This window comes from Anaerostipes sp. PC18 (assembly GCF_039789045.1).
Taxonomy (GTDB): Bacteria; Bacillota; Clostridia; order Lachnospirales; family Lachnospiraceae; genus Anaerostipes; species Anaerostipes hominis.
In genome coordinates this window covers 50,001-107,671 of the sequence record NZ_CP121164.1, presented here as the reverse complement: position 1 = coordinate 107,671, position 57,671 = coordinate 50,001, and the positions used below count along the sequence as shown (strand labels likewise).

Here is a 57,671-nt window from a genome sequence, read left to right as displayed (position 1 = left end):
CTCCTGCGGCAATCCCTGAGAGATTTAATATCACTCCGAGCGCGGCCGAACTGATCGGCAGAGTGAGTGCCATCCCCATCAGAACTGATACTACAATTCCCATCAAAAACGGCTGCTGCTCCGTACCCCACCGGATAAGGTCACCCAGCCGTGCCATCAGCTGACTGATCCATGGACCGAGAAACAGACCTACGGCACCTCCGGATAAAATGGTCATAAGCGGTGTAAGCAGGATATCCAGCTGTGTCCTTCCTGAGATCAGGCGTCCCAGTTCAATTCCTACATACGCAGCCAAGAAAGCCCCCAGAGGTTCCCCGGGTCCGGATAGGACGACAGCCCCTTTGACAATCAGGGTTCCCGCCATGATTTTTGATGCGTAAGCTCCGATCATTCCTGCACATGCCGATGAAACGGTTACCAGAACCGATTCCTGAAAACGTGAGGCAACTCCCACACCAATCCCGGCCCCGGTCATCACTTTCGCCGCTGCCGCACCAACCGCCAGGACTTGTCCGATATTTCCGCCTATCAGCAGTCCAACTTGTTCCAGAATCGTCCCGATGATCAGGGTAGCAAACAACCCCTGTGCCATCCCGGACAATCCGTCAATAAAGAACCTTTTTAAAATCTTCATTCGATCTTCTCCTCAATATTCTTCTTTAACGTCATTTTAAATCATTTTCTCTCTCACTACAATATTGACTGTTTTATATTTATCTTCTATTATACTTAATATATTTCAAATAGAAAGCAGGTAAAACCAATGTTCCGTATGTGGGGAAAACTAATGAAAAGCAACCGGCTGCTGAAAGACACTGTAATCAGCGTGGAAAATGCCGGTCTGAACCGTACCCGAAAGGTATATAAGGCTCTTGAAGACATTTGTTATGAGTTTGATCTGCCGAAACCTCTCTGGCTGGAGGCCAATAAAAAAGAATTTATGACCCACGATAAAACAAGATTTTATCACGACAGTTTTATTGAAGATATCGACTTTGATTTCTTGGAGGTCCAGGTTATCGAAGAAGACCAAAGCCTTTAGAATATTTCTATAGGCTTTTTTTGTACAAGCTTTACAACACCGCAAAGTCTATCTATAATGAGAGATATAGAGAGAAACCATAAACGGGGGAAAAGGGAGAGAATGAAAATGATACGGCGGAAGAATAAACCTCCTACCAAGAGCGCTGTTGATTATATTGAACTGCTCTACAACAAGTATGCGCCTAAGCTGAAATATGTAGCAAAACAATATATTCATAATGATACGTTGGCTGAAGATGTACTTCAAAATGTTTTCGAGAAAGCGTTGCTGTACTCTGAAAAGATTTTAGAATTGCCCGATGATAAGGCCTTTACGTTTTTATATGTCATAGTACGTAACACAGCGTATGACATGATCAAGGTTGAGAGCAGAAATAATCACGAAGAACTGACTTACGAGGACGGCGAAGATTCAGAATTCCTGATTGATCCAAATGATTATTACATGGAATATATTGACTTAAATGTAATGGTAGATAAGATTGGCAAGCTGCCTACGAATCAGCAGACAGTTCTTGTCCTGTACTATTACTATGGATTCAGCTTTCTGGAAATAGCGACGCTATTACAAATTTCGGAACTGACTGCAAAGAAACGTTGCAGTCTAGCCCGCAGTTCCTTACGTGCTCTGTTTGAGAAGGAGGGATTGAGTTATGAGTACAAACGATAAAAAAGACAAAAATGAAGAATTGTTTGACCATATCATCGAGTATGGTACAAGCAGCTGGACCGACGAAATCTCCCCTGATAATATCCCGGAAGAGGAACTATCGGATCAATTAAATCAAAAAATTGACAACATGTTTTCCTCGGCAAGGAAAAGGGCAAACAGAAAACGCAGGTTTATCACTGCCCAACGGATTGCTGCTGTATTTGTGATGCTGCTTACTATGGCTTCTGTAACTTTGATGAGTGTTGAGGCTTTTAGGGAGCCAGTTATTAATTTTATTTTTAAGACACAAAATAAGAAAGACAAAACTGAACTTAAAATAACTGAAGCACCTAGTAACACCCAAGAAGTAGACTTTGTATTTAACTATATGCCTGATGGATACGTTTTAGAAAAAAAAGTTGTTGATCAATCAACTACGAATCTCTCTTATCAATACAAAAACGGTGATGATTCAATATTAATTGATATAATTATTGATCCTTCAATCAATGTTTATAAATATATAGAAGACCAAAACTATAAAACAATAAAGACAACTGACACCAAGTATTTTTATATAGAAAGTGAGTATAATCAACTTGTATGGTCAAGGGGCAAGGTTATTTATACAATTTTCTCCACTCTAGACAACGAGAAAATGATAAAAATCGGAGAAAACATCAAAAGAATTAAATGATCCAATACTATTATAATGTAAAACTGCGCACAAATTGTGTGCAGTTTTTATTTTTGTCTATTTTATATGTCCGCCAACACCTCTATAAAAGCTTTTTTAATAGGAAAAATTCCCTTATCAAGCTTTTTGTAATACTTTACAAAAAAAAGAAATTCAAAAATTTTTTCTTTATTCTAATTATCTTATTTCATATATATAAAACATTTAATATTTAAAATCATTAATCACCTTTTTATTTTTCTTACTGTTTTTTAAGTAGTAAGGATAAAAGGAGGATTTATGAAATTATTAAAAAACATTATTTTAATTTTTGCAATGATCTTATTAATTGGTGTTACACCAATATCTGCATCAATGAAACCTACATCTCTCACTTCTAGTCCAGATACAGTAAATAATACAATAGGCTCATTTATACCATTAAATTCATTTACACAAAATAAAGTTAGTATATTGCTGCAAGTAAATTCAGGCTTAAAATTTAATTCTCTTGGCTTTGCACAAATGAATACAAGAGTTCTTATTTCTAATGATTCTAATTATGTAAAAATAAAAATGCAACTTCAGCGGTTCAAAAACAATAAATGGAGTACTATTACTACAGGTACACATACTGGCAAAGGTTTAACTGGTTATTCTTGGAAATATTATGTTTCAAAAGGTTATAAATACCGCGTAAAAAATAATATTTATTTATATAAATCTAAAAACGGAAAACTTTTAGATCAAGACACATGCTACAGTAATGTAAAAAAACGCTAACAATAATAAATAATAAAAAATCCTTACTATTATTATAGATAAATTATTTTCAGACTGTAGACAAAACGGTTCGCGATGTCATGTTTGCGAACCGTTTTTTAATCCATTTCCACTTTTCAAATTCTGATTTTGCACTGGAAAAGGAAAATTGTAATGAAGAAGAGCGGTATTTTGCTCCCCATTTGATCCGCCATTTCCAGATTGCCAGTTTCTTTAGATTCATGCAGCCAAACAAGAGGTTCAGCTCCATCTTGATTTTAGCCAGACCTCTGTACTGGGTATATCTCATCCCATGTTTTTCCTTTGCATCTGCAAAGACCCGCTCTATGGTTTCTTTTCGCTGTTTATATCTTTCTTTCATCCCGGTTGTATGACGGATATCTTCGACCTGCTCCATGTAGTTTTCTCACACATGACGCGTAATTACCTTTACGTCATCCTTACTGTTTGTGCAGCGGTCCCGGTATGGACAGTTTTGGCAAACAAGCCAGTCACTTTTATACTCTCGATAGCCTTCACGGTTTGTTGTGGTGTAATGAAGCACTCGGTGATTCGGACACAAATAACAGTCAAAGAATTCATCATATACATAATCATATTTCTTGAAATAACCGGCTTTGCTCATAGGTCTTTTGTATGGCATGACTGGAATTTTTCCGTCTTTTATCAACTGCCGGGCGATCGCTGGTATCTTATATCCCGCATCCATCACGTAATACACGCCATATTTCCAGTTCTGCTTTTAACGTCTGTATAAAGGCCAGAATGATACACTGTCATGCGCATTCCCTGCTGTTACTTCAAAATCCAAAACATAATGATTCCTGTCACAACAGGTATTGGCAGCATAAGCAAAGACCTGCTTATGCTCCCCTTTATGGAAATAGCCGCTGTCAGGATCGGTGGTACTGACCTTCTGCGTCATCATTTCCGGTTCTTTTTCCTTTTTTTCAGCGGCTTCTTTCCGTGTTCCTGACGATCCCTTTCGATCTCTTCCTGTAGTTCTTTTTCATAGCTGCGTGCTTCTTTACGGATGACCTCGTTTCGATATTTATGCGGGTTCGCGCTGGCTTTGATGTGAGTGCCGTCAATGAAGAGGCTTTCTGTGTCCAGAAAACCATTGGCGGCAACTTCGGAAAGTATCTTGGCAAAGATTTTTTCAAACAGATCGGTATCTTTGAAACACCTGGGATAGTTTTTACCAAAGGTAGAGAAATGAGGAATCTCCTCATGCATTCCATAGCCCAGATACCACCTGTAAGCGAAATTCACTTCGATCTCACGGATTGTTTTACGCATGGAGGGAATTCCGAAAATATATTGGATCATGGCGATCTTGATCAATACCACTGGATCGATGCTCTCCCGTCCAAAATCGCTGTATAAATCTTTGACTTCCTCATAAATGAAACTCATATCGATTGCTTCGTCCAGCTTCCGCACCAGATGGTTTCTGGGTACGAGATCTTCCAGACTTGCTATTTCCATTTGTGTTCTTTCTGCGTTATCTTTTTCCCCATCATAAAGAAAACCTGCCTTTCCTGATGATTCTATTATACCATCTGGAAAGCACAGGTAAAACTAAAAATAGACAACCGCCTCCAAAAGGAGGTCGATTGTCTACAGTCTGAAATTATTTTATCTCTTATTTCAAAAAAATATTCACCTTTTTGCTCTAAAAACAGTTTCTATAGTAGAGGGGTATTTTTTCAATCATTATTCCTAAAAACATATTAACTATTATAATATTAAAGAAAGGAAAACCATCCAAATCACAAACCATTCTAAAAATTGGTTAAGCGGGTACGGAAAACTGCTTTAATGGTTGAATTTACCCCTCTTGTTGACAGCTTAGGTTTACAAGTATCTGAGTTTCAGCAAGCAGAGAGACCAATGAATTCATGATATCATTGGTCTTTCTGCACTTTTTAACGAAACTTGCGAATATATTTCACTATTTCCATATTATTTCAGTTGCTGTAATAGAGGGCATTAACAACAGATTGTGATTAATTCGCTGGATCTCATTCTCTCTCTCATAAAAAATGGCCGGCGAAGTTTTTACAATCTGTTGTTAATGCTCTTTTACCGCGATAAAACAAAAAAACAGGACAAAGCCAAAGTGCTTTGTCCCATTTCTATTTTATATATTTAGCAATTTTCTCAGCTTCATATATACTGACCATTCCTTCAATATTCATTTCAAATTGATTCACATGTCCCAGTACTGATAAAGTTCTTTCTCCCTTATAAAAACTGAATTCACCTCCAGCAACTTTAAGTACTTTCACTTTTGTTTTTTCCTCTCCAAAAAGAATCTTTTCAGAACCGTCTGTTGTTCCGCTGTGATCATAATAAGAGTAATACAGTACGGCCTCTCCTCTGCTGTAAGACGCTATAATACCTATGACTTTCTTGTCAAGAACATTAACAAGGATATTTTGCAGCCTCCATCCGCGAGGTATATATCTTGGATACATTACATCCCGCTTATAATTATTCTTTACTTCTTCCCAGGTAGATACCCGAAAATTAGTTCCTGATTTTGCTCCATTATCTTTAGTTATATTTCGTGCAACAAAGCCTTTTATCGTCTCTATCAACCATTCAACAGGCGATTCTCCTGAAGGATCATTTATTTCAATCTGTACTTCTGTTGTCTTTTCATTTTTTTGATCAATATAACGAAAAATAGACTTCCCTGTTATCGCATAACATATGACCTGTGCTGAAAGCATAAATACAAGAAAAAATACCGCTGCCTTTGCTGCAATCGAGCAGTACCTCTTCCTTCTTCTGATTTTTAATAAGCTTCTTCTTTCTATATATCCGCAGTAGAATACTTCCTTATCAAGCTTACCTTCATCTTTTAAGGGCTCCATACATTCTAATATATGTTCTATATGCCGTAATTTCTCTTGATCCGATTCGGATTTAAAAAATTCTGTAATCCATTCAAAAGCCCATCTCTTGATTATAAAATCTCTCATCCTTTGTACCTGTTCTATATGTTTTGGATTTTCTATTCATTGTAACAGATAATTATATATATGTGAATCATAACCAAGAACCGACGATTTTTACGGATTATTTATGCGTCTTATTAACATCTGTAATTTTTGTCCTTATTTTTTCTTTTACATCCTCAGATAATTTTTCCTCTTCTATATCTTCCGGGTGGATTTCCTCTACAAATTTCCCAACCGCTTTCTCTAGTAACTGTTCAAATGCCTTCCTTCTCATTTCGGCTCCTTTCACATGAATTTTAAGGTTACATATCTATATCCCCAAAAACCACGCGAAGGTGTCGTTTAAGTTGACTTCATTCAGCCAAACATAATAAGCATAAACAGCTGTTTCCTTACTTTTTTTCGTATTCTTGCAAGTTTTGATTTCACCGCCTGATCTGTACTGTCCCTGAATCTCGCAAGCTCATTGATAGTAAATCCTTTCATGTAGAAATCATAAAAAAGACGAAATTCGTCTTCTGAGAGTACGTTTTTAATATCCGTTTCCAGCAGGCCGCTATAATCGTCCTCGAACTTTTGGTTTAATGACATTATATTTTCGTCTGTCAGTATCTCTCCTATTCTATTTTTCTTCTCAAACACATGATATATTTTGTATTTTGCTGTCTGTTTCAGCCATCCAACAGGATTTTCATGTTCTGAAAGACTGTCTATTTTTTCATATGCCGTCAGATATACTTCCTGAAGGACATCATAGGCCTCCTCCCAGTCCCAATAAAAAAACCCCTTCATAAATTTGAGCATCTCTTCATAACTTACTTCATATAACTTTTTAAATGCATTTTCTCTTGATGTATGATCCATAATTAACCCGCTTCTGATTTTTTTACAGCATAACAGAAAATCATCTGAAAGGCAAAAAGACAGCATATGGCATGACTCCGAAAGTCATGTTATATGCTGTCTTAATCTACTGATCAGCGAACGGCGGATCTCCCGTTCCTGTTACTTATGGACAATCATAGTATTTAGAATTAAGTGTTTACTCTGCTCCTTCTTCCGGCTGACTTGCATCTATGTCTCCAAGTCTCATGGCCTCATACTGTTCCAGGATCATGGTCTGGATAGTGTTTCTCGTTGCCGAATTGATCGGATGGGCAATGTCACGGTATTCCCCATCGGCAGCTTTGCGGCTTGGCATTGCAATGAACAGGCCCTTTTCTCCTTCGATGACTTTGATATCATGTACTACAAATTCATTATCGATCGTAATAGAAACGACTGCTTTCATTTTCCCTTCTTTTGCTACTTGTCTGATACGTACATCTGTAATTTGCATGTTGTCTTCCTCCTAGTTTTCAAAACTTTAGCTAATGATCTGTTGTGCGGCCGTTTTTGCTCTATCACCTTCCCTTTTCAACGCCGCAAAATATCCCCACTCTCAACACATTTTGCTCATACTATGACTCCCACTGTATACATCTATACTCTAAAACAAAGCACCTGCCGCCTTCCAAAATACAAATCGGAAGCCAGTCCTGATGCTTGTGCAGGGATCAACATCGTACATACTATCTTAGATAATGTTTATTATAGCACCTCTTTCGTAAAATGTGAACAAATATTATTATATATTTTCGCTGATATTATTGTATTTTACTATTTAGCAGTACAAAATCCGACAATATTTCCATCATTCTGTACACCTTTTTTACCGGAAACCCCTGTTTCTCATTTCCTTCCTTGCAACTTATTTTTTTGTGCACTATAATAGAAAAAACACTTTATTTAAAATCAGAGAAAGGTTAGGAATTCCTATGTATCAGATAGATTTCAAGAAACCAATTCACATTCATTTTATGGGGATCGGCGGTATCAGTATGAGCGGTCTTGCCGAGATCCTTCTCAAAGAAGGATTTACTGTTTCCGGCTCTGACATCCGTTCCTCCGATATAACCGAAAAATTGAATTCTTTAGGCGCCAAGGTCTTTTTAGGACAAGTCGCTGAAAATATCACGGATAATATTGATCTGGTCGTATATACTGCGGCCATCCATCCGGAAAATGAAGAATACAAAGCCGCACTGCAAAAAGGCATTCCCCTTATGAAGCGTGCGACTCTTCTCGGACAAATGATGCACAATTATAAAAATGCAGTGGCAGTATCCGGAACCCACGGCAAAACAACCACGACTTCTATGCTCTCACACATCCTGCTGGCCGGAGAGACAGATCCAACCATCACTGTGGGGGGTATTCTGGACATTATTGACGGCAACATCCGTGTCGGCCATTCCAATGTCTTCGTGACAGAGGCCTGTGAGTATACAAACAGCTTTCTCGAATTTTTTCCGAAGATCAGCATTATTCTAAATATAGAAGAAGACCATATGGACTTTTTCCATGATATTGATGAGATCCGTGACTCCTTCAAAAAGTTTGCTCACAAGCTTCCGGAAGACGGCCTGCTCGTCCTGAATGGGGAGATTGATGACATTTCCTATATCGTAGAAGGACTCAAAGCCAAGTATGTAACCTACGGCATTGATAACGATGACTTTACTTATACGGCTAAAAATATTTCCTATGACTCTATGGGCCATGGACATTTTGACCTGTACAAAGAAGGAACTTTTGTAGATTCCTTGTCATTAAACGTAAACGGCCTGCATAATATTAATAATGCGCTGTCTGCTGCAGCCGTTGCTGATTTCCTCGGGCTCTCCATAGATACTGTAAAAGCCGGACTCCTGACCTTCTCCGGCGCCAAGCGGAGATTTGAATATAAGGGGACCTGCCAGGGCTTTACGGTCATTGATGACTATGCCCACCACCCTACGGAGATCAAAGCAACATTGAATGCCTGCAAAAATTATCCCCACAAAGATCTGTGGTGTGTCTTCCAGCCGCATACCTATACGAGGACAAATGCCTTTTTAGATGAGTTCGCCGAGGCTCTCAGCCAATGCGATCATGTGATCATCACCGATATCTATGCTGCCCGGGAAAAAGACACCGGCATGGTCCACGCCAGAGATTTAGCAGATAAAATCGAAAAAACCGGTACTGATGTTCGATATATCAAGGATTTTGATGAGATAGAAGAATTTATTTTAAAAAAATGCAAAAAAAATGATTTGTTGATAACTATGGGGGCCGGAAATGTTGATTCTATCGGCAATGAGTTAGTTAAGAAATAGTTATCCACGTTATCCACAGGGTTATACACAATTGTGTATAACTTTCCCTGTGGATTTTTCTTTATTTTTTCCACATCAAAATTTTTTGAGTGAGGCTTGTCTTTCTGCGGATTCCGTTTACTTATCCACTTTATCCACAGTTTCCACAATTGTTCTGTGGATTATTCTGTGAAAAGAGCTGCTATTTACAATTTATTCGGTCTGCGTTATAGTTCTTTTAGATTAAAGAAAGAGACGTATTGACTAAAGTTAGGGAGATGGATTTATGAGCAGTATTAACGTAACGACAACATACCCGACCGGGGGAACTTTATTACCGAATGCCTTCGTAGACTACTACATGATTAAAGCCAACGGAGAATATGTGAAGGTTTATATTTACCTTCTGCGCATGGTTTCTAACGGCCAGAAGTTCAATATACCTTACCTGGCAGATTTGCTGGAACTTACGGAGCGTGATATCTGCCGCGCTCTGAAGTACTGGAAAAAGGAAAATCTCCTGGACCTGGTCATGGATGGAGGAGAGATCCGTTCCATCAAACTGCTCCCCGTTTCCACGGCCCTGACGATCGATGCGGATGATCTCATGGAGCCTGACAAAGAGGAACCAGCGAAAATACCAGCAAAGGAAACCACGACCGGGACTTCGGCTGCGAAAGCTAAGGCGGTTCCGGCCCTGAGGACGCTGACTCCGTCCCAGCTGGCCCAGAAAAATAAGGATGATAAGTTCTCTTATCTGATCTATATCGCAGAAATGTACATAGGACGTCCGCTCACCGCCAATGATCTGAATACTCTCTCTTATTTCTACGATGACCTTGCAATGTCACCGGAGCTGATCGAACACTTGGTAGATTACTGTGTATCCAACGGCAAGAAAAACTTCCGCTATATGCAGTCCGTAGCGATTGCCTGGTATCAGGAGGGCATCCGAACAGCAGACGAGGCCAAGCTTCACTGCCAGAACTACCAGAAAGAGTATTACCAGATCATGCATGCCTTTGGACTGAATAACCAGCCCGCACCGGCACAGATCGAATACATGAAGCGCTGGCTCAAGACCGACGGCTTTGACTTAAGCATCGTCATAGAAGCATGCAACCGTACGATCCGCTCCATCGGCCAGCCAAAATTCCAGTATACGGACAGTATTTTGAAAAAGTGGAAGGACAACCATGTAGTTTCACTGGATGATGTAAAGAAACTGGAAAGCCGCCCGGGGACTGTATCCAAATCCGCAGCCCCACAGCCGAACAACCAGTTCCATAATTTTGAAGAACGTGACTATGACTATGACGAGCTGGAAAAACAGCTTTTTGAAAAGCAGATACACCCTGTAAAGGAGGACTGAGATGTCCCTGACCAATGAACAATATCAGGAAATCATGAGGATGTACGAGGCGAACCGGCTCAGCAGCTACAATCTCTCCAGAGAGCGCAGGCGTCAGGTCTATGCACAGATTCCTCAGATGAGGGAGCTGGACCGGGAGATGGCCCACAACGCTGTTCTCCTGGGAAAACAGCTGATCGCATCTGAAGATCATAACTCTATGGACATTTGCAGGCAAAAGAATCAGAAGCTGGCTGACCAAAAGCGCCGGCTTCTTTTAGATCATGGATATCCTGAGGATTATCTGGACCCTGTTTATACTTGTCCCGACTGTAAAGATACCGGATATATCGGCACCGAAAAGTGCCATTGTTTCCATCAGGCTGTGATCCGCCTGATTTATTCTGATTCCAATATGCAGCATATCCTTGAAAAAGAGAATTTTCTCCGTTTCAATGATCAATATTATTCTGATAAACTACTGGAGGACGGACGGCCTTCTCCGAGACAGAATATCCATGCCGTGCTGAAAAAATGCCGTGATTTTATCGGTCATTTTCCTTCCAGGGAAAACCTGCTGCTGCACGGTTCCACAGGCACCGGGAAGACATTTTTAAGCCATTGTATTGCTAAAGAGATCATGGATAAGGGATATACCTGTGTCTATGTAACCGCTTTTCAGCTTTTTGATATTCTGACTTCCCAGGCATATCAAAAGCACAAGGATAATCTCCCTATGTCCTACCAGCTTATTTTTCACTGTGACCTGCTGGTCATTGATGATCTGGGGACAGAGCTTAACAATGCCTTCATTACTTCCCAGCTGTTCCACTGCCTGAATGAACGGCAGCTCAGCGGTAAATCAACACTTATTTCGACAAATTTATCAATGCGTAATTTGAAAGACCGCTATACGGAACGGATTTTTTCCAGAATTATTGAGAACTATACCATCTGCCAGTTATACGGCGAGGATATCCGTTTAAAGAAATCTTTTTCCCGCAAGTCTTGACGGAATCGCTTCGGGAGTGATATAAAAAGAGTGAACAAACTACAAAGGAGATTTATAATGAGACGATCTGACCGAAACTTTAAAACCCTTCCCGACGGCAATCTTGGCATCATCGCTATGGAGAGCTGCAAAAGCCTTGGCAATCTGATTGATAAGTATATTACAGGCTGGCGCGGAGATGAAGCCCCCCGCTATCAGAATATGCCCGGATATGATGAGTATTACAAGGCAAGCTATCTGCTGGATGCCGGCTGTCCCCGCTTCGGGTCCGGAGAAGCAAAAGGGATCATCCGTGAATCTGTCCGCGGAACCGATTTGTACATTCTCGTTGACGTGCTGAATTACAGCATCAAGTATTCTCTGTGCGGTCATCAGAACTCTATGTCCCCGGATGATCATTTTCAGGACTTAAAAAGGCTCATTGCAGCCAGCGGCAGCAAAGCCAAGAGAATCAGTGTCATCATGCCTTTCCTGTATGAAAGCCGTCAGCACAAAAGAAGCACCAGAGAGTCTCTGGACTGTGCCATGATGCTTCAGGAGCTGATTCATTTAGGAGTACAGAATATCATTACATTTGACGCCCATGACCCTCGTGTACAGAACGCCATTCCAAACAGCGGCTTTGATACGGTACAGCCCACTTACCAGTTTGTAAAGTCTCTGGTTGAGCAGTGCGACGGAGTCAATTTTGACAGTGATCATCTGATGGTCATCAGCCCGGACGAAGGTGCTATGCAGCGTTCCATCTATATGGCCAATGTCCTCGGTGTTGATGTGGGTATGTTCTATAAGCGCAGAGATTATTCTACTATCGTAGACGGCCGCAACCCTATTGTGGCCCATGAATTTTTGGGAGATTCTCTGGAAGGCAAGGACGTTCTGATCTTGGACGATATGATATCTTCCGGAGAGAGTATGATCGATGTAGCCAAAGAACTGAAGGCAAGAAAAGCGAGACGTGTATTTTGTCTTTCTACCTTCGGTCTGTTCACAAACGGACTTGATGTCTTTGACAAGGCTGTGGAAGAAGGTATCATCGAAAAGGTTATCACAACCAATCTTACTTACCAGACACCGGAACTGTTGGAGCGTGATTGGTATGTATCATCAGATGTGAGCAAATATGTAGCTCTGCTGATCGATACGCTGAACCACAACGGGTCCATCAGCGAACTTCTGGACCCAACGGAGCGCATCAAAGAATATTTGGAAAAGAATCATTTATAAATTTATCAGCAGTATAGGAAAAGGCAGCAGACTATTTATTAAAGTCTGCTGCCTTTATCTATTTATCAATCGTCATTTCCGGCGCCGCGTCGATCATCACCGTTCTGCTGCTGTGTAGCCGCTGTTGTGGCCTGTGTCGTTGCCTGAGTGGTCGCCTGGGTTGTGGCCTGTGTTGTAGCGTGAGTCGTTGTCTGGGTTGTACCTTTGCTACTTCCCTTTTCTGTCGTGCCTGCTGTTGTCTGGCCTGTGGTCGGCATGTTTGTTCCGCCTCCGCCTTCATAGGAATTAAGCTTTTTGCCTCCTGAATACTCTTTGTGGAGAGCATTCATAAAATTGCTCCAAATTGTCTTAGGATAACCGGAACCGCTCAGGTTGGCCATTACCCTGCTGTCATCCCTTCCTACCCACACTGCAGTTGTATAGTACGGTGTATATCCGCAGAACCATCCGTCCTTATTGTCCGTTGTAGTACCTGTTTTTCCCGCGGTATCTACATTAGGAACCTTTGCCCCCCGGCCTGTACCGTTGGTGATAACACTCTTTAAAACGCTGCTCATCATAGAAGCCGTATTGGCTGAGTAAACCGTTCTTTTCTTGGATGGATTGGAGACCACAGTCTCACCGTCCGAATCCTCGATCTTCACAATACAGGTTGGGTCTCTGAACACGCCCTGATTGGCAAGTGCAGCATATCCGCTGGCCATCTCCTCAGCCGTAGTTCCATAGGTGAAGCCGCCGAGGCAGGTTGTATAATACTTATAGTCATTTTCGTCGAGGCTCTTAAAGTTCATCTTTTCCAAATACCGGAGAGCGGATTTCGGCCCGATCTCCTCGTAAAGCCTCATAGTAGCCACGTTGCTTGATTTCTCCAACGCCCGCCTCAGTGTAATACTTCCTGAATAGGAACCGCCGGAGTTTCTGACCCTGTGTTTGTCTTTGGGACTCATCGGGTTGTCATTCACGATAGAACCCGGTCCATATCCTCTCTCCATAGCAGGAGCATAGACAAGGATGGGCTTAATGGCACTTCCCGGCTGTCTCGGACTCTGATAAGCACGGTTCAGCCCTAATCCTGCATTTTTCTGATATCTTCCTCCTACGATGGCTGCTACCTTGCCTGTCTCATTGTTGATACAGACGCCTGCGCCCTGGACTTTGTAAACCTTGTTCTTGTCCTTCTCCGTATAACCGCTCAGAGCATTGTCGATACTGCTTTGAAGGTCCTTCTGAGCATCCAGGTCAATGGATGTATGAATCTGGTATCCTGCACTGTATAAAGTCCTCTTACACTCAGCATAAGACTTGTTATATTTCTCATCGTAATCCTGTTTGTCTTCGTCAGAGTCAAACACATAGCGGAACTCAAAGCCCTGCTTCTTCATCAGTGCTTTCGTAGCACTGTGAATTACATAAGTTTCAATATAATTTCTCTTCTGCTCAGTTTTTTTCTTTTTCAGTGTGATCTTTTCTCTCAGAGCTTCATCTCTCTGGGATTTAGTAATCAGATTCTGCTTATACATATCCTTGAGGATCTTGTCGCGCCTTGTCATTGTCTTTTCTTTATGATGATAGGGCTCATACATGTTTGGCGCATTAGGGACCGCACACAAGAATGCGGCTTCTGACATGGTCAGATCCTTGGCATCCTTATCAAAATAACCTTTGCTGGCAGCCTGAATTCCGTAATAGCCATTTGCAAAATAAACGTTGTTCAGGTAAAACTCCATGATCTGATCCTTGGAGTATTCCTTCTCCAGACCCCATGCCACAAACATTTCTTTGACCTTACGCTGCCAGGAAATCTCCCGTGTCAGGAAAACAGTCCTTGCCAGCTGCTGAGTGATCGTACTTCCTCCCTGAGTAACTTCTCCCTTATTTGTAACAAAGGATACTGCTGCTCTGGCGATACCCCTGAAGTCTACCCCATTATGTTTGTAAAAATTATTGTCCTCCACGGAAATCATCGCCGCCACCGCATACACCGGCAGATCTTTATACTTCAGATAATAGACATCCTTCTCGCCTTTCAGCTTGGTGATAACCTTCCCATTCGTATCATAGACGACACTCGTCTGTGTTGCCTTAAATGTCTGCTCTGAAGTGTTGGCTACCAGATCCTTAGCCTCTGCCCTCAGCTTCATGACTTTCATTCCGATGGTGAACCAGCCGATAACCACCAGAAAAAGAAAAACAATCGAGATCTTGACAAGGATCTTTCTTTTCTTTTTCTTCTTTTTTGGTTTTTTCTCTTTGGAAATGACTTTCTTTGTCTCTTTTGTTTCTTCAGCCATATTCTCCACCTTTCATTATTCTCTGGTTTCCTCTAGGGAAATCCAGTGGATTTTCTGATTCTTCCGGTCCAGCTGATGAAAAAACTCTTTCTTACACGTAAATAAGATCAGCTGCCTGCCGGAATACCTGCTCAAATAATCAAGCGCCCTCCGGGTCCTTTCATCATCAAAATTGCCGAAAATATCATCCATCAGAACCGGGACTGGTTCCTTCGGATATAGAATCTCTCCCGCGGCAAGCCTCACAGCCAGGTAAATCTGCTCTACGGTTCCCGCGCTTAAATACTTCAGATCAATAAACCTGTTTTTATATTCTACCATAAAAGACAGTGATTCATCAATTTTTACTTTTTCGTACTCTCCTCCCGTAAGATAACTGACGATCTCACTGACCTTTTCGTTAAACTGTTCCCCGAGATTTTCCCGGAATTCCCTGGCGGCATCTAAAACAGCCTGAATGGCCGCATCTGCCTGATTTATATTATATTCTGTACGGTCTGTTTGTTCTTTAAAAATTTGATAGTCTCTTCTTAATTCTTCCTTAAAGTCCTCCTGCTCTGTCATTTCCTTCTTTTCTGACTTAACCGAAAGAACCGATAACACCAGAAATACAGCACAGCCTGCGAAGAACCCCGGATGAACAAAGCCAGCCGCCGCAAACACAGCTGCTGCCGTCAAAAAAAACAAAATACTCCTCGGCTTTCCGCTCTGTCCGTCAGACTCGGGAGCCTTCAGATAACGCTCCCTCTTCTCAGACAGGACGATCGATTCCTCTCTGCTTTTTCTTCTCAGCATGTTCTTTTTTTCTTTCAGCGCCTTCAGAGCCAGATCGATCTTTATATCTGCTGTATTGCTGCCTGTCAGATTGGATGTATAGTTGGTAAGTTCCATAGAGAGATTTCCTGACGGAGGAATGTCCCCTTCCTGAATACAGAAAGTATCTGTGTATGCACCGAGGCTCAGAGTATACAGCTTTGAGAGATCACCTTTTTCACCTGATTCCTTATCATACACATTAAAAGACTTCTCTCCCGTGCGAAAGCTTCTCTCAAGCAGCCAGGCATGTCCGTCCGATATGATCTCCATGCCTCCTCCGTAATTTCCTCCATAAACCGGCGTATATATAGTATATGCATCAGATCTCGCTGCAATGCCTCTGGATTTTTCCAGACCGAACAGCATATGCACGATAAACTCTTTTATTGTAGTCTTCCCGCTCTCGTTTGGTCCATATACAATATTTAATCCAGGCTCAAAGGATAATTCTTTTCCGCAGAATTTCCCGAAACCGTCGATATAAATATTCCGGATATAAAAAGCAGATCTTTTCTCCCGTTTCTCTGACCGGCGCCTCTGATATAATCCCCTGGATGCCTGCTCAAATGCATCCCCGGCAAAACGTGACGCTTCCGGCATTCCCTCAAGGCGGCGCAGTACGGCACCGATGATATTATCTTTGTTGGATTCCAACAGCGAATCTTCCGTACAGCTCCCCCTCGTCTCGTCAACAATATCCACGATCCTGTATTTTGCTCCGAGCAGATCAAAATCAGGACGAATCCTTGCTCTTTTAGAGCCCTGAAGGAACAGCGTAAACATCTGGTTTTCCCCCAGCAGCTTCATCTCTTCTTCCGCAGCAAAGAGAATTTCTTGATCATCCATATCTTTTGTCAGGTTCACCCGTACTTCCACATAACTTTTTTGATTGACCGGCAGGAAACGGACGACTTTCTTTTCGTCTGTGATCTCTCCCAAAAAGAATCCGCGGCGCCCTGTCTCCGTCCTGTTTAAAGGTTCCAGGCTGCCGCCGTAGGCGATCAGATCCTCTGATATCATCTCAGGACTGTGAATATGGCCTAACGCGGCATAGTCAAATCCCGACCATTTTAGTTTGTGAAAATCAATGGGACTATGTGTGCCGTCCCCTCCGTGCCCTAAAAGAATATGAATACCTTCTTCTGTCCCTGGCCTTGCCTCATCATATAAAGGCTCCGTAATTTCCCTGCTGTGATAGCTGAGACCGTAGATATAGGTATTCTGTGCCTCTTCGTATACTCTCGTAAGTTCTTTTTCAGTGAACAGATGCACATCAGCAGAAAAACGATATCGCAGATATGCCGATCCTTCGTCAATAAAATCATGATTTCCCGCGATCATAAAAACCTTGGTACATACCAGCTGGGACAAAAAAGAATCCAGCCTGTTTAAATCCCTTAATGATGGTTTTTTGTGAAAGATATCTCCGCACAGAAATAAGAAGTCTGCCTGTTCTTCATTGGCCAGTGCAATGACTTCACTGAGGCTCTGCTCAATATCCTTTTTCCGCTCTTCCCCCCATCCCCTCTCTGTTTCCGGACAAGCTCCGAGATGGAGGTCTCCAATGTGTATAAACTTCATGTCTCACCTTCTCTATTTCGCATAGCTGTAAAATACATTGCCTGCCTTTTTAAATTCTCTCTCCATTGAAGACCGTTCCGCCTGAACAGATTCTTCCTTCAGAGGATCAAAATATCTGATCTTTGTATTGTTATAACTCATGACCAGAATAAATGTGCCGTTGGCCCTTTTTGCAATGACCGGCCTTCCTTTGCTGATGCAGTAGAGAACGTCTTCAAATTTACATCCGGTGTAATCTGCTGCCATTTTGTCCATAGAATCATACAGCATGCCGTAAACATCTTTTTTGCTCCGCTTCAGCTGTCCGTAGGTGACATCCTTTCCCTCGGAATCCGTAATCATTTTTACACAGGCAATTCCGGTCTCGTCTTTGGACTCTGCTTTCACCATCGGAATATTTGCCACTTTCCCGTAGCTCTTCATAACTCCTTTTTCCCACAGGTACAGCTGGCTTGAATTAACTACCACACCTGCGTTTTTCTGAGCTTCTTTAATAGCTTTTGCCATATCCGTATAAGTTCCCTTCAGTGAACCGCCGGCATAAATATAGACATTTTTATACCGCTGTTCATTGTTCGCAAAGGATACGCTGCACTCTTTCCCGGTCTGGCTGAGCGCAGAAGATAAATACTTCGGAACTGTCTGTACATATACATAATCAGGGAATGATAGATATACCTGGTTCAGACGGTCGCTTGTATATCCGTATTCCAGTGAAGCTTTATCCTCCGTCTTATCCTTGTAGCGAATATAATCCTCTTTCATGCTCTTGTACCCTGTTCCTGAGCGTCTGGCCGGACTGAGTACGACAACAGTTCCGTCTACCCTGGCGTCCGTAACATAGGTTCCGCTCTTTTCAAACTTGGCCTGTTCCTGATTTTTGTCATCGACAATTGCAACTTTTTTCATTGGAAACTGGACGGAACCGTCTTTTCTTGTCTTCACATCCCCTGCATCTGCAATACCGTACACAAGGTCTTCTTTCACAAAACCGATCGGTTTGATCCGTTCTCCTTTATCACAGCGGAGCTTATGCTCTTTGTTATTTTCCAGATCTATGATCCGTATGTCCGTTTCATTTTCCGTTATGGCAAGCATTCCGGTTCCGGAGACTGCGACCATGCCGCTGCTGATATTTTTTGCAATGGTTTTTGACTCCCGGCTGTCCAGATCGACCTGGTAGTAAGCCCCGTCCAGCTCAAAATAGAACTTTCCGCTGTCACTCAGGTATGCTCCTTTTTCAATCTCATCTTTTAAATTTTCATACTGGATCTTCACCGGTATAAAAGCTTTCTCGTCTGCTTTTCCGCTCTCCGCTTCATATTCATAGACACCGATTCCATTCTTGCCTTCGTGTTCTCCCCGATTCATGTATCCATATACAATAAATTTAATGTTTCCGCTTTTATCCATCTCCATCACATGGATACCGTGCTGCGGATAATTGTTTCGGGAGTCTCTGTAGTCTTCTCCCACAAAAGAAAACACTCTTGTCATAGAAGCATTTTTATAATCGTAATACCACAGCTCATTTTCCTGAACAAATGCCGCTTTCCGCCCGCTGTTCCTGCTGATCAGTTCTTCGGGATTCATCTGCGTGATCCCCATCAGTATTCTGTTGTTTGCCCGGTCCAGTGCGTCATAGCGGAAAAACGCATTCTGAGTCCGCTCGTAATTGAGCAGATACATCCGGTCTTTGGAATATCTGATACGGAAGTATTCTGTCACCTGATAGTACTGCTTGATCCCTTTGCTGTTTTCTGCAGACAAAATAAATCTGTACTCCACCGATGTCACATTAGAGCTGGCCTCTTTGATGACCGGCGCGTACATGCGCTCAGTTTTTGGTTTCAGTGATGCATAGCAGACTGCCTCCTGATTGGAAGAAATATCAACGAAAGAAAGATCATTTGTCATAGTTCCGTCCTTTACTTCCAAATATTTTTTTACATATTCTGAACTTCCCTCTGTCAAAGTGGCATCGTGAAATTCCTTTGCAAACTTCAGACACTCGGCAAAATGCAGATCGGTACCGTAAATAATGCGGGTATAATATGTGATTTTTTGTCCCTCATCTTCTATAGACAGAGCCAAAAGATATGTTTTCCCCGACTCCAGACGGCTCTTGACTTTTAAGTCCGCTGCCGCACCGCTTTTTTTCTGCTGAAAAGCTACTACTCCTTTTTCCAGAGCAGAGCGGTTATTCTCTTTATATATTTTATAATCCAGCGCTTCGATGGAGCTGTTTCCGTGTTTCATAAAAACCTGGAATTTATCCTCCTTTATCGGCGTGATGGAATCTCTCATCAAAGATGCGTCCACGGACTCTGTGTATCCATGGAGTTCATTGATCTCTTCTCCTCCGGTGTTTATGGTCAGCACAGGCAGGGATGCCTGACTTGTCTCACTGACACCCTGATTATTTTTTCCTATCAAAATATAATTCCATATTCCAAGAGCAAGAATAAAAATCAGTCCAAAGACTGCTGCTAGTATGGCTTTTTCCCGCTTCATAAGATCCTCCTGACATTCTCTCTGTCCTATCTGTATATTTTATCCGTTTTCCTGAGGAAACACAACAAATTTAAGGAAAGTTTAAGAGCAGCAGACTGCTTGACGGCGATAGTAAAAAATTACAAAGACCAAATTATGAATTCAGACTCGGCGCTGGTAATCTAAGACTATTATTTTTTACAAAAAATGATATAATAACTAGTAATAAAAGAGAAGGTAAATTCATATGCTTGATCCCATTGTTTTTGCTGCATAGCAGGGAGCTATTTGCAGCCATGCTGAATAACAGCATGATTTATAACGTTAAAATCTCAACAAATAGCCCTTGCTGTTCCAAATCAATTTTTTTATTTTAGGAGAGCAGTATGAGCTATAAGAAAGCGAAACATATACTTCCCCTTGAACTTCTTGAAGAAATCCAAAAATATGTAGAAGGGGAGAGCATTTATATACCAAGAAGATCGGACAGAAAAAAGCCCCGTGGGAGTTCTGTTGCATCTTTAAAGTATTTTCAAAAACGCAATGCACAAATATTCAGTGAGTATCTTGCGGGAGAGAGCCAGGATTTACTGTCTGAAAAATATTTTCTGTCTCTGAAAAGCATCCAAAGAATCATCCGGCAGGAGAAAATGATACATAACATGTAAAGGTGAGCCGATATTGAGACGAAACGGCTGCAGAATCGGTCCATACGATTACAAGATATCCGGATGTGCTGCATTTGACGGACCCGTAAGACTGCATATAAGAAGCAATTATGCATCAGATGTAAAAGTATCGGTAATACTGCGTGAAAAGCTGCAGTTATCCAGAAAAGAATTTGAAAACATGCTTTCAGGCGGCCGAATACAAAGCGAATCGGGAAAAGATTTAACAAAGTGCAGACTAAAGAAAGAGATCTTTTTAGTTATCTCATAAAAATATTCACTGAAAGCCTCGGAATACATAATTTGACATTTTAGTGAGTATATTGTAAAATACTAGGTGATATTGAAAAAACTTTCCATATATGATAAACTAGCAGACACAGTCTATACAGCGATCAGTGGGAAATTCATGTGATAGAGTTACAAAAACTAAATTCTTCACAGGTAAAAAAAGAGCATAAAAAGTTATATCAATGGGCATGTTTTATTTGCGCAGAGGGAGAGGAGGAACGTGCCATGATAGAAAAAGATCCTTATATTGAAGAAGCCATCAGGGAACTCGAATTGCTGGAACGCGATCCTGAACGTATGGACGAATATTTGTTCCGCCAAAAAAACCTTTCAGATTACGTAACCCAGATGGAGTACAGCAGAGAAGAAGGTTTAAAAGAAGGGGAATATACAAAAATAATTGAGCAAATACAAAAAAAGATGCAGCGAGGAAAAACTGAGGCAGAGATAGCCGATGCCTTAGAGGAAGATCCTCAGACTATCGCCTCCATTTGCCGTCTGATCAGACTCTATCCTTCTTCCTCAAAGGAAGAAATCTATAAAGTATGGCAAAACAAACCCGGCACCATCTGACAAAAGATGCCGCAAAACAACTGTACTCCAGCTGTTTTGCGGCATCTCTGTCTCCATAAAATATATTTTTAGTCTGAAAACATCCTGCATTTTCTCCTGTAACGGCATCTGCGGTGATAGAGTTCTCCTCCCAGCAGTGTGCAGACCATCTGATAAAGAAGGCGGTCCTTTTTTATGCAGTCTTCCTTTTCCATTTCCTTTATCTTGTCATAGATATGATCGGCAAGTACAAGAACCCCTGTACGGTCCAGATACTCGTCAAACATCATACTTCCCTTGTACTCCAACTGGTCGCATGCATCCTCAATGTACTCAAGTACTTTTCCTGCAACCGGTCCATACATCCTCGTAATGTACTGATAATCGTCCTCATCCTGCTCATCCATCATCACCATCGGCTTTCTGGAAAGAGACTCCATATCGAATGTCGGCAGATCACCTAAACCTTCACGATCCATCATTTTCGCTGCTCCTTTTCTCTACTGATAATATACTATGAGAAAGGAGCAAAAAAAGGAACAAAATTTTTAAAGTTCTCTTCTCATATCCTCCTGTTTCAGGCTGTGGATCTCTTCATTGATCGCCAGCATCTTACTGTCCAGATAACTGATCATCTCCGCACATTCCCGAAGTTCTGACCGGATATATTCCGGAGCATGTCCGTCATACTTGTAATAAATCTTGTGTTCCAGAGACGCCCAAAAGTCCATGGCAACCGTGCGGATCTGTATCTCTACTCTTGTTGGTACGACTGTATCCGAGAGAAAGATCGGAACTTTCACGATCATATGGTAACTCCTGTACCCGCTGGGTTTTGGGTTGACCATATAATCTTTGATTTTTACTACTTCAATATCGTCCTGATTGGAAATCATGTCTACGATGCGGTAAATATCCGGGGTGAAGGAGCAGATAACTCTGATCCCTGCCACGTCGTCAATATATCTCTCAATGTTTTCTACCGTAATATCCTGCCCCTTTTTCATGAGCTTCCGGACAATACTCTCTTCACTTTTCATCCGGGATTCGATATGTTCGATTGGATTATATTTGTGCACAAATTTAAATTCGTCATTTAATATCTCAAGCTTTGTTCCGATCTCTTTAAGCGCTGACTGATATAACAGCTGCATTTTCCGGTATTCTAAAAAAATATCCTTTACATCAGGTAATTCAATCTTTGCCATAGAATTCACACCTCTTTCTGAATTGTATCGTGACTGGCTCTCCTATGCCTGCCAGTTCTAAAGAATATTTTATCATGAGTACAGAGAGCTTTCAAACTTATCAATGTGAAATCTTTATGACATTTCAGCACATCAGCATTCCGCCTGTGGCATCAAAAGTAATTCCGGTAAAATAGGAAGCCCTCTCTGACACAAGGAAGACAGCCGCATTTGCCACTTCCCCTGGATCTGCAATTCTTCCTATGGGTATCTTTTTGTTCTGTTCTTCTTCGTCTTTTTTATCCTTAAAAGATTTCATGAGCATGTCTGTCTTCATGTATCCCGGAGCAATGGCATTTACAGTAATTCCGTATTCTGCAGTTTCCCTGGCAAGAGATTTGGTAAGCCCGATCAGACCGGCTTTCGATGATGCATAATGGGAATGATTTCTTTTTGATCCCATGATGCCCGCTTTGGAAACCACATTTAAAATACTTCCCTTTTTTCCTGCCTCCGTGAGATGGCAAATCAGCTTTTGAGAAAGCAGAAACGGCACTGTCAGATTCATCTCCAGAACTCTGCGGAAGTCTTCTTCCGGCATTTTGGCAGCCATGGAAGTTGTCCAGGCGGCCGCATTATTCACGAGGATATCTGCGCCTCCAAACTGTTCACAAGCAGCCAAAAACAGTCCGTTCCTGTCGGATTCCTCCATCATATCTCCCTGAAACCCAAAGACCTTTCCGGAACACTCCCGGTTCATTTGGCGGATCAGTGCCTCCGCCTCGTCCTTTCCTGACCGGTAATTCATGACCACATTGGCGCCTTCCTTATAACTGCCGATATCTCCGGAACGCTTTCATGCCGTCCCGGAGATATAGAATCTGAACTTATTTCTTATTCATTTACTCTGAACTTCTTCCAAGGTATATCGAGCATTGATCCGTGCTGCAAAACATCATCAATATGTAAAATCAGAGGGAAATCTTCTTTTTTCATCTGATTTTTCTCAGAAAGAATTCTAACAGCTTTCGCCGCCCGTCGGGCGATGACCACTGATTCTAAAGTCACACCTTTGAGTTCTTCCATAGCCTGTTCATATGGCATACCTGCCCCTAGCCTTTTTCCGATTTCCTTTGAACGGCCGCCCATGACAGTCACATACAAGTCGCCGATTCCGTGAATGGAGTTTTCAACATTTCCTCCCATGTACTGGACAAATTTCATGATCTCATAAGAGCTCTGTCCAAACAGTGCAGACTGAGTGTTGCACATATATTTCTGCTGTTTTTCTTCCAGACCGATGCCAAGACTGACTCCAAGAGCATATGCATTTTTAAGGGCAACCGCAATTTCCAGCCCGGCTGCATCCTGTGTCAGATCAATGTGATAATACGGCCTCTCTAAAAGCCTCTTAAAGAACTCAAGGACTTCCATGTTCTTTCCACAGAATGCGACTCTTGTATCGTCATGGTCTGCCAGCTCATAGCACCTGCAGGGCCCTCCGATGGCACAGAATTCATGGCTTTTTCCATTCTCTGCTTTTGATTCAAACAGTTCGGGAAATGTCTGGATCGTCCCGTCGTCATATACCTTAACACCCTTGGTCACTGCGATCACCGGTATTTTATCCGGTATCTTTGCCAGGGCATTTTCAATAAACCAATCCACCCCAAAGCTGCTGACTCCCAGTATCACTGCATCACAGCCAGAAAGCGCAGCATCCAGTTCTTCAATCTGAAATGCCTTTACGCCCTCGGGCAGCGTTCTTTTGAGTGTGGGATGGTAACGGTTTTCCTTTACCGAATCAATAATCTCCCTGTCCAGCGGCGTGCCTGTAAGACGCATCTCATTTCCATTTTCCACAGCAGGAAAGGAAAGGCTTGACGCCATCACTCCTGCTCCAATCACCGTAATCGTACTCATAAGACCCTCCATTTCAAACAACATTCATACAATAACTATTGTACCTTATCGCGCAAAGCGCGCCAAGCCCGAAGGGCATAAATTACGGTGTGCCCTGTGGGTATACCTTATCGCGCAAAGCGCGCCAAGCCTGAAGGACGTTTATTTTAAGGGATAATTGCGTATTTGATGCCTTCCTGCCTGCCGATGCTCTCCAGTGCATCAATTGCTTTTTCTAAAGGATAATGCCCTGTGATGAACAGACTGCCGTCGATCTGTCCGTTGGACAGCAGTTTCAGAGCCAGCTGTACATGGTACGGCGTGTGATGATAAACGGCCTTCAGTGTGATCTCCTCATAGTGTAACTTCTGGCAGTCCAGGGTAATGCTTGTGCCTGCTTTGGTGCCCCCGAATGCAAGAACCGTTCCTCCCGGCCTCACCATATTTACGGCATTTTCCCAGACTTCCGGGAATCCTGTTGCTTCTACGACCACATCGGCCCCTTTTCCGCCGCACAAATCTCTCACTTGTTTTATATGTTCTTCCCCGGAGGCATTGACAGTTTTCCATACCCCGAATTTCTCAGACTGCTCCAGGCGGTAATCCGACAAATCTACGGCTATGACTCTGCATCCTTTCAGGCTTAACAGCTTCATAAACATGAGTCCGATGGGTCCTGCCCCGATGACTGCGACGGTGTCTCCCACCTTGGCCGGTATCCGATCGCTTCCGTGGACCGCACATGCCAGAGGTTCCAGAAGTGCCGCCTGTTCAAACGGCAGATGTTCAGGCACATGATAAAAATTATATTTCAGAATGTGAGACGGCACGGCTACATACTCAGAATACGCGCCGTTCAGATACTGCAGATTTTCACAAAGGCTGTATCTCTTATTTTTACAATGCTCACACTCGAAGCACGGGGCGGTATTGGCTCCCACGATTCGGTCCCCTACCTTAAATTTTGTAACGTCCTTTCCTGCCTCCACAACTACTCCGGAAAACTCATGGCCGAATGTGGAAGGTACAGAAGTGATAATGGTCGGATGTCCTCTCCTGTATGTTTTCAGGTCTGTGCCGCAGGTCAATGCTGCTTTTACCTGAACCAATACCTCATCGTCTTTAATCTGTGGAATATCCGTCTCCTCAAACCTTACATCTCCCGGTGCATAAAACATCTGTGCTTTCATTTTCCCCTGCATGTTTCCATCCTCCTAATTCTTATTTCTGTCCATAGTTTTGATCTGTGTCTTCTTTTAGAAATTTACACATCTGGTCTTCCAGCGTATTTACATTCCCCATCTGATAAGCCAGATACGCCACCTTTGCACTTTCCTCAAGTACAATTGCATCATTATATGCCTTGTCAATTGTCTCGTCGATACAAATTGCTCCGTGATTTCCCATCAGCACTGCTTTGTCATCCCCAATCGCCTCTGAAGTCACTTCTGCCAATTCGTCACTTCCAGGCGGTACAAAAGCGGCACAGCGGATATTTCCGCCTACCAGACCTGCCGCTTCCGAGGTGATGCACGGCATCCCTCCGTCTACACAGGCCCATGCCGTACAGTAGGTGGAATGGGTGTGGACGACGCCGAACACATCCGGCCGCCTCCGGTACATGGCTGTGTGAAGCGGCATTTCAATTGACGGCCGGCGTTCCCCGTCTACGATCTGGTTATCGGCAGTCACAACCACAATATCTGAAGGATGAAGAGTCTCATAGGGCATTCCGCTTGGCGTAATGCACACATATCCTGTCTCCGGATCTCTCAGGCTGAAATTACCGAATGTGAGAGGAATCAGCTTCTCCTGTTGTATTTTCAATGCAATTTCGATAACCTTGGTTCTTTCTTTTTCTAATAGCATATAGCCTCCTTATGTGAAAATTTTAAAACAGCATCTGAAAAAATTCTGCAATCTTATATATGATGTACGGTACTAAATGGGCTCCTGTATCCAGGGAAGAAATCGCCTTTGCCCCTGCCGGAAACGTAAAGTCTGTTGACTGTGCGATCAACGTGGCTGTTCCCGCTAAGTTGGTAGCAATATATAAAATTGCAATCATCATCAGCGTTCCTGTGATCAGTGAGCGGAACAGGTTTCCTTTGGACGCCACGACCGGCCAGATCATAAAGAATGGCAGTGTCGCAAGATCCACCAGCGGCAGCACTCTGTTTCCCGGAAGGATTACTGCCAGCAAAAGAGTGACCGGAATCATGATCAGTGCAGCCGAGATAACCATAGGAGATCCTGTTGCGATGGCTGCATCCATTCCGATGTTGACTTCCTTTCCCGGAAACTTCTTTGCCAGGAATTTCTTCGCGTCTTCACTCAGCGGCATAAGCCCTTCCATGAGAATCCTTACCATTCTCGGCAGAATGAACATAACCGCAGCCATATTGACTCCGAGGGTAACGATCTTGTTAGGCTCGTATCCCGCCAAAGCTCCAAGGCCTGCTCCAAGGATCAGTCCTAAAACCATCGGCTCGCCGATGATTCCAAATCTCTTCTGGATCGTTTCCCCATCGAAGTGAATCTTATTGATCCCTGGTATTTTGTCATAAACCTTATCCATTAAAATGCATATAGGCGCCCAGCTCACGGTCTCTGTGTGGGGCAGAGAAACTCCTGGAAGGCCGAAATATTCCTGCACCCTTGGTGCTGAGTAATCTGCCAGCTTCATAATGATGATAAAGGTGATGCCTGATGCTATAACTCCCGCAATCATACTTCCTGTCAAAAACTGTACCAGCGCCCCGGTTAAAATGAAGTGCCAATAATTCCAAATATCAATGTTCAGTGTCTTTGTGGTGTTGGCAGCAAGCATAATAATATTTAAGACAAAACAGACGAGGAACACAAATGGAACGATCTGTGTGCCGAAGGCGATGGACGCGCTGACCGGCCATCCTACGTCAATAACCGATAAATTCATTCCAAACCTCTGTGTCATTGCCTGCGCGGCAGGGCTTACGAAGTCTCCCATCAGTCCAATCACGAGATTAATTCCGATAAATCCGATGCCTATGGTCATACCTGACCGGAATGCCTTGGAAAATTTCTGACCCAGGACCAGTCCGAGAATGGTTATGATCAGCGGCATGACCACAGATGAACCTAAATCCAAGATGTACTGTAAAACACTCATAGCTTTCCTCCCTTTCTTTTTCCTTTACTCCAATGATTTCAAATAGTCTGCTATTTCATCAGCTTTCTCTTCTGCTCCAAACCCGGTGATAAATTCCAGCGTTCGGTAGGTTTTATACTCTTTTAACTCAGTTACCGGTATCTCCGCAGTGTGGATGATCACATCCGGATTAAAAATCTCAGCTCTCCCGACTACTTCCAGCGCTTTACATTCCGAGATCTCCACTGAGGGAATCCCCCTTTCTGCCAGCAGCCGTTTGCACGTCTCAGATGCCACCGTTGATGTTGCGATTCCCGTCCCGCATGCTGATAAAATTCTGTAAGTCCTCATAATGAATCCTCCTTATTTTTGATGATTTGAATGATTTCCTCCGGATTCCCGGCGTTTACAAGCGTTCTCAAAATCTCTGCATCCTGTATTAAAAGAATGGCTCTCTGAAGCACTTCCAAATGCTGTTTTCCCGCGATTGCCAGCATCATGACAAACTTCACCGGGACTTTCACATTTTCTTTCGGATTGGTTCCCATGTGAAAAAATGATACCGGCTCTTTCAGCACCCCAATGGCGATTCCAGTTGTTTCTACATAACACGGATCTGTGTGCGGAATTGCCACACCGATATTTCCTGCTAAGACTCCCGTAGGATAAACCTTTTCCCTCTCGCTTAACGCCTTCACATAGCTTTCTTTACAGTAGCCCTCTGAAACTAACACACCTCCTAACTGTTCAAATATCTCCTGTTCATTTTCTGCCCTCAAATCTGTCTGTACCAATGTGTCTTTTAAGTTTTCCCAGATCATGGTTCCCTCCGATCTCAAGTGTATTTGTCTGTCTTTTTGTTAAGTTCATTATAGGCCTCAGAAGATACCCTATAAAGGACAAGAGAAGTCATTGAAACGAGCACTAAATTGTACTAATAAAGATATATAAGCTTGGCATATGTTTGTTTATTGGCAAAAAAAGAACAGAACCATCAAAAGGTTCTGCTCCTTACCTTATCTGCAGTATTCATCTTCCAGCCTCCGGATTGTCTCAAGCATGCCCTCCGGAGATTCCTGAGCCTCAATCCGGCTTTTTGTCTCTTCCTGGGAAAACAGACGCACCAGGTTATAAATAGCACAGTTAATGCTGTTGGAGTTTAAGATACTCAAGCCTACAATATAACTGACCGGATCATTTTCACTGTTCCCAAATATCACGGGTTCTTTAAGGCTCACCAGACTGGCTGCCTCTCTGACCGCCCCTTTTTCCTGCTCTGCGTGAGGGGCTGCGATGCCGGAATAAATCACCACATAGGAACCGTTTACCTTAATATTTTCGACCATAGCTTCTATATACTCATAGGTGACGGCCCCGGATTCATAGAGAAGCCTGCCTGCTTCTCTGACCCCTTCCTCCCAGCTTTGCGCTTCCTGCTTCAGTGCGATCCTGTCTGCCGAGAGCATAGCTCCAAGAGAATTCCTCTCGGTCTTTTCTTCTATTTTGAGAAATTTTCCTGTCTCTGCCGTCTGGTCTCCGGACCAGTTCTCCCTTAACTTTGTTGCCTTTCTCCGAATTCTGTAAATATCTTCCTGTTCCAGCAGAGGACTGACCATGAGGATGTTTTGTATCTCCCCTTCGGGAAATGTGACTGTGGAGATCACCAGCTGATCGTTTATGTTTCCCATATCTTTCAGTTCATGTGAGGATCTCACCTCCGTGATCTCAAGTACATCCTCCAGCTGTTTTAGTTTTGCGAGCATGAGCTGGACGGTTCCCCTTCCCATCGCGCATACGAGGACTGCGGGCACTTTCTGTTCCCTCATCCGCTCCAGTTTGTCCCACTCCAGCATAGATGCAAAATACATGACGAGAAAGGAAACTTCATCTCTGGGAACTTTCACCCCAAGATAATCCTCCAATGGTTTCAGACATTCTTCCACCGTACAGAACACTTCGGGATATCCCTTTTCGATTTCTCCCCGAAACGGATTTTCCAGGACCTCTCCCGAAGACATCCGATAGATAGAAGATTTCATATGATCCACCAGCAAATCGTAAAGTGCAAAATCCAGATAAAAATTAATCCGAAACCTGCTGATAATACGGTAAATGACCTCCCCGATCAGCACAGGGATCACCAGCTGTTCTACATTGTTCGTTCCGCTTTTCAGATAGCTTTTTCTTCTGAGGCAGAATACAAAATTTTCTGCTTCCGCTGCCGGTATATCCAGTGAAAATTCTTCTCCCAGCCGGTCCAGTACAGTCCTGCTCAGCGGATATTTTGAGCTCTGGGATGCATTTCCCCAGTCCGGCTGTCTTTCCTTTTCTATTGTTTTTCCTTTTTTTACCCTTTCAACCAGGATCAGCAGTTCATAGACTGCCACCGAAAAAGAGAAGTCGGAAAGAAAGCAGTCATACCTCAATTCTTCTTCCCTTAAAACCTTTTGTATGGTTTCATACCGTCCCTGATATTGAATTTCTTTCAGGAGAAGATGTCCGAACACGTGGAAAGCACCCATTGCACCATATTTTTCTTCATCCAGATTCAGCTCAAGGAGCTTCAGCATACCGGAACGTATGTCTCCTTCCGAAGCTTCTACAATATACCCTTTTTGCACCTGGGAAACAAGTTTCATATTATTTTTCAAAAACCAGTCCTTCAGATCATTCAGGTCACTGATCACTGTGTTTCTGCTCGTACTGATGTACTCTGAAATCCAGGCTGCCGTCACATACTTCTCATGCTTCAAAAGAAGCATAGCAAGTATTGTCTTTCGTTCATTTTTGGACAGGCGATATGTATAAAAATCATTTTTCATAATAAACTTTTGGATCTGTTCCAAAAGTCCTTCTTCCCTGCCCTCAAACCTTAAAATTCCCTCTCCGTTTATACTTACCGGAGGCAGTCCGTTTTCATTTAATTCGTCATTCAGCTCTCTGATCTTTTTGCGCACAATCCGTTCAGAAATCTGATACTTTTCCGAAATTTCCGTCAGCTGCAGTCTGCCCCCTGCCAAAAGTTGATTTAATATTTGATTGCTTCTTTTGTCCAAATGGATTCCCTCTTTTCAATCTAAATATTTGATGAACCTTTATCTTATCATATATATTATAGGAAATCGAAGTCTATGCATATAGCACAAATACTGGAAGATTTACCTGCTGCCGATTGTTCTATGCATAACGGGGCGTTTCTAAAAAAAGTGGATTCCCTAACACAACCCGCGGAGCGTTTTTATTTCATAGGGAAGGTCGTAGAACTTTCCTACGAAATAAAAAACGATTCTAAAGCTATGCCTTAAAATCGGTTTCTAAATACAAATATTCTATTTTAAAATCCGTGCGGCCTGCGTTGAACTCTCTCCACAGACGTTACCTTCACAGTTAACTCAGCCCAGGCACCCTTACGGCACATGAAAGGTTCTACTTAGTGCTGCTTCGTTCCCGACCTGACACGGTTCATAGATTCTCATTGCGTAAGACCCAAACATCAACGCCACTTATGAAGGGCAGCTCCACAGAGAAAAGCCCGAAACAGGCCATCACCTCTGCTTTAGCGGATTGCAGATACAGGGCACCGCTGCCTCCCCGGCTGCACGGAAGCTTTTTGACGTATTAAAATTATATTATGTGTGCAAATTTGATTATACTAAATATTCTTCACATTCGTCAACTTTTATTTTATTTTCTATTGTATTTTTCCCTTTCAGTACTATAATTGATAGGATAAAGGAAGGTGAGACTATGAATTATCCAATGCAGGACGGCACTGCAAAGCTGCTTACAACTGAAGAATATTTTAAAATGTACTCGGATCTGTGCCCTTATCAGCCATTCCTTGACACAGTCAGGAGTCATGGCATCAACAGCTGTAAGGCCGCTGTTTTTTCCTCTTTCCCTGATTATCAGGTGGTACGGAATGAATTTCAGAAATATGCCGGGACTTCATTATCCTTATCGGCAATACTTATCCCTTCTTTCTCAGCTGACGGAAAAAATCACTCATCATCCGGCTGCATTCTTCTCCGAGGACTCCCGATTCAATCTCCGCCTGATGGTTGAATTCCTCCCTTTGAAGGATATTCAGGACAGAGCCTGCACATCCCGCTTTAGGATTCATTGCCCCGATAACGACCTTTGGTATTCTCGCCTGGACTATAGCCCCCGCGCACATCTGGCACGGCTCCAGAGTGATATACATCGTACATTCTTCAAGCCGCCAGTCTCCTGTCTTTTTGCTGGCTTTCTCAATCGCTAATAACTCGGCATGGGCCAGAGTTGTTTTTCTCTTATTTCTTTGATTGTAAGCCCTGGCTATGATCTTTCCGTCCGATACTATGACACAGCCGATGGGCACGTCCCCTATAGCCGCCGCTTTCTTTGCCTGCTTTATGGCTTCTTTCATAAATTTTTCATTTTCATTCATTCTGTCTTCCTCCGGTCATATTTTTTAATCCCTCCTCATAGAATAAATCAAAAAGAGAGTATCACATTGGCTGAATATCAACGAATCGTTTCATATCTATACGAATACAGCAATGGCATGAAAGGCGAAAATGTAGGATTCGCCAAAATTGAGAAGCGTCAAAAACAGCTTCGCTTATACTTCCATGTCAAAACAAATGACGAGGCCTTAACGTACAAAATCTATTTTTACAGGTTCCGTCACGGAACCATGGAAGGCATCTTATTAGATTCCTTCCAGCGCAATGACACCATCATTGAGTTTAAGAATACTTACCCTCTGGTTGTAGATCTGGACCAGGTGGACGGCTTTTTGATCTATCACTCCAACAGCCATTTTTTTGGATCAGAGTGGGATGACAAACCGATCACTATACGAAATTTCCTGCCGACAGAAGACATGGCAGAGAAGCCGGAGGCTGTCCAGGCAGAAGAAAACATAGAGCCTGAGGCTCCTGTTCTGGAAACCCAGGAACCGCCGGAACCTGCTCAGGGAGAAAGTCTTCCCGGCCCCACTCCAGCGGTTACAGAACCGTCAGAACCTGCCCCGGAAGAAAGTATACCTGAGTCCGGCCCTGTACAGAATCCTGCTCCATCAGACAAAGAAGTTCCAGAGGAAGATGAAGAAGAACCGCCGTCCAGCGCTCCTGAGCCTCCTCCGATAGAAGATCCTTTTGATGAACTTCCGCAGGAAATTCCGATTCCTGCCGGGACCCCTGAAACGGAATCCACGGTGCCCGAACCGGCGCCCGAACCGGCAGGTCAGCCTCCCCGTGTCTATGTAGAACCGAAAGTTCCGGAAACTGAACCTGTGAGCGCAGAATCATTGAATGAAGAGGAACCGTCAAAAGAAGAAACTGCCGGACAGCAGGAAGAACGTACTGCTGATCCTGATTCAAAACTGGCAGAATATATTGAAGCCCTTCAACTAGAAAAGAAAGCCAAAGAACAGGGAATGCCGAACACACCCAGTCTCTTTGACTGGAAGGAGTATCCCACCTTGCCCTTACCTCCTTCTTATATGCTGGATCCTAGCATCAAAATCAAAGTAGATGACCTTCAGAATATTCCTCATGTGCCGGAAAATATGAAGACCAACGGATTCCTTTTGCTGAACTACGGAAATTACGGACATCTGATGTTATGTCAGCACAGACAGACAAACAGGATCTATCTGGGCGTTCCAGGCGTTTTTGACAATGAAAAAAATTTCATCGCAAAACTTTTTGGATTCAGAGATTTCTTAACCGTGCCGGAATCCTGCCAAAAGACAGGAAACTTCGGCTACTGGATTCTGGCTCTCTAGCCCTCCAGCAGGTCACTGAGCCTTGCAAACTGTTCAAGGCTCAGTGCCTCACCACGAATCGTCGGAGAAAGTTCCATTTCCCCAAGAGCTTCCACCACCTGTTCCTTAGAAAAATGAAGTGCGCTGCTGTTGTTAATTCCGTTCTGCAGTGTTTTTCTTCTCTGGTTAAAAGAAGCCCTGATAATGGAAAACATCAGCTTTTCATTTTTTACCTTTATCGGCATATCTTTATATCTTGTCAGGCGGATGACTGCGGAGCCCACTTTGGGCCGGGGCATAAAGCAGTTGGGCGGCACATTGGCTACGATATATGGTTCGGCATAAAACTGGACAGCCAGTGACAGCGCACCGTAATCTTTCGTGCCCGGCACTGCCTGCATCCTCTGTGCCACTTCCTTCTGTACCATGACCGTAAGGCTGTCCATAGGAACATTCTTTTCAAACAGTCCCATGATGATCGGCGTTGTTATATAGTACGGCAGATTTGCCACGACTTTGATCGGTCTTCCCTGATTTTTCTCCTCTGCGATCTTCCCGATGTCTACCTTCAGAATATCTTCATTCAAGACTTCCACATTGTCATATCCGGCCAGAGTTTCTTTGAGGATCGGGATCAGATTGTGATCGATCTCCACAGCCATGACCTCCTTGGCATGTTCTGAGAGATACTGGGTCATCGTGCCGATACCCGGTCCTATCTCCAGCACAAAATCGTCCTTGGTTATGTGTGCTGCGTCTATGATTTTCTGAAGCACATGACTGTCAATCAGGAAATTCTGTCCGAACTTCTTCTGAAAATCAAAGTTATATTTTTGAATGATCTCTATTGTTTTTTTTGGGCTGCTTAACTTCTCCATCTAAACCTCTTTCATCCGGTACATCATTCTGGCATTCTGATCTGTGACCTCAATAACTTCTTTCGTGCCGATCCCTTTGAGCACGGCAATCTGTTCCGCCACATAGGGCAGGTTTAATGAGGAATTTCTCTTTCCCCGGTTCGGTTCCGGTGCAAGATAAGGGCTGTCCGTCTCCAGCAAAATTCTGTCCAGCGGCACATAGGAGACAACCTCTTTTAATGTTTTGCTGTTCTTAAATGTCACAACTCCTCCAATTCCAAGATAAAATCCCATATCTAAAAACTTCTTTGCCATTTCTTTGGGGTAAGAAAAGCAGTGGACCACTCCCCCAATCTCTTCTGCGTGGGCTGCCCGCATCATATCCTCCGTATCTTTCGCGGCATCCCGGCTGTGGATTACCATCGGAAGCTTCGTTTCCCTGGCAAGCTCCATCTGTGCCTCAAACCATTTTCTCTGTACAGGACGTTCGGGTTCGTCCCAGTAATAATCCAGTCCAATCTCCCCAATGGCAAGAATTTTGGGATTTGACGCATATCCTTTAAGCTCGTCCAGATCCTCTGTCTTCATCTCACCGGTTTCCGACGGATGAACCCCCACCGCGCCATAAAGAAACGGATACTTTTCTGCGGCTTTTACCGTCCACCTTGATGTTTCCATATTAGAACCAACGTTTACGATCGTACCAATTCCATTCTTCTCCATAGAATCCAGCAGTTCTTCGCGGTCTTTGTCAAACTGCTCATCGTCGTAATGAGCATGAGTTTCAAAAATCATATTCTTTCCTCCAAAAATTGTTTTGACTCTGATACAATTTCTCATTCATATGGTATAATAAGAATAATTTTTATTTCATTGCAAGGCTGTATCTGTGAGCAAAAAATCTTTTGACCCCAAATTTATAACATAAGACAACATTTTTTATTATAACACGAATCGGAGGTTTTTTATGAGTATTTTTAAATGCAGTATCTGCGGCTACGTCTACGACGAAGAAGCCGAATCAATTCCCTTTACTTTGCTGGGAGCTGACTATACATGTCCGGTCTGCAAGGCATCAAAAGATAAATTTGAGCCCACGGAAGTCAAAAGAACTCCTGCTCCCGCAAAGGACAATCCCCTGGCTTACCCCGATGCCTTTGCAAAGTCCGGTTCAAATGAATTTCCTCAGATGGATGCCATACATCAGATGGCTCTTACGGGTTCGTCTGTAGTTGATGCCATGGGCACCTTAAAGCCCATTATATCCTGGGATGATATTTTGATTATGGGCGCCCAGCTGAACCCGGCACCATTAAATGCGGGCGATCCTGTAGACACCAAAACAGTTATCGGTAAGAAGGCTAAAAAGCCAATGGAACTATATCACCCCATCTATGTATCCCATATGTCTTTCGGAGCCTTGTCCAAAGAGTTAAAAACCGCACTTGCCAAGGGCAGCGCTATGTCCAAGACCGCCATGTGCAGCGGCGAAGGAGGAATCCTTCCCGAAGAACGTCAGGCAGCCTACAAGTACATATTTGAATATGTTCCGAACCTGTACAGTGTCACGGAAGAAAACCTCCGCAGCGCAGACGCCATAGAGATTAAGATCGGACAGGGAACCAAGCCCGGCATGGGCGGGCACCTGCCCGGAGACAAAGTTACCCCGGAGATTGCAAAGATCAGAAATAAGCCTTTAGGCCAGGACGTGATCAGCCCCTCCAAATTTCCGAATCTTAATTCCAAAGAGGATTTAAAAACAATGGTGGAATGGCTGAAAGATGTCTCCGGAGGAAGGCCTGTGGGCGTAAAGATCGCAGCCGGGCATATAGAACAGGACCTTGAATGGATCGCATATGCCGATGCCGACTTTGTCACCATAGACGGGCGGGGCGGGGCCACAGGTGCCAGTCCCCGGACATTAAAAGACAACACTTCCATCCCTACGATCTTTGCGCTGTCCAGGGCCAGAAAATATCTGGACCGCCATCACCTTTCCATGGATCTGGTCATCACCGGAGGACTCAGGCTTCCGGGGGATTTTACAAAAGCACTCGCCATGGGTGCAGATGCCGTAGCGATCGCTTCTGCTGCTCTTGTAGCCGCTGCCTGCCAACAGTACCGGATCTGCAATACAGGACAATGTCCGGTCGGTGTTGCCACCCAGGATAAAGAATTGAGAAAACGCCTTCATGTTGACCATTCGGCCAAACGTCTCTGTAATTATCTGAATGTGTGCAGGTCTGAGCTGGAAATGTTCGGACGCGTTACCGGTCATGCAAATATCCATGATCTGAGTGTTTCAGATCTCAGGACAACCAACAGGGAGATATCAGAGTATACGGACATTGAACATGTATAAGTTTTTAACATTTTCTTAGATAAAAATGTATACCCACAGGGAACACCGTTCTTCCTGTGGGTATAATTTATTTAAATCTCTTTCTGAGTCTGTATGTCCACCTGACACATCTTCATTGCATTCAGGGCATTGTCATGGCTTTCTTTTGTCACTCCTGCGCAAAGGTCCGCGTGGACGATCAATTTTGCTTCCGGAAGGGCTGCCTTTACCATGAGTGCATTGGAGATCACACAGATATCGGTGCACAGGCCGATGAATTGGATTTCTGCGTCCTTTCCCTCATATCTCTGTTTCAGCAGTTCGCACAGTTCAATGGAACCAAACGTATCTTTCCGACAGAAGTCCATCACTTCTGCCTCTGTCTCAGAGATGGCATCCATGATATCAGGATGCAGTGCCCATCCTTCTTCTCCCAGGATGCAATGGGGAACGGGCAGATTTTTACCTTCCTGTGTGCTGAGATAATCTTTGGAGTGGGTATCTAATGTTCCGTATATACTGCCTTTAAACTCTCTTATCTTCTCTGCTGCTGCCTCAACGATCTCCCTGGCCTCTTTGGTCCCCAGGGCGCCGTCTATGAAGTCATTCTGCATATCAACGACCACTAAAATATGTTCCATACAGTCTCCTATCCAATCCTTGCAGCCACAAGCTGATTGACCAGTTTGCCATCGGCTTTTCCCTTCACTTTCGGCATAAGGCTTTTCATGATCTTACCCTTGTCTTTTGCACCTGGAGCCTCGATCCCGAGTTCTGTGAGCACCACATCAATCTCAGCATTGATCTGTTCCTCACTCATCTCTTCGGGAGCAAATTCTTTAATGACCGCAAGGCGTATATTACATTCCTCAATAATGTCTGTGCGCTCTGCCGGACAGGATTCCAGAGTTTCTTTCGTCTGCTTCATCTCTTTTGCAATAATTGTATTTTCTTCCGCCTCCGTGAGGTCTTCTCTTTTATCAATCTGTGCATTTTTTAATGCGCTTAACAGCATGGACAAAGCTTCTTTTCTTGCTTTATCCTTATTTTTCATGGCTGCTACCATTTCTTTTCTGATTTCTTCAATCTTGCTCATAATGTCCTCCTGATTTTTTGTTTTTATTCTATCATATAATCCAGGAGAAATCACTTCCTTCTATCGTTTCTTCCTCTGTACAGATAAGCCAACAGTCTCCGTACCTTCGCATTTCCTTGTATGGTTTCTCAAGTTTCGGAAATTCTTTGCTTAAAAATGCATGTACATACAGCGGTTCTTTTTCTTTTTTTTCAACGACCGTGTCTGCCGTTATATAAACGGTTCCCGTATCCAGTTTATTGCCCTTACGTCCCATAACCTTCATCTGTTCATATACATCGATACCCTCTGTCATAAACAAAAACAGTTTGAGTGGATGGACCCAGATACAGGTGTCGGATTCCACAACCATGTCACAGGGAATATTTCTTCCCTCTATATAATCCCTCAGTCTGTGCAGATCTTTGATCTCTTCTTTTGTTTCTCCTTTAATGATTCCCATTCCTCCGAGCTCCGTCATGTCCGCGATGCTTTTCTCTTCCATTATCATCACAGATTTGCCCTGCTCTTTTTGAAAATGAGCCTCCACTGCATTCTGAAGGGATGCCTCCAGATACAATATATCGACTTGCTTATCTGTTTTCAAAATCGGGTAATATGGAAACTCTATTTTTTCCTGCCATAAGGAATGCATCAAACCACCTCTTTTTTTATAGCATATGTATTTTGGCTTATTCTATACAAAAAAATGGAAGCACTGAACCACTTCCATTTTTCTGACAAATAAGTATACATAACGTTTTTAAAACTCACATTTCCCCGCAGTCCTCGGAAACGGTATCACATCTCGGATATTTCCCATTCCCGTCACGTACATGACCATCCGCTCGAATCCAAGCCCGAAACCTGAGTGTCTGGCAGAACCGTATTTTCTTAAATCCAAATAAAAATCATAGTCAGATAGATTCATTTTAAGTTCTTCCATTCTCATTCGCAGTTTATCCAGATCATCTTCTCTCTGGCTGCCCCCGATGATCTCCCCGATCCCCGGCACCAAAAGATCCACTGCCGCCACCGTCTTTCCATCCGGATTCTGTTTCATATAAAATGCCTTAATCTCCTTCGGATAGTCTGTCACAAATACAGGCTTCTTAAATACTTTCTCCGTCAGATACCGCTCATGCTCTGTCTGTAAATCTGTTCCCCAGGATACCGGATATTGAAACTTATCATTGTGCTCCTTCAAAATATCAATGGCCTCTGTATAGGTAACCCTTTCAAATTCTGACTCCGCCACATGACGCAGGCGATCCAGCAGACCTTTGTCCACAAATTTATTGAAAAACTCCATTTCTTCCGGAGCTTGTTCCAGTACATATTTAATAATATATTTGATCATTTTTTCCGCCAACAGCATATTGTCTTTCAGATCCGCAAAGGCCATTTCCGGTTCGATCATCCAAAATTCCGCCGCATGCCTTGTAGTATTGGATTCCTCCGCCCGAAATGTCGGTCCAAAAGTATAGATATTTCGGAAAGCCTGGGCAAAGACTTCTCCATTTAGCTGTCCGCTGACTGTGAGACTGGTTTCTCTCTCAAAAAAATCCTCCCTGTAATCCAGCTTTTTGCCCTGGGAAAGTTCCTCCAGGTCAAGCGTTGTCACCTGAAACATTTCCCCGGCACCCTCACAGTCCTGTCCTGAAATTATCGGTGTGTGCACATAAACAAAATCTCTCTCCATAAAAAACTTATGGATGGCGTAGGCGATCAGAGAACGGACTCTGTACACCGCCTGAAATGTGTTGGCCCTCGGCCTTAAATGGGCGATCGTTCTCAGATATTCAAACGAATGCCGTTTCTTCTGAAGCGGATAATCAGACGGAGATTCACCCTCCACTTCTACGGACTCTGCCTGTATCTCAAACGGCTGTCTGGCATCCGGTGTCTCTGTGAGAATCCCCTTCACGATCACCGCAGTCCCGACAGACAGCTTCTTCACCTCGGTAAAATTCGAAAGTTCTTTGCCGTACACGATCTGGATCGGTTCAAAAAAAGTCCCGTCATTGATCACGAGAAACCCAAAGTCCCTGGAGTCCCGGTTGCTTCTGACCCATCCGCACAGACTCAGTTTCTCCTGACTGTACTCTTTATACTGTTTATAAACCTGTCTCCCTGTTAATATTTGCAATTTTCTGCTTCTCCTCTTAAAATTTGAATAAATTCAATCCAATCTCACCGCTGTATTCCCGGTCCACAGTTCCTTCTATCTCTGTAAGCACCAATTCTCCGGTAGCGCTGATACAGGCTTCTGTGAGATGTCCTCCACGGACTTCTCCTGCTCCATTGGCGACACTGATATGGAAGTGTAAATAGGTTTCCCCATTCATGCAGGAAACATTACCGCTAAGTGAAACAATCTCCATATCTTCCTCATAAGTCTTACTTACATACTTCTTTTCTTTTGTCTTAAATAAACCTGCGGTTACTTTATTTACAGCCCCAATACCTGACAGAGAGCCCAGCTTTACATTTTCTTTTTCACATAAATCTTTGATTGATGATACAACCTCTTCTCCTTTTTCCAGCCTTATGACATATTGCTTTCCAAACTTACGGTATTCCATATGAATCCCTCCTCATATTCATGGTTTCAACGAGCAGTGTCTTTCATTATTATAGAACCAGTACAGGGATCTTTCAAGTAATGGTATATTCCGAAAATTTTCTGATCAGAGAAACCTGGAATGCAGCTGAAGGCCGGCGGCACCGCAGTGGCTTGCAAAATACTCACATACCGTATTTGCCTGAATATCCCATAACTCCTTATCAACACCACCTCATAGCGGGACAAAAGTCACATGTTCCAAAGGAATCGAGGATGCGAATTTCATTGCTGTTTCTCTTGCCATTCGTCCGCCGGAAACTGCCGCATATTTCACATTGGGCAGCCTTCGTGCAAGATACTTTCCTGCCTGGAGTGCTGTACATTCTTCCTCTGTGCTTCCCATAACCTGTTCCTTTCACTGAGCCTTACACATATTCAATATTAAAAGTTTTATTCGATATCTGCAGACACTTCAAATCTTCATATTCGGTTGCTCCGTGAGCCGTCACATATCCTTCCGGATACCAGACAAAAGTTCCCGGTCCATAAAGCTCATCTCCGGTCTGTAACTGTCCCTCCAGAACAAAAAAGCCATGGCCTGCCGTATGTCTGTGATTTATAGTCGTAAATCCCGCGGGATAATTCATATAATTAATCTGCATACCTGTCTCATTATCCAATAATAAAGCCTTTTTTCCAAATATTTTCCCTGTGGTTGTCGTCTGCCGGTAAAACCACGGCATCCGGTTTACATCTGTCACCTTTTTCTCAAGGGAATTTTGACTCTGTTCTCCCTCCTCAAGATATTCGATGGAAAATGCTTTATTGGAGATCAGCAGACACTTCAGATCTTCATATTCTGTCGCTCCATGTGCAGCTGCGATTCCTTCCGGATACCATACAAAGGTCCCGGGCCCATAAAGTTCACCGTCCGTCTCCAGCTGCCCCTCCAGCACATAGATTCCATGAGAAGTTGGATGTCTGTGAAGCACCGTTGTAAATCCTTTCGGATAATGCATATAATCAATTACCATTTCTGTCTCTTCATCCAGATGCAGACTCTTTTTCCCAAAAACCTTCCCTGTTCTGCTGTTGGCCCGGTAAAACCACGCCATTCTCCCCAAATCCTTTACCGTTTCGTCAATTATGTTATGCCTCTTGTGTCATTTGACACACTTGGAAGTGTTTTATTCTTATATAGCTGTAGCAAAAAGGGCAAAGCCGTAAAAATGGCTTTGCCCCTTAATAAATAAGATTGTTTTTATTCTTTAATCATCGTAAAGTCTTCCCAAGGAATATTGACCTCAGCACTTTCATTGATGATAGAATCAACATGCATCAGAAGTGGGAACTCATCCAGTGAAACGATTCCGCGTTCCGCAAGTTTTCTTACGGCACGTGCAGTTCTCGTTGCAATGACGATGGATTCCAGAGTCACACCCTGTAATTCTTCCATAGCATCATCGAAGCTTAATCCGCGTCCGAGAAGTGTTCCGATCTTCCTTGTTCTTCCGCCGAAAACCGTCACATACAGATCCCCTGCGCCGTGAATAATATTTTCCGGGCCTCCGCCGATCAGTTCTAAGAGTCTTGTCATTTCTTTTACGCTCTGTCCGAACAATGCAGCCTGGGAATTGTAGTGCTGGATACCGATCTTTCCTTCCATTTTTTCAGAAAGCCCGACAGCCAGAGTAACACCAAGTGCATATGCATTCTTCATGGCCACGGCACACTCCACACCTACTACGTCCTTAGAAAGAGTGATGTGATAGTAGTCTGTTGCCAGAAGCTCTTTGAACATTTTGAGAGTTTCCATGTTCTTTCCACAGAAAGCCACATGGCTGTGGTCGTGGTCTGCCAATTCATAGCTGGTACACGGACCGCCGATGGCATTGAGGTCAAGATGCTTTCCTTCCGGCTGGCGTTCCTCAAAGATCACCGGATATGGAACCAGGGTTCCGTCATCCAGATCCACCATGCCTTTTGTCACAGAGAGGAGCGGTACATTATCAGGGATCACCGGAAGAATCTCATCACAGAACCAGTCTAAGCCAAAGCTGCTGACACCGCAGAGTGCTGCGTCTGCTCCGTCCAGAGCCTCTTCTAATTCTTCAATCTGATAATATTTGATCCCGTCGTGCAGGGTCCTTTTTAAAGTGATATGGAAATTGTCTTTCTTTAATCCGTCAATAATGTCCCGATCCAGCGGGGAACCAACCAAGCGGACCTCGTGTCCGTTTTCCATCGCCGGAAATGTAATTGCTGATGCCATCTGTCCTGCACAAATAAATGTAATAACGCTCATGTTTTCCTCCTATAATGCTTATGCTGTTACTTTCTTTGTTGCCACAATATCTACTCCCAGTCCAAGAACATCTTTAATGATCACATCGCCCACATTCACCGGGGCCTTGGCTGTCACTTTGGTCAGCTCATCCATGATATCATAAATCTTCCCTTTCGGAATGTCTCCGTTTGTTTTCACAGGGACTCTTCTCGCTGTCTCTGCCTCAACCCTTACGGTAGACGTGATGACTCTGGTAGGATTGACTAATTCTTTTTCCCCGTATACGGCGCCTCTCGGACATCCGTTCCCGGTTACTTTATATCCGTTTTCTTCATCGACTTTTAAGTGACATCCTTTCGGACAAACAATACAAATTAAATCTGTCATGTTAAGCACCTACCTTTTCTACAGACACAGTGATCTCGCCGTTTTTCACCTTATCTAAAAACGCCTTTGGTATCACGATTTTTTCCATCTCCCCCGGAGCCATATGTTCCCGTTTAAAGGAAGCCAGCTCTTCTCCTCCGGAAGTCACCTTGATCGCCACATCGCGGTATACGTTGCGCACACGGAACATCACTTCCACCATCTTATCCACATTGGCAGGACGTATCTTCTGCGGCACCGTATATCCTACACAGTCTCCGTTTTTCAGCTCAATATATGTCTGGTCTTCAGCCTCTCCGTTCTTTACATACTCTGCTGCACTTCTTCCCGCCTTCTGGCTTTCCGCAGTTACAAAGTCTACCAGATCATGGACATGCACAACATTGCCGCTTGCAAAGATGCCTTCTGCGGATGTCTCCATGTTTTCAAATACGACCGGCCCGTTTGTTCTCGGGTCCATAGTAATTCCTGCTGCCCTTGTCAGTTCATTTTCAGGGATCAGGCCTACGGATAAAAGAACGGTGTCTACGTCAAATATGATCTCTGTTCCCGGAATCGGCTGGTTCTTCTCATCCACTTTCTGTACGGTAACCTGCTCCACTCTCTTATCCCCTTTGATATCCGTGATCGTGTGGGATAAATACAGAGGAATATCGTAATCTTCCAGACACTGCACGATGTTTCTTGTAAGTCCGTTGGAATATGGACAGAGTTCAACGCATCCCACAACCTTTGCGCCCTCTAAACTCATACGCCTTGCCATGATCAGACCGATATCTCCGGACCCTAAGATCAGGACTTTTTTTCCTACCATGTAGCCTTCAATGTTGACATATCTCTGAGCCGCACCCGCAGTGAAGACTCCAGCTGGACGGTCTCCCGGGATTGCAATGGCTCCCCTGGTCCTCTCCCGGCAGCCCATGTTTAAGATCAGAGCTTTTCCTTCCAGTACCATATAACCGTTTTTCTTGTTCATGGCATGAACACATTTTTTCTCTTCATCCACATCCAAAACCATGGTGTCCAGCATCACTTCAATATTTGTCTTGGCTAACATTTCAATAAATTTATTTGCATACTCCGGTCCGGTCAATTCTTCTTTGAAATAATGAAGCCCGAATCCATTGTGAATACACTGATTTAAGATTCCGCCTAATTCCTGGTCACGTTCTACCACTAAGATTTTATCGGCACCATTTTTGCTCGCTTCCACTGCTGCCGCAAGGCCTGCTGGTCCTCCTCCGACTACGATCACATCATATTTCATTATCTGGCACCTCCTGTTTTTGTTTCTCCTGTAATAATGTTCATTCCCACACGGTCCTGCGGAACGTCTTCCAGTGGAATGTTTAATTCTCTTGAGATGATCTCCTGCACTCTCGGGCCGCAGAAACCACCCTGGCATCTTCCCATGCCTGCGTTGCATCTTCTCTTGACTGCATCAATGGATGTGGCAGGGATCGGGCGGTGGATCGCGTCCACAATCTCCCCTTCCGTCACTGTCTCACAGCGGCAGATAATTTTTCCGTACAATGGATTTTCTTTAATCAGCGCAGCTCTCTCTTCATCACTCAGCTTCTTAAAACGATTTACTTTTCTCTCGTCCTTGATTTCTTTTTTTGCTTCCAGACAAAGTCCTGACTCTTCCATCATCTTTAACAGGTCAACTGCGATTGCCGGTGCGGAAGAAAGTCCCGGAGAAGCCATTCCTGAAATATTAAAGAAGCCTTTGTTTTCTTCATCTTCAAAAATGAAGAAGTCATCCTCTTTTGTTCTTGCACGGACTCCCGCGAAATTTCTGATGGATTCTCTGAAGTTAATTCCAGGCACGGATTTTAAGGCAGTATTTCTTACAAAGCTTAATCCGTCTGTTGAGGTTGACACATCGTCTCCGTCCGTTGGCTGTGAATTCGGCCCGACAATCAGATTTCCGTGTACGGTAGGCGATACGAGCACACCTTTTCCGTCTTTATTCGGGCACTGGAAGATCACATGGTTTACAAGTTCTCCCTGGCTTTTATCCAATAAGTAATACTCACCTTTATTTGGCTTGATGGTAAAGGATTTTTTATTCGTATATTCGTTTACTTTGTCGGCGTTGACTCCTGCCGCATTGCAGATATATTTTGCCTCAACGGTTCCGTTGTTGGTTTTAATTTCATAAGAATCATTGTTCTTTTTAATGTCCGTGACCTCGGTGTTCAGCTTAAATTCAACACCATTTAAGGCAGCCATCTCTCCGAGAGCGATTGCCAGTTCCCACGGACTGATGATTCCTACATTCGGGGAAAATAAAGCTTTGATAGCTTTCTCAGAAATATTCGGTTCTTCTTTTCTTAAGGTTTCCTGATCCCATATCTCCATATCCGGAACACCATTTTTCTCTCCACGCTGTTTTAACTCTTCTAATGTTTTTTCTTCCTTTTCTTCAAAGGCAACAATCAGGGCTCCGATCTGCTTAAATGGAACGTCCAGCTTTTTACACAGCTCTTTTATGTACTGATTTCCTCTGATATTATATTTTGCCATCAGAGATCCCGGTATCGGGTCATATCCTCCATGGATGATGGCACTGTTTGCTTTTGTTGTGCCGACAGCCACATCGTTTTCTTTTTCAATGACCACTGCATTTACATTATACTTTCCTAATTCATATGCGATGGAACATCCTGTAATCCCCGCACCTATAATCGCTACATCATACACTGTTCTTATCCTCCTTCGACTGAGTCCCTGTTTGTCTTACTGCCCTTATCTAATCATAATAATTTGGCCCTGTCAAACGTATGAAACCGCCATTTTATGCGGCTTTCACCTACTTTTGATTAATCATAAAACATTGATTAACAGGCCTTTTCTCCTTTTATTTTTTTCAGATCAGATACTTTCCCCTGTTTTCCTTGTGTTTGTTATTAATCATTAGTATAATATTAATAATCAATAAAAAGTTTCAATTAGTAATTTTTATTAATCAAAATAAATCGAAGATATTTCTACTTGACAGGAGGCTCATTATGGGAAAGAGAAATAAAGTCACAACAAGGGATATTGCTGAGTACACAGGACTCTCCCAGTCCAGTGTTTCTATGATTTTAAGCAGCAAGCCTCACGTTTCTTTTTCAAAGGAGACGGTGGATAAGGTAAAAGCCGCAGCCAAAGAACTGGGCTATAAGAAACCGGAGAAAAATGCGTTAAAAAAAGCATCCGCACTCTCTAAAACAATCATCGTTATCTGCCCTATTCTCTCTAATGGCTACTACTCCATGCTGATCCATTCCATCACAGAACGCGCCAGGGAATATGACTACACCGTATTTTCCGTATCCACGATCCGGGATGTGTCTCAGGAGGAGTATTACATAAAGATGCTTTCAAACTTTGACCTGAGCGGCATCATTTTTTTGTATCCTCCGTCTTCTAAGATTTCAGAGATCAATGCTCTGTCCAAGTCGGTGCCTATGGTCTCCATCGGTGACAAACCTGAGGGCTCCCGATTTGATTCGGTTGAACTGGACAGCAAAAAGCCCGGGTTCATACTCGGTGAATATCTGATCTCTCTCGGTCACACCCATGTATCTTTTGTTTCGGCACCAATCAAACAAAAAGAAATCGGAAGGCTTCACAGATTGGAAGGGTTGAAAAACAGTTTTAAGGCATACAACCTTGATTTGAATAATATCGAGGTTCTTTCCTCTAAGTTCTCTACTTATTCCAGATATACACCGGACAATTCCGAATACTTAAATGGTTATGATCTGGTTTCAAAGGCCTTGGAGAATCACACGAAATCCACTGCTTTTGTTGGGAACAACGATATGACTGCGTTCGGGATCATGTCTGCCATCACTGATCACGGCTATAAAATACCGGGAGACTTTTCAGTCTGCGGATTTGATAACATTCCACTTTCCGGGATGCCTCAGATCTCTCTTACAACCATTGAGCACGCAGCCGCTTTTAAAGGGAAGGAAGCCGTAGATATTATTTATAAGAAGAATACACAAAAAGACGGGATTTCAAAGCATCATTATATTATGAGGCTGGAATATGAACCGGAACTGATTGTCCGAAATTCCACGGGAAAGGCAAAAAACAGGGAATGCTTTTGACACATTCCCTGTTTTTTTATCATCTCTAATAATTCTTACTTTTTTAAATTCTGAATAATTTTTACGATTGCCACTATTGTAACTAATACAAGAAGGCAAGAAAGAATCATTGCCGGCATAATTGAAATACCCAATTTGTGTCCCTCCTTTAGAATTATATAATATCCAATTGCTTAAGAATGTTTATAGTATTTTTTTACTGTTCCATTCTGATTACACATTTTTAATTCTTGGTGACTGGTCTAATATTTTAATAAATGGTTATGTTTTTTCTTTTACTTTACATTTTTATTCTATAAAAAACAGTTTAGGTAAATTTTAAAAAATATATTTTTTGATATTATACCCTCTTCAACATCTTTTTACAAGTCACTCTTCGTATACTGTATTCTTAGCAACGCAAACAATGTTTTCTTCTGTCATCGTTTCAAAACAAAATTATGTCACAACCTCCGATGAAAAAGATAGCATTAGTCTGTATTTACATCCATACAAATCATAAGCTATGATAAATACAGATAAACGTTTACAGCAAACAGCAGCCGCCCGGGAACTGGCTGCTGTCCAACAAAGGAGAGGTGAGCATGGCCGGCAAACTTCTTGATGATGAATTCTTAAACAACATTGCATGGGGACTTCCAAGTACAGCAAAGAAAGATGCGATCCGCATTGCAGGCAGACTTCTTGTATCCAACCGATATGTGAATCCCGGATATGAAGACAGCATGCTCGAACGTGAGCTTGAGCATAATACATATTTAGGGTTCGGCGTTGCCATACCTCATGGGAATGAAACTTCTCTGGACCAGGTATTAAAATCCGGAATCTGCATTGCACACTTTCCTGACACCATAGATTACAACGGAGAAAGTGTAACCTATGTGATAGGAATTGCATGTAAAGAAGAAGACACCATACAGGAACTTATGCAGATTACTGATATCCTCTGCAAACCGGAGGAATGTGAAAAACTATTATCTGCCGCATCAAAAGAAGAATTCATCAGGATTATCAATGAGAATTATCTAAAAGAAGGAGAGTTATAGTATGGAACATGAAAAAACAACATTCTCCCAGAAGCTTCAAAAATTCGGAGCATTTCTGGCCGGAATGGTGATCCCAAATATCGGCGCATTTATCGGATTTGGTTTGATCACCGCATTCTTCCTTGAAACAGGCTGGACACCAAATGCAAAGCTTGCAAATTTAATCAGCCCGATCCTTAATTCACTGCTTCCTATCCTGATCGGTCACACTGGAGGTAAGATGGTCGGAGGAGACCGCGGAGGAGTCATTGGTGCATTGGTAACTGTCGGTGCCATCGTAGCAGTGCCGGGAACCCCGATGTTCCTCGCAGCCATGATCTTAGGACCTGCATCCGGATGGTGCATTAAAAAGTTTGATGCTGCCGTAGACGGAAAGATCCCCGGCGGTTTTGAAATGATCGTCAACAACTTCTCCTTAGGTATCATCGGCGGTATTCTCTGCTGTGTAGCTTACCTTGTATTCGGCCCTGTCATGGATACCGTGACTCAGGTACTCACAAACGGAGTAAACTGGATTGTAACTCACAATGTACTTCCTTTGTCTGCAATTTTTGTAGAACCTGCAAAAGTACTATTCTTAAATAACGCTTTAGACCACGGTATTTTTGGACCGATCGGTTACGAGCAGGTTAAAACTTTAGGACATTCAGCACTGTTTTTATTAGTTCCTAACCCGGGAACCGGACTCGGACTCCTGCTTGCTTACTGGTTCTTCGGAAAAGGCGAGATGAAAGAAGCCGCTCCCGGAATGATTCTTATTCATTTCTTCGGCGGTATCCATGAAGTTTATTTCCCATATGTATTAGCCAATCCTCTCACAATCATCGGTATGATCGCCGGCGGTATCGCAGGTACCGGTACATTTACGCTTATGAATGTGGGAACCGTTGCAACACCTTCTCCGGGCAGTATCTTCTCAGTCCTTGCACTGTCGCCCAAGAGTTCTATGATCGGTGTCATCGCAGGTGTGGCAATCTCCTGTGCGGTATCTTTTGTGATCAACGCCTTCTTTGTAAAACGAATGGTGGCAAAAGGAAAGGGAGAAGCTTCTTTAGGTCCTTCTGTCATTCCAAAAGAAGCCATGGGCTCCAGTGCTTCCAATACATCTGATGCCGTGACAAACGATTCTTCTCTCGGTGTTGCAGGCTTAGATCTTACAAATGTAAATAAGATTGTCGTTGCCTGTGATGCGGGTATGGGCTCCAGTGCAATGTCTGCTGCAGCATTAAAGAAAAAAGTAAAAGCGGCTGACCTCCCTGTTGAAGTCATCAACACTGCGATCTCCAAGATTCCGGATGACACAGATTTAGTGATCACACACAAAGAGCTGACAGGTACTGCAAAAGCAGCTCAGCCTAAAAAGCAGCACTTATCCATTACCAACTATCTTCAGGCTCCGGAATACGATGAACTTGTAGAACGTTTAAAAAACCGTTAAACTGAGTACTCTTGGTACAATCCGAATAATAAGCATAGCAATTGGAACGGGCGTTTCCTTCTGGGGAATGCCCTGTTCCGGTATTTTGGGAGGGAATTCAAATGAAAGCAGTTATGTATGGGGCAGGCAATATCGGACGGGGATTTATCGGTGCCCTGCTCTCACAGACCGGCTATGAAGTCGTATTTGTCGATGTAAATGACGACGTTATAAATGCCATTAACAGAGATAAAACCTATCCCCAGGAGATTGTGGGAGAAAACGGGAAAACTGTCTGGATTCAAAACATACGGGCCGTTGACGGAAAAGATGCTTCCGCTGTCAGTGATGAAATAGCATCTGCAAACCTTCTGGCTACTTCCGTGGGTGTCACTGTCCTCGAAAAAATCATTCCGGTCATCTGTGAGGGACTCACCAGACGCTGGGACAAAGATCCCGCCAACACACTGGATCTTCTGATCTGCGAAAATTTAATGGATGCCGATGAATTTTTATATGAAAAAATCAAAGACATGCTGCCCGCCAGACATAAAAAAACCTTGGATGAAAGCCTTGGACTTGTAGAAACTTCCATCGGCCGCATGGTGCCTGTGATGACAGAAGCTATGAAAAAAGGTGATCCGCTCCGGATCTGTGTGGAAGATTATGATTATCTTCCGGTTGACCGGGCTGCCTTTAAAGGGCCAATTCCTGACTATAAAAAAATAGTGCCTTTCAGCCCGTTTTCTTTTTATCTGGAACGAAAGCTGTACATCCATAACATGGCCCATGCTGTTACTGCATTTCTTGGAAAAATAAAAGGATATACATATATTGACGAAAGTATTGGTGATATCTATATACGAAAGCTGGTGGAAGGTGCTATGATAGAAAGTGCCATGATGATCTCAAAAAGGTATCATGTAGAATTTTCTGAGCTGAAAGCTCATATAGACAATCTGCTGTTCCGCTTCCAAAACCCTTATCTCCACGATACCGTGGAACGTGTAGGAAGGGAACCGATCAGAAAGTTAAAGCCGAAGGACCGTTTGGTAGGAGCACTGCGCGGCTGCGAACAGGAAGGCGTTCTCCCTGTTTATCTGTCTTTTTCCACAGCAGCTGCCCTATATAGTATAGCGGATGCTTCCGCTCACGAGCTTTTAAACGAGACATGCCAAATATCATCCGATGAACCCTGCGGCAACTATATTATGGCATTTTATGAACAGTTGAAAAATTCACCCAAAGATTTTGCATCCATTTTAAAAATGATTGACAGACAATACAATGAAATCAGAGGGCTCGTTGTTTAAATTCAATGATCGATTTTATCAGAGAGGAAGATAGGTGAAGATATGGTTATTTCTGACCGCGCAAAAGAAATTATCGAATATCTGCTGGATGCAACCGGTTATGTGAGGGTTTCAGAGATTGCAAAGGAACTGGGCGTCACAGAACGTACCGTTTACCGCGAAATGCCCGAAATAAATGACATCATGGAATCCTGTGATTTAAAGCTGGAATCTCAGTCCGGCAGGGGAATGCAGATCTATGGTTCCCTGTATAATATGAAACGGCTGGAGTATCTCTTTGAGGAGTCCAAGGTGGAACAGACTTATACCGCAAAAGAACGGAATGATCTGATACTTCTCATCCTTCTCCACGAGAATGATTATGTAAAGACTCAGTCACTGGCCATCGATCTGAAAACGTCTACGCAGACGATCAGAAACAGTCTGCACCAGCTGCAGAATTTCCTTGAAAATGATGATATTACCTTGATTACAAAACGAAGTGAAGGTGTTATACTAGAAGGGAAAGAAATATCAAAACGTCACCTGTTGATCAGCATAATTCTGAGAAATATTCCTCTGGATAATTTCTTTGACTGGATGAAAAACAAAAAATACAAAAGCTGTGCATTCATCAATCTCCTGATTCAATGGGATTATGAAGACACATTATCTGTCATCTATGATTTTCTGAATCCACTTATTTCAAAAAAGAGACTCAATGTATCCGATAAAGAATTCCAGGAGTTTTTGTTCCTCCTGTGTATTTTTATCAAAAGGCATTCTCTTGTAGATGAAAAGGAGGACGAGTTAAGGCTCTCCGTGGATATACCAAATCCTGAGCTGGAACTTTACAAAAGTATCAAACACCTGCTGGAACATAAGTTTCATATTAAGCTCTATGATACAGAGCTTAACTACTTCAACTGGATGATCAACCTATATACAGGACGCACTCACTACCATGTTGCAAATGATTCCAGCATTTTAAAACAGCTGGATCTGGTCACCCAGCTGATCGCCAGAGTAGAGGAACGGTTTGGTTTCCCATACAGCGAAGATGAGAACCTTGCCGAGAATCTTATGCTTCACATCAATATGGCCCTGGAACGGATCAGAAGCGGCATGAATGTATCCAATCCTCTCAATGACGATATTTATCAGTCCCATCCAAAGCTTTATGATATTGTGAGGCAGAGTTTTATAGAAGTTTTTAAACACACCTCCGTACCGGTGCCGGATGATGAAATAGGGTATATCGTCATCTACTTTATTGCATCGATGGAGTATCTGACCAAACAGTCCATTGAAGTCCTGGTCGTCTGTGCCTCAGGCATGGGTTCATCCAAGATGTTAAGAAGCCGTCTGGAGCGGGAATTTGCAGAGATCGACGTAGAGAAGATTATTTCTCTCCATAAACTCTCCGATGAAGACCTGTCTCGCTATGACCTGATTATTTCCACAGTACCGCTGGATTTAGGCGACGATAAGTACATCTGTGTATCCCCGCTGCTCAACGACAGGGACAAGGAAGAAACCAGAAAACGCATCAAACACCTCAATAAAAAAGGAGAACATCATGAATAAGATTTTCAACGCAGACAACATTGTTTTAAACAAACGCCTCCGGAATAAGGAAGACGCTATTGACGTGGCGGGTAAAGTTCTGGTGGAACAGGGCTATGTGGATCCAAAATATGTAGAATGTATGCACAAGAGAGAAGAAGTCATCTCTACCTACATCGGCAATAACGTAGCCATCCCTCATGGTATCGACGGTTCCGAAAAATACATAAAAGAATCCGGTATATCCTTTATTCAGGTACCGGAAGGGGTGAAATACGGCGATGACACCGTATATATCGTTATGGGTGTTGCAGGCAAAGACGGAACCCACCTGGATATCCTTATGAAGCTCTCTGAAGTAATCTGTGAAGAAGAAAATATCAAAAATTTAAAAGAAGCACAGACAAAAGAAGAAATCCTGGACATCATCGGAGACTTGACCGTTTAATTCAATCATTTAAGCCAGCTATAAATTACAAAAAGGAGATATATTATGTTAATTTTAATTGACGACGCAGACTTAACAAAAATCGAGGAACTCTATGCAATATATCCTTATGATGGAGTCACTACCAATCCCACGATCTTGGGCAAGACCGGAAATCCTGATCCTATGGACCAGTTAAAGAAGATCCGTGCTCTGATCCCGGAAGAAGCGATGCTTCATGCACAGGTGCTTTCAACAGAGACCGATGATATGGTAAAAGAAGCAAAACATATGGTTGATGCCATCGGCGGCAACATGTACATTAAAGTACCCGTAACTGCAAACGGATTAAAAGCGATTTCTATCCTGAGCAAAGAGGGAATTAACGTAACCGCAACCGCTATTTACGGTGTAATGCCTGCATTCATGGCTGCGAAAGCAGGAGCTAAGTTCCTCGCCCCTTATGTAAACCGCCTGGATAACTTAGGATACAATGGTGTGCAGATTTCAAAAGATATTCATACCATGGTCAGGGCTGCAGGATATGATGCGGAAGTCCTCGGTGCATCTTTCAAAAACTCTCAGCAGGTTCTTGAAATGGGCAAATTCGGTATCGGATCTGTCACAGTCAATCCGGATACCTTGAAAACCCTCGCATTCAACCAGGTTGCTGAAGGTGCCGTAAAAGACTTCATCCGCGACTTTGAAAACTGCTGCGGTGAAGGAAAGACTATGCTTGATTTCTAAAAAACGTTACAAAAAAACTCCGGAGTTCATGTTTTGCTCCGGAGTTTTTTTATATATCTTATTATAATAATTCTTTGCGCAGTTCTTCTCCTGTTTTCGCACTGAGGTATGCAGGCGCAATATCAAATACAGTTTTGCATCCTGTCTGTCCTTCTTTGGCAAGTCTGTAAGCGGCCCTTGCATATGCCGCAATAACACTGGATGTAAACTCAGGATTAGAATCCAGCTTCAAACTATATTCAATCAGATGCTTATTTTCGTTTTCCCATCCGGTCTTTCCGCTTCTCAAAACGAATCCTCCGTGAGGAATGCTGCTGTGATCTCTTTTTAATTCTTCTTCACTTATAAAATGCACGGTTGTATCGTAGTCTGCAAAATAATTCGGCATATTTTTGATCTCTGACTCTATCATTGACGCATCTGCCCCTTCTTCCAGCACGACAAAACATTCTCTCGTATGTTTCTCACGGGTTGTAAGTTCAGGGTCCTCTCCGTTTCTTACTGCTTCCAGTGCTGTATCTACGGGAATTGTATACTGCTTTCCGTCTTTTACTCCATCTATCCGGCGGATTGCATCCGAATGGCCCTGACTTACTCCTCTGCCCCAAAATGTATAGTCCTTTCCGTCTGGAAGGATCGCATTAGCATACATTCTGTTTAAAGAAAACATTCCTGGGTCCCATCCCACGGAAATAATGCCTACGTTTCCTCCTTCTTTCGCAGCTTTATCAACATTAGCGAAATGCTCCGGAATTCTTGCATGTGTATCAAAACTGTCCACAACATTGAATATAGAGGCATATTCCGGCGTCTGTACAGGAAGGTCTGTGGCGCTTCCGCCGCACAGGATCATTACATCTATTTTATCCTTCCAGTCTGCCGCATCCGCCACATTGCACACTACCGCCGACTCTGTAAGAATCGTTACATCTTGTGGGTTCCTTCTTGTAAAAACTGCAGCAAGTTCCATATCCGGATTCTGACGGACTGCACATTCCACTCCGCGTCCGAGATTTCCATAACCTAAAATACCTATACGTATACTCATATTTTTTCTCCTGTCTGTTTTTTTTCTTTTTTGATTATACTTGCTTGAATGGAATTCTGCAAGAATAAAACGTTCTGTAATTCATATTTTTTCCTGCTCTACACAGGGTCATTCGAAAATTCTACCGGATATCTTCTATATAAACAGATACTTATGAATACAGTTATCGTTTCCGCAGCTAAAAAAGACCACCAGATTCCTTTCATACCAATAAAATATGAAAGAATCCACATAAATGGCAGCAGAAGTATCAGCTGCCTCAGTATATTAATGATCAGACTGAATCCAACTCTCCTGGTTGACTGCATAAACGATGCAGCCATTGTGGCCGCCGCGGCAAATACATAACTTGTACACATAATTTTTAATGCGGGCACTCCAAATGTCATCATTTCATCGGATGCATTGAAAATCCTTAAAATCTGTTCCGGAAATGTCCAAAACAGAATAATGCTGATGCCTGTAAGGCCAATTCCTATTCCTGTTCCATATTTAAATGCCTGACGAAGCCTTGGCATATTTTTTGCACCATAGTTATAACTCATAATCGGAATACATCCTTGTACAAGACCATTTAAAGTCATAATGACAACTTGCTGCAATTTAAAATATGCCCCGAAAAATGCTACCCCAGTCGTGGAATATACAACAAGAAATATATTTGTAAAGTAAATCATAAATGCTCCCAGGGCATTCATGATAAAGGATGGAAATCCGATCACAAAAATTTCTTTTATCATCTGGAAATCAATATGAAAACCTCTTATTTTTAGCCTGACCTTTTGCTTTCGGAAAATAAGTACAATAAAGGCTAAAATCATGGAAAGCGTATACCCGCATACAGTTGACACAGCGGCCCCTTCGATGCCCATTTTAGGAAAATTGAAATAGCCAAATATAAGAATCGGGTCAAGTATAAAGTTCAGGACAACTCCCGCGATCTGAAACCACATGGGACCGATCATATTCCCTGTTCCCTGAAGAATCTTTTGAATACAAATATGTACCATACTGGATACTTCCAAAAAAGCACAGATTCTCATGTAGCGGACAGCTAAATGATATATTTCCGGATCGTCTGTAAAAGATGAAAAAAAAGGTTTTGTTATCACAAGCACAGCACCGGTAACGATGATTCCCATAACAGCTGAAAGCAATATACCATTTGTGACAACACTATTTGCCCTGTCCTGATTCTTTTGCCCAAGATTATCTGCGATTAGTACATTAACGCCGACACCGATCCATATGGACATCGCAATCATCAGGGTTGTGATTGGAAATGCCAGAGACACGGCAGTCAGTTCCTTTTCTCCAATCCATGAGACAAACATACAGTCTACAAAATTATATGTATACTGCATAAACATGGATATGAGCGGAGGTACTGCCATGGATACGATCAACGGAAACATCGGTCGGGTCTCCATCTTGTTCTTATGATTCATAATCCCTCCTTTAAATAAAGTACAAAGTTAGAAAGCCCACCTCTTCTCCCCAACCCCTCACTTTTTGAAATGCTTGACAACTTTTCGTGCCCAGATGCCTTAAAATATAAAAAAGCCGGATATCTTTCGATATCCAGACTGTCTTAGAGTTGCGGGGGCCGGATTTGAACCAACGACCTTCGGGTTATGAGCCCGACGAGCTACCAGACTGCTCCACCCCGCGTTATTAAAGTAAAAAGGCGCCAACCAGATTTGAACTGGTGATCAGGGAGTTGCAGTCCCATGCCTTACCACTTGGCTATGGCGCCATATAATATAGTATATGCAAACGTATCTAATTTATGATACGAAAAAATGACTCCAACGGGATTTGAACCCGTGTTACCGCCGTGAAAGGGCGGTGTCTTAACCACTTGACCATGGAGCCTTGTTTCTTTGACCGCTTCACGGTCTTTTTGACCTCCCCGAGCTGGGCTCGAACCAGCGACAACACGGTTAACAGCCGTGCGCTCTACCAACTGAGCTATCGAGGATCATTTCTTTTTATTCTTTCTCTTTTTTCCTTCGATTATTCCTCTGATGTACCTTCAAAACTACATACAGAACCTTTCATCAAACATCTTCCTTACCTTCTTTGGTTAAAGCCTCGACCGATTAGTAACAGTCAGCTCCATACGTTGCCGTACTTCCACCTCTGCCCTATCTACCTCGTCGTCTTCAAGGGGTCTTACTAGATTACTCTATGGGAAATCTTATCTTTAGGGGGCTTCACGCTTAGATGCCTTCAGCGTTTATCCCTTCCAGACTTGGCTACTCTGCTATGCATTTGGTAATACAACAGATCCACCAGTGGTCCGTCCATCCCGGTCCTCTCGTACTAAGGACAGCTCCTATCAAATTTCCTCCGCCTGCGCCGGATAGGGACCGAACTGTCTCACGACGTTCTGAACCCAGCTCGCGTACCGCTTTAATGGGCGAACAGCCCAACCCTTGGAACCTGCTACAGCTCCAGGATGCGATGAGCCGACATCGAGGTGTAAAACCACTCCGTCGATGTGAACTCTTGGGAGTGATAAGCCTGTTATCCCCAGGGTAGCTTTTATCCGTTGAGCGATGGCAATCCCACGTTATACCACCGGATCACTAAGTCCTACTTTCGTACCTGCTCCACCCGTCGGTGTCACAGTCAAGCCTTCTTCTGCCTTTGCACTCTGCGAATGGTTTCCGTCCATTCTGAGAAGACCTTTGAGCGCCTCCGATACCCTTTCGGAGGCGACCGCCCCAATCAAACTCCCCACCTGACATTGTCCCCCAACCAGATCATGGCTGTTGGTTAGAAATCAATACTGCAAGGGTGGTATCCCAACAGTGACTCCAAAAGGACTGGCGTCCTTCTTTCTCAGTCTCCCACCTATCCTGTACATGCAGTACCGAATCCCAGTATCAAGCTGGAGTAAAGCTCCATGGGGTCTTTCCGTCCTGGCGCAGGTAACCAGCATCTT

The 57,671-nt window shown here is 43.2% G+C and carries 54 protein-coding genes, 4 tRNA genes, 1 rRNA gene, 1 other RNA gene and 1 pseudogene (2 of these 61 cut by a window edge); 20 read left to right on the top strand and 41 right to left on the bottom strand.

The genetic code is table 11. The features are described 5' to 3' along the window. A protein-coding gene (locus tag P8F77_RS00515; protein WP_129701907.1) for a PTS sugar transporter subunit IIC crosses the window boundary here: on the bottom strand, nucleotides 1-634 show its 5' portion. The gene continues 422 nt to the left of window position 1, outside the view; 634 of the gene's 1,056 nt are visible here — the first part of the coding sequence; the start codon lies at nucleotides 632-634; the stop codon falls past the left edge of the window. A 129-nt stretch (nucleotides 635-763) separates the two neighbouring features. Between P8F77_RS00515 and P8F77_RS00510 the strand changes: the two genes are divergently transcribed. The 4 genes from P8F77_RS00510 to P8F77_RS00495 all read left to right on the top strand — a co-directional run bounded on the left by P8F77_RS00510 (nucleotide 764) and on the right by P8F77_RS00495 (nucleotide 3,155). Next, a complete protein-coding gene (locus P8F77_RS00510) occupies nucleotides 764-1,042 on the top strand; it encodes a hypothetical protein (RefSeq protein ID WP_024728970.1) in 279 nt (92 codons plus the stop codon). Between the two features lie 102 nt (nucleotides 1,043-1,144). After that, entirely contained in the window at nucleotides 1,145-1,714 is a 570-nt protein-coding gene (locus P8F77_RS00505; RefSeq protein WP_051405259.1) for an RNA polymerase sigma factor, read from the top strand. After that, nucleotides 1,698-2,393 carry a DUF4367 domain-containing protein gene (locus P8F77_RS00500; protein WP_129701905.1) on the top strand — a complete coding sequence of 232 codons (696 nt, stop codon included), beginning with the start codon at nucleotides 1,698-1,700 and terminating at the stop codon, nucleotides 2,391-2,393. The genes P8F77_RS00505 and P8F77_RS00500 overlap by 17 nt, the downstream gene beginning before the upstream one ends. A 279-nt stretch (nucleotides 2,394-2,672) precedes the next feature. Continuing rightward, nucleotides 2,673-3,155, top strand: a complete 483-nt coding sequence (locus P8F77_RS00495) for a hypothetical protein (RefSeq protein WP_024728973.1) — start codon at nucleotides 2,673-2,675, stop codon at nucleotides 3,153-3,155. A 184-nt stretch (nucleotides 3,156-3,339) separates the two neighbouring features. Here P8F77_RS00495 and P8F77_RS00490 read toward each other — a convergent pair. The 5 genes and pseudogenes from P8F77_RS00490 to spoVG all read right to left on the bottom strand — a co-directional run. Continuing rightward, a pseudogene (locus P8F77_RS00490) lies at nucleotides 3,340-4,643 on the bottom strand (IS1182 family transposase); the annotation flags it as partial. Nucleotides 4,644-5,293: 650 nt separating this feature from the next. After that, a complete protein-coding gene (locus P8F77_RS00485) occupies nucleotides 5,294-6,037 on the bottom strand; it encodes a hypothetical protein (protein WP_347256225.1) in 744 nt (247 codons plus the stop codon). A gap of 205 nt (nucleotides 6,038-6,242) precedes the next feature. Beyond that, the gene (locus P8F77_RS00480) at nucleotides 6,243-6,398 is read right to left on the bottom strand and encodes a hypothetical protein (protein ID WP_165353865.1); all 156 of its coding nucleotides are present in this window, start codon (nucleotides 6,396-6,398) and stop codon (nucleotides 6,243-6,245) included. Between the two features lie 83 nt (nucleotides 6,399-6,481). After that, nucleotides 6,482-6,988: a sigma-70 family RNA polymerase sigma factor gene (locus tag P8F77_RS00475; protein WP_148460137.1), complete on the bottom strand. Its 507-nt coding sequence runs from the start codon at nucleotides 6,986-6,988 to the stop codon at nucleotides 6,482-6,484. A 178-nt stretch (nucleotides 6,989-7,166) separates the two neighbouring features. Next, nucleotides 7,167-7,463, bottom strand: coding sequence for a septation regulator SpoVG (gene spoVG, locus P8F77_RS00470; protein WP_024728976.1), 297 nt, complete (start codon nucleotides 7,461-7,463; stop codon nucleotides 7,167-7,169). 478 nt (nucleotides 7,464-7,941) lie between these two features. On the opposite strand from spoVG, the gene murC reads away from it, so the two are divergent. The 4 genes from murC (at nucleotide 7,942) to P8F77_RS00450 (ending at nucleotide 12,893) form a co-directional block, all read left to right on the top strand. Beyond that, nucleotides 7,942-9,324 carry a UDP-N-acetylmuramate--L-alanine ligase gene (gene murC, locus P8F77_RS00465; protein WP_148460139.1) on the top strand — a complete coding sequence of 461 codons (1,383 nt, stop codon included), beginning with the start codon at nucleotides 7,942-7,944 and terminating at the stop codon, nucleotides 9,322-9,324. 265 nt (nucleotides 9,325-9,589) lie between these two features. Further along, on the top strand, nucleotides 9,590-10,675 hold the full coding sequence (locus P8F77_RS00460) for a DnaD domain protein (RefSeq protein ID WP_148460140.1): 1,086 nt from the start codon (nucleotides 9,590-9,592) through the stop codon (nucleotides 10,673-10,675). Between the two features lies 1 nt (nucleotide 10,676). Next, a complete protein-coding gene (locus tag P8F77_RS00455) occupies nucleotides 10,677-11,666 on the top strand; it encodes an ATP-binding protein (RefSeq protein ID WP_148460141.1) in 990 nt (329 codons plus the stop codon). A 57-nt stretch (nucleotides 11,667-11,723) separates the two neighbouring features. Then, nucleotides 11,724-12,893: a ribose-phosphate pyrophosphokinase gene (locus P8F77_RS00450; RefSeq protein ID WP_024728980.1), complete on the top strand. Its 1,170-nt coding sequence runs from the start codon at nucleotides 11,724-11,726 to the stop codon at nucleotides 12,891-12,893. 65 nt (nucleotides 12,894-12,958) lie between these two features. Here P8F77_RS00450 and P8F77_RS00445 read toward each other — a convergent pair whose 3' ends face one another. The 3 genes from P8F77_RS00445 to P8F77_RS00435 are packed head-to-tail and all read right to left on the bottom strand — an operon-like array spanning nucleotide 12,959 to nucleotide 20,095. After that, nucleotides 12,959-15,184 carry a PBP1A family penicillin-binding protein gene (locus P8F77_RS00445; RefSeq protein ID WP_287519310.1) on the bottom strand — a complete coding sequence of 742 codons (2,226 nt, stop codon included), beginning with the start codon at nucleotides 15,182-15,184 and terminating at the stop codon, nucleotides 12,959-12,961. A gap of 15 nt (nucleotides 15,185-15,199) precedes the next feature. Then, complete coding sequence (locus P8F77_RS00440; protein WP_287519309.1) at nucleotides 15,200-17,581, bottom strand: DNA repair exonuclease; 2,382 nt, start codon at nucleotides 17,579-17,581, stop codon at nucleotides 15,200-15,202. Nucleotides 17,582-17,593: 12 nt separating this feature from the next. Then, complete coding sequence (locus P8F77_RS00435) at nucleotides 17,594-20,095, bottom strand: hypothetical protein (protein WP_287519307.1); 2,502 nt, start codon at nucleotides 20,093-20,095, stop codon at nucleotides 17,594-17,596. A 365-nt stretch (nucleotides 20,096-20,460) separates the two neighbouring features. On the opposite strand from P8F77_RS00435, the gene P8F77_RS00430 reads away from it, so the two are divergent. The 3 genes from P8F77_RS00430 to P8F77_RS00420 all read left to right on the top strand — a co-directional run bounded on the left by P8F77_RS00430 (nucleotide 20,461) and on the right by P8F77_RS00420 (nucleotide 21,606). Further along, nucleotides 20,461-20,742 carry a CD3324 family protein gene (locus P8F77_RS00430; protein ID WP_148460145.1) on the top strand — a complete coding sequence of 94 codons (282 nt, stop codon included), beginning with the start codon at nucleotides 20,461-20,463 and terminating at the stop codon, nucleotides 20,740-20,742. A gap of 13 nt (nucleotides 20,743-20,755) precedes the next feature. Continuing rightward, nucleotides 20,756-21,013 carry a DUF1062 domain-containing protein gene (locus P8F77_RS00425; protein ID WP_287519305.1) on the top strand — a complete coding sequence of 86 codons (258 nt, stop codon included), beginning with the start codon at nucleotides 20,756-20,758 and terminating at the stop codon, nucleotides 21,011-21,013. Nucleotides 21,014-21,153: 140 nt separating this feature from the next. Beyond that, on the top strand, nucleotides 21,154-21,606 hold the full coding sequence (locus P8F77_RS00420) for a PD-(D/E)XK nuclease family transposase (RefSeq protein ID WP_347256223.1): 453 nt from the start codon (nucleotides 21,154-21,156) through the stop codon (nucleotides 21,604-21,606). A gap of 68 nt (nucleotides 21,607-21,674) precedes the next feature. Here P8F77_RS00420 and P8F77_RS00415 read toward each other — a convergent pair whose 3' ends face one another. From P8F77_RS00415 to tadA, 12 genes are all read right to left on the bottom strand, one after another. Further along, nucleotides 21,675-22,067 carry a hypothetical protein gene (locus tag P8F77_RS00415; RefSeq protein WP_024728987.1) on the bottom strand — a complete coding sequence of 131 codons (393 nt, stop codon included), beginning with the start codon at nucleotides 22,065-22,067 and terminating at the stop codon, nucleotides 21,675-21,677. A 66-nt stretch (nucleotides 22,068-22,133) separates the two neighbouring features. Then, entirely contained in the window at nucleotides 22,134-22,793 is a 660-nt protein-coding gene (locus tag P8F77_RS00410) for a GTP pyrophosphokinase family protein (RefSeq protein WP_148460148.1), read from the bottom strand. 124 nt (nucleotides 22,794-22,917) lie between these two features. Continuing rightward, nucleotides 22,918-23,580, bottom strand: coding sequence for an SDR family oxidoreductase (locus P8F77_RS00405; RefSeq protein WP_347256222.1), 663 nt, complete (start codon nucleotides 23,578-23,580; stop codon nucleotides 22,918-22,920). 86 nt (nucleotides 23,581-23,666) lie between these two features. Further along, complete coding sequence (locus P8F77_RS00400) at nucleotides 23,667-24,695, bottom strand: glycerol-3-phosphate dehydrogenase (protein WP_024728990.1); 1,029 nt, start codon at nucleotides 24,693-24,695, stop codon at nucleotides 23,667-23,669. A 146-nt stretch (nucleotides 24,696-24,841) separates the two neighbouring features. Beyond that, a complete protein-coding gene (locus tag P8F77_RS00395; protein ID WP_287519301.1) occupies nucleotides 24,842-25,876 on the bottom strand; it encodes an alcohol dehydrogenase catalytic domain-containing protein in 1,035 nt (344 codons plus the stop codon). A gap of 19 nt (nucleotides 25,877-25,895) precedes the next feature. Then, entirely contained in the window at nucleotides 25,896-26,543 is a 648-nt protein-coding gene (locus P8F77_RS00390; protein WP_024728992.1) for a class II aldolase/adducin family protein, read from the bottom strand. Nucleotides 26,544-26,565: 22 nt separating this feature from the next. Next, complete coding sequence (locus P8F77_RS00385; protein WP_024728993.1) at nucleotides 26,566-27,825, bottom strand: PTS transporter subunit IIC; 1,260 nt, start codon at nucleotides 27,823-27,825, stop codon at nucleotides 26,566-26,568. A gap of 24 nt (nucleotides 27,826-27,849) precedes the next feature. Then, nucleotides 27,850-28,155, bottom strand: a complete 306-nt coding sequence (locus P8F77_RS00380; protein WP_024728994.1) for an MtlR transcriptional regulator — start codon at nucleotides 28,153-28,155, stop codon at nucleotides 27,850-27,852. Then, nucleotides 28,152-28,625 carry a PTS sugar transporter subunit IIA gene (locus P8F77_RS00375; RefSeq protein WP_024728995.1) on the bottom strand — a complete coding sequence of 158 codons (474 nt, stop codon included), beginning with the start codon at nucleotides 28,623-28,625 and terminating at the stop codon, nucleotides 28,152-28,154. Before P8F77_RS00375 ends, P8F77_RS00380 begins: the two co-directional genes overlap by 4 nt. A 195-nt stretch (nucleotides 28,626-28,820) precedes the next feature. After that, nucleotides 28,821-30,860, bottom strand: coding sequence for a PTS sugar transporter subunit IIA (locus P8F77_RS00370; protein WP_287519297.1), 2,040 nt, complete (start codon nucleotides 30,858-30,860; stop codon nucleotides 28,821-28,823). A 285-nt stretch (nucleotides 30,861-31,145) separates the two neighbouring features. Beyond that, nucleotides 31,146-31,407: signal recognition particle sRNA large type (gene ffs, locus P8F77_RS00365), an RNA gene on the bottom strand. A gap of 367 nt (nucleotides 31,408-31,774) precedes the next feature. After that, a complete protein-coding gene (gene tadA / locus P8F77_RS00360; RefSeq protein WP_024728997.1) occupies nucleotides 31,775-32,233 on the bottom strand; it encodes a tRNA adenosine(34) deaminase TadA in 459 nt (152 codons plus the stop codon). A gap of 66 nt (nucleotides 32,234-32,299) precedes the next feature. Here tadA and P8F77_RS00355 point away from each other — a divergent pair, with 66 nt between their 5' ends. Beyond that, the gene (locus P8F77_RS00355) at nucleotides 32,300-33,577 is read left to right on the top strand and encodes a DUF6128 domain-containing protein (protein WP_287519294.1); all 1,278 of its coding nucleotides are present in this window, start codon (nucleotides 32,300-32,302) and stop codon (nucleotides 33,575-33,577) included. Here the strand turns inward: P8F77_RS00355 and rsmA are convergent. Continuing rightward, the gene (gene rsmA, locus P8F77_RS00350) at nucleotides 33,574-34,434 is read right to left on the bottom strand and encodes a 16S rRNA (adenine(1518)-N(6)/adenine(1519)-N(6))-dimethyltransferase RsmA (protein WP_287519292.1); all 861 of its coding nucleotides are present in this window, start codon (nucleotides 34,432-34,434) and stop codon (nucleotides 33,574-33,576) included. The two genes, P8F77_RS00355 and rsmA, sit on opposite strands and share 4 nt — an antisense overlap. Next, nucleotides 34,435-35,208, bottom strand: coding sequence for a TatD family hydrolase (locus P8F77_RS00345; protein WP_148460211.1), 774 nt, complete (start codon nucleotides 35,206-35,208; stop codon nucleotides 34,435-34,437). 172 nt (nucleotides 35,209-35,380) lie between these two features. On the opposite strand from P8F77_RS00345, the gene P8F77_RS00340 reads away from it, so the two are divergent. Continuing rightward, nucleotides 35,381-36,775 carry a glutamate synthase-related protein gene (locus tag P8F77_RS00340; RefSeq protein ID WP_148460212.1) on the top strand — a complete coding sequence of 465 codons (1,395 nt, stop codon included), beginning with the start codon at nucleotides 35,381-35,383 and terminating at the stop codon, nucleotides 36,773-36,775. A gap of 71 nt (nucleotides 36,776-36,846) precedes the next feature. On the opposite strand, the gene P8F77_RS00335 is transcribed toward P8F77_RS00340, so the two are convergent. From P8F77_RS00335 to P8F77_RS00285, 11 genes are all read right to left on the bottom strand, one after another. After that, a complete protein-coding gene (locus P8F77_RS00335) occupies nucleotides 36,847-37,395 on the bottom strand; it encodes an isochorismatase family cysteine hydrolase (RefSeq protein WP_024729002.1) in 549 nt (182 codons plus the stop codon). An 8-nt stretch (nucleotides 37,396-37,403) separates the two neighbouring features. Then, nucleotides 37,404-37,850, bottom strand: a complete 447-nt coding sequence (locus tag P8F77_RS00330) for a GatB/YqeY domain-containing protein (protein ID WP_287519288.1) — start codon at nucleotides 37,848-37,850, stop codon at nucleotides 37,404-37,406. A 31-nt stretch (nucleotides 37,851-37,881) separates the two neighbouring features. Further along, nucleotides 37,882-38,484, bottom strand: a complete 603-nt coding sequence (locus P8F77_RS00325; protein ID WP_287519286.1) for a hypothetical protein — start codon at nucleotides 38,482-38,484, stop codon at nucleotides 37,882-37,884. 108 nt (nucleotides 38,485-38,592) lie between these two features. Further along, nucleotides 38,593-39,978: an asparagine--tRNA ligase gene (asnS, locus tag P8F77_RS00320; protein WP_287519284.1), complete on the bottom strand. Its 1,386-nt coding sequence runs from the start codon at nucleotides 39,976-39,978 to the stop codon at nucleotides 38,593-38,595. A gap of 16 nt (nucleotides 39,979-39,994) precedes the next feature. Next, the gene (locus tag P8F77_RS00315; protein WP_287519282.1) at nucleotides 39,995-40,414 is read right to left on the bottom strand and encodes a DNA-binding protein; all 420 of its coding nucleotides are present in this window, start codon (nucleotides 40,412-40,414) and stop codon (nucleotides 39,995-39,997) included. A 213-nt stretch (nucleotides 40,415-40,627) separates the two neighbouring features. Continuing rightward, nucleotides 40,628-40,798 (bottom strand): hypothetical protein, encoded by a 171-nt coding sequence (locus tag P8F77_RS00310; RefSeq protein WP_287519280.1) that lies wholly within the window; start codon nucleotides 40,796-40,798, stop codon nucleotides 40,628-40,630. Between the two features lie 22 nt (nucleotides 40,799-40,820). Continuing rightward, nucleotides 40,821-41,510 carry a cupin domain-containing protein gene (locus tag P8F77_RS00305; RefSeq protein WP_287519278.1) on the bottom strand — a complete coding sequence of 230 codons (690 nt, stop codon included), beginning with the start codon at nucleotides 41,508-41,510 and terminating at the stop codon, nucleotides 40,821-40,823. A 146-nt stretch (nucleotides 41,511-41,656) separates the two neighbouring features. Then, nucleotides 41,657-42,700, bottom strand: coding sequence for a glycerol-3-phosphate dehydrogenase (locus P8F77_RS00300; RefSeq protein WP_287519276.1), 1,044 nt, complete (start codon nucleotides 42,698-42,700; stop codon nucleotides 41,657-41,659). A gap of 18 nt (nucleotides 42,701-42,718) precedes the next feature. Next, nucleotides 42,719-43,069 (bottom strand): DUF1667 domain-containing protein, encoded by a 351-nt coding sequence (locus P8F77_RS00295; RefSeq protein WP_024729010.1) that lies wholly within the window; start codon nucleotides 43,067-43,069, stop codon nucleotides 42,719-42,721. A gap of 1 nt (nucleotide 43,070) precedes the next feature. Further along, nucleotides 43,071-44,336 carry an FAD-dependent oxidoreductase gene (locus P8F77_RS00290; RefSeq protein ID WP_024729011.1) on the bottom strand — a complete coding sequence of 422 codons (1,266 nt, stop codon included), beginning with the start codon at nucleotides 44,334-44,336 and terminating at the stop codon, nucleotides 43,071-43,073. Next, the gene (locus P8F77_RS00285; protein WP_148460217.1) at nucleotides 44,336-45,775 is read right to left on the bottom strand and encodes an NAD(P)/FAD-dependent oxidoreductase; all 1,440 of its coding nucleotides are present in this window, start codon (nucleotides 45,773-45,775) and stop codon (nucleotides 44,336-44,338) included. The genes P8F77_RS00290 and P8F77_RS00285 overlap by 1 nt, the downstream gene beginning before the upstream one ends. A gap of 308 nt (nucleotides 45,776-46,083) precedes the next feature. Between P8F77_RS00285 and P8F77_RS00280 the strand changes: the two genes are divergently transcribed. The 7 genes from P8F77_RS00280 (at nucleotide 46,084) to P8F77_RS00250 (ending at nucleotide 53,673) form a co-directional block, all read left to right on the top strand. Next, nucleotides 46,084-47,178 carry a LacI family DNA-binding transcriptional regulator gene (locus tag P8F77_RS00280; RefSeq protein WP_024729013.1) on the top strand — a complete coding sequence of 365 codons (1,095 nt, stop codon included), beginning with the start codon at nucleotides 46,084-46,086 and terminating at the stop codon, nucleotides 47,176-47,178. 584 nt (nucleotides 47,179-47,762) lie between these two features. Further along, on the top strand, nucleotides 47,763-48,224 hold the full coding sequence (locus tag P8F77_RS00275) for a PTS sugar transporter subunit IIA (protein ID WP_270432204.1): 462 nt from the start codon (nucleotides 47,763-47,765) through the stop codon (nucleotides 48,222-48,224). A gap of 1 nt (nucleotide 48,225) precedes the next feature. Beyond that, nucleotides 48,226-49,662, top strand: a complete 1,437-nt coding sequence (locus P8F77_RS00270) for a PTS transporter subunit EIIC (RefSeq protein WP_148460219.1) — start codon at nucleotides 48,226-48,228, stop codon at nucleotides 49,660-49,662. A gap of 101 nt (nucleotides 49,663-49,763) precedes the next feature. After that, a complete protein-coding gene (locus tag P8F77_RS00265) occupies nucleotides 49,764-50,954 on the top strand; it encodes a mannitol dehydrogenase (RefSeq protein WP_148460220.1) in 1,191 nt (396 codons plus the stop codon). Nucleotides 50,955-50,996: 42 nt separating this feature from the next. After that, on the top strand, nucleotides 50,997-52,520 hold the full coding sequence (locus P8F77_RS00260) for a transcription antiterminator (protein ID WP_024729017.1): 1,524 nt from the start codon (nucleotides 50,997-50,999) through the stop codon (nucleotides 52,518-52,520). After that, complete coding sequence (locus P8F77_RS00255) at nucleotides 52,513-52,947, top strand: PTS sugar transporter subunit IIA (protein WP_034550517.1); 435 nt, start codon at nucleotides 52,513-52,515, stop codon at nucleotides 52,945-52,947. Before P8F77_RS00260 ends, P8F77_RS00255 begins: the two co-directional genes overlap by 8 nt. Nucleotides 52,948-52,992: 45 nt before the next feature. Next, nucleotides 52,993-53,673, top strand: coding sequence for a transaldolase family protein (locus tag P8F77_RS00250; protein WP_024729019.1), 681 nt, complete (start codon nucleotides 52,993-52,995; stop codon nucleotides 53,671-53,673). A gap of 61 nt (nucleotides 53,674-53,734) precedes the next feature. On the opposite strand, the gene P8F77_RS00245 is transcribed toward P8F77_RS00250, so the two are convergent. The 7 genes from P8F77_RS00245 to P8F77_RS00215 form a co-directional block, all read right to left on the bottom strand. Next, nucleotides 53,735-54,721: a diaminopimelate dehydrogenase gene (locus tag P8F77_RS00245; protein WP_024729020.1), complete on the bottom strand. Its 987-nt coding sequence runs from the start codon at nucleotides 54,719-54,721 to the stop codon at nucleotides 53,735-53,737. Nucleotides 54,722-54,819: 98 nt separating this feature from the next. Then, nucleotides 54,820-56,169: an MATE family efflux transporter gene (locus P8F77_RS00240; RefSeq protein ID WP_024729021.1), complete on the bottom strand. Its 1,350-nt coding sequence runs from the start codon at nucleotides 56,167-56,169 to the stop codon at nucleotides 54,820-54,822. A 149-nt stretch (nucleotides 56,170-56,318) separates the two neighbouring features. Beyond that, nucleotides 56,319-56,392, bottom strand: a tRNA-Met gene (locus tag P8F77_RS00235). Nucleotides 56,393-56,406: 14 nt separating this feature from the next. Beyond that, nucleotides 56,407-56,477, bottom strand: a tRNA-Cys gene (locus P8F77_RS00230). 47 nt (nucleotides 56,478-56,524) lie between these two features. After that, nucleotides 56,525-56,596 (bottom strand) — tRNA-Glu (locus tag P8F77_RS00225). 33 nt (nucleotides 56,597-56,629) lie between these two features. Continuing rightward, nucleotides 56,630-56,702 (bottom strand) — tRNA-Asn (locus tag P8F77_RS00220). A 101-nt stretch (nucleotides 56,703-56,803) separates the two neighbouring features. Next, nucleotides 56,804-57,671, bottom strand: a 23S ribosomal RNA gene (locus P8F77_RS00215); it runs 2,046 nt beyond the window's last position.

Excerpts from the sequence above, each read along its gene's own strand:
- P8F77_RS00340 (WP_148460212.1), top strand. The coding sequence starts at position 35,381 with ATGAGTATTTTTAAATGCAGTATCTGCGGCTACGTCTACGACGAAGAA.
- P8F77_RS00415 (WP_024728987.1), bottom strand. The coding sequence starts at position 22,067 with ATGATGGATCGTGAAGGTTTAGGTGATCTGCCGACATTCGATATGGAG.
- P8F77_RS00450 (WP_024728980.1), top strand. The coding sequence starts at position 11,724 with ATGAGACGATCTGACCGAAACTTTAAAACCCTTCCCGACGGCAATCTT.
- P8F77_RS00500 (WP_129701905.1), top strand. The coding sequence starts at position 1,698 with ATGAGTACAAACGATAAAAAAGACAAAAATGAAGAATTGTTTGACCAT.
- P8F77_RS00240 (WP_024729021.1), bottom strand. The coding sequence starts at position 56,169 with ATGAATCATAAGAACAAGATGGAGACCCGACCGATGTTTCCGTTGATC.
- P8F77_RS00315 (WP_287519282.1), bottom strand. The coding sequence starts at position 40,414 with ATGGAATACCGTAAGTTTGGAAAGCAATATGTCATAAGGCTGGAAAAA.
- P8F77_RS00310 (WP_287519280.1), bottom strand. The coding sequence starts at position 40,798 with ATGGGAAGCACAGAGGAAGAATGTACAGCACTCCAGGCAGGAAAGTAT.
- P8F77_RS00405 (WP_347256222.1), bottom strand. The coding sequence starts at position 23,580 with ATGAATTACCGGTCAGGAAAGGACGAGGCGGAGGCACTGATCCGCCAA.
- P8F77_RS00250 (WP_024729019.1), top strand. The coding sequence starts at position 52,993 with ATGTTAATTTTAATTGACGACGCAGACTTAACAAAAATCGAGGAACTC.
- P8F77_RS00485 (WP_347256225.1), bottom strand. The coding sequence starts at position 6,037 with ATGGAGCCCTTAAAAGATGAAGGTAAGCTTGATAAGGAAGTATTCTAC.
- P8F77_RS00495 (WP_024728973.1), top strand. The coding sequence starts at position 2,673 with ATGAAATTATTAAAAAACATTATTTTAATTTTTGCAATGATCTTATTA.
- P8F77_RS00300 (WP_287519276.1), bottom strand. The coding sequence starts at position 42,700 with ATGAGCGTTATTACATTTATTTGTGCAGGACAGATGGCATCAGCAATT.
- P8F77_RS00290 (WP_024729011.1), bottom strand. The coding sequence starts at position 44,336 with ATGAAATATGATGTGATCGTAGTCGGAGGAGGACCAGCAGGCCTTGCG.
- rsmA (WP_287519292.1), bottom strand. The coding sequence starts at position 34,434 with ATGGAGAAGTTAAGCAGCCCAAAAAAAACAATAGAGATCATTCAAAAA.
- P8F77_RS00265 (WP_148460220.1), top strand. The coding sequence starts at position 49,764 with ATGAAAGCAGTTATGTATGGGGCAGGCAATATCGGACGGGGATTTATC.
- P8F77_RS00480 (WP_165353865.1), bottom strand. The coding sequence starts at position 6,398 with ATGAGAAGGAAGGCATTTGAACAGTTACTAGAGAAAGCGGTTGGGAAA.
- P8F77_RS00335 (WP_024729002.1), bottom strand. The coding sequence starts at position 37,395 with ATGGAACATATTTTAGTGGTCGTTGATATGCAGAATGACTTCATAGAC.
- P8F77_RS00345 (WP_148460211.1), bottom strand. The coding sequence starts at position 35,208 with ATGATTTTTGAAACTCATGCTCATTACGACGATGAGCAGTTTGACAAA.
- P8F77_RS00445 (WP_287519310.1), bottom strand. The coding sequence starts at position 15,184 with ATGGCTGAAGAAACAAAAGAGACAAAGAAAGTCATTTCCAAAGAGAAA.
- P8F77_RS00275 (WP_270432204.1), top strand. The coding sequence starts at position 47,763 with ATGGCCGGCAAACTTCTTGATGATGAATTCTTAAACAACATTGCATGG.
- P8F77_RS00510 (WP_024728970.1), top strand. The coding sequence starts at position 764 with ATGTTCCGTATGTGGGGAAAACTAATGAAAAGCAACCGGCTGCTGAAA.
- P8F77_RS00440 (WP_287519309.1), bottom strand. The coding sequence starts at position 17,581 with ATGAAGTTTATACACATTGGAGACCTCCATCTCGGAGCTTGTCCGGAA.
- P8F77_RS00375 (WP_024728995.1), bottom strand. The coding sequence starts at position 28,625 with ATGATCTGGGAAAACTTAAAAGACACATTGGTACAGACAGATTTGAGG.
- P8F77_RS00380 (WP_024728994.1), bottom strand. The coding sequence starts at position 28,155 with ATGAGGACTTACAGAATTTTATCAGCATGCGGGACGGGAATCGCAACA.
- P8F77_RS00385 (WP_024728993.1), bottom strand. The coding sequence starts at position 27,825 with ATGAGTGTTTTACAGTACATCTTGGATTTAGGTTCATCTGTGGTCATG.
- P8F77_RS00280 (WP_024729013.1), top strand. The coding sequence starts at position 46,084 with ATGGGAAAGAGAAATAAAGTCACAACAAGGGATATTGCTGAGTACACA.
- P8F77_RS00330 (WP_287519288.1), bottom strand. The coding sequence starts at position 37,850 with ATGAGCAAGATTGAAGAAATCAGAAAAGAAATGGTAGCAGCCATGAAA.
- P8F77_RS00255 (WP_034550517.1), top strand. The coding sequence starts at position 52,513 with ATGAATAAGATTTTCAACGCAGACAACATTGTTTTAAACAAACGCCTC.
- P8F77_RS00430 (WP_148460145.1), top strand. The coding sequence starts at position 20,461 with ATGAGCTATAAGAAAGCGAAACATATACTTCCCCTTGAACTTCTTGAA.
- P8F77_RS00395 (WP_287519301.1), bottom strand. The coding sequence starts at position 25,876 with ATGCAGGGGAAAATGAAAGCACAGATGTTTTATGCACCGGGAGATGTA.
- P8F77_RS00325 (WP_287519286.1), bottom strand. The coding sequence starts at position 38,484 with ATGCATTCCTTATGGCAGGAAAAAATAGAGTTTCCATATTACCCGATT.
- P8F77_RS00475 (WP_148460137.1), bottom strand. The coding sequence starts at position 6,988 with ATGGATCATACATCAAGAGAAAATGCATTTAAAAAGTTATATGAAGTA.
- P8F77_RS00435 (WP_287519307.1), bottom strand. The coding sequence starts at position 20,095 with ATGAAGCGGGAAAAAGCCATACTAGCAGCAGTCTTTGGACTGATTTTT.
- tadA (WP_024728997.1), bottom strand. The coding sequence starts at position 32,233 with ATGAATGAAAATGAAAAATTTATGAAAGAAGCCATAAAGCAGGCAAAG.
- P8F77_RS00260 (WP_024729017.1), top strand. The coding sequence starts at position 50,997 with ATGGTTATTTCTGACCGCGCAAAAGAAATTATCGAATATCTGCTGGAT.
- P8F77_RS00390 (WP_024728992.1), bottom strand. The coding sequence starts at position 26,543 with ATGCTATTAGAAAAAGAAAGAACCAAGGTTATCGAAATTGCATTGAAA.
- P8F77_RS00410 (WP_148460148.1), bottom strand. The coding sequence starts at position 22,793 with ATGGCAAAGATTGAATTACCTGATGTAAAGGATATTTTTTTAGAATAC.
- P8F77_RS00295 (WP_024729010.1), bottom strand. The coding sequence starts at position 43,069 with ATGACAGATTTAATTTGTATTGTTTGTCCGAAAGGATGTCACTTAAAA.
- murC (WP_148460139.1), top strand. The coding sequence starts at position 7,942 with ATGTATCAGATAGATTTCAAGAAACCAATTCACATTCATTTTATGGGG.
- P8F77_RS00305 (WP_287519278.1), bottom strand. The coding sequence starts at position 41,510 with ATGGCGTGGTTTTACCGGGCCAACAGCAGAACAGGGAAGGTTTTTGGG.
- P8F77_RS00245 (WP_024729020.1), bottom strand. The coding sequence starts at position 54,721 with ATGAGTATACGTATAGGTATTTTAGGTTATGGAAATCTCGGACGCGGA.
- P8F77_RS00460 (WP_148460140.1), top strand. The coding sequence starts at position 9,590 with ATGAGCAGTATTAACGTAACGACAACATACCCGACCGGGGGAACTTTA.
- spoVG (WP_024728976.1), bottom strand. The coding sequence starts at position 7,463 with ATGCAAATTACAGATGTACGTATCAGACAAGTAGCAAAAGAAGGGAAA.
- P8F77_RS00270 (WP_148460219.1), top strand. The coding sequence starts at position 48,226 with ATGGAACATGAAAAAACAACATTCTCCCAGAAGCTTCAAAAATTCGGA.
- P8F77_RS00455 (WP_148460141.1), top strand. The coding sequence starts at position 10,677 with ATGTCCCTGACCAATGAACAATATCAGGAAATCATGAGGATGTACGAG.
- P8F77_RS00505 (WP_051405259.1), top strand. The coding sequence starts at position 1,145 with ATGAAAATGATACGGCGGAAGAATAAACCTCCTACCAAGAGCGCTGTT.
- P8F77_RS00400 (WP_024728990.1), bottom strand. The coding sequence starts at position 24,695 with ATGAGTACGATTACGGTGATTGGAGCAGGAGTGATGGCGTCAAGCCTT.